Origin of the sequence: Polyangium mundeleinium, from assembly GCF_028369105.1 — a bacterium.
Lineage (GTDB): Bacteria > Myxococcota_A > Polyangia > Polyangiales > Polyangiaceae > Polyangium > Polyangium mundeleinium.
The window spans coordinates 1,958,130-2,015,800 of the sequence record NZ_JAQNDO010000001.1 but is presented as its reverse complement, the minus strand read 5'-3'; the positions used below and the strand labels follow the sequence as shown (position 1 = coordinate 2,015,800).

The window sequence follows — 57,671 nt, the reverse complement described above, 5'->3', positions numbered from 1 at the left end:
TTGACGCCTTCAATCTCCAAAAAACTCGTTTCCATCGTTCACTCCTCCGCGTCCCCGTCGACGGTCACCGCCCGCGCGCTCCGTTCGAGCGCGGGGCGGTAACTTCCTGATCATACCCTACACTGATTTGCGAGGCCCGTCACGCCACAGGAGGCGGAAGATCCGCCACGAGGCGCATCGAGACCGTGAGCTCGTTGAGCTGGAAGTGCGGCTTCAAGAAAACGACGGCACGGTACGCCCCCGGCTTGCCGGGAACGTCGGTGACGTCGATCCGCGCCTCGCGCAAAGGCAGCCGCGCCTTCGTGTCCTGACCCGCGTCGTCGTTCAGGAGCACGTAGTCCGCGATCCAGTTGTTGAGGTACGACGACACGTTGTCCTTCGTCATGAAGCTGCCGATCTTGTCGCGCATCATGACCTTGATGTAATGGGCGAACCGGCTCGTCGCCATGATGTACGGGAGCTGCGCCGAGAGACGGGCGTTCGCCGTCGCCGAGGGCAGGTTGTACACCTTGGGCTTGTTCGCGGTCGCGCCGCCGAAGAACGCGGCCTGGCCGCTGTTCTTGCGATAGCAGAGCGAGATGAACCCGAGCTCGGAGAGCTCGTTCTCGCGACGATCGGTGATCGCCACCTCGGTCGGGGTCTTCACCGCGAGATCACCCTCGCTCGTCTTGAAGACGTGCACCGGGAGGTTCTCGACGAGGCCGCCGCCCTCGACGCCGCGGATCGCCGCGCACCAGCCATAATGCGCGAACGCGTTCGTGATCCGCTGGCCGAGTGCATACGCCGCGTTGCCCCAGAGGAAGTTCTTGTCCTCCGCGCCGACGTTCTCCTCGTACATGAAGCCGTCCACCGGCACGCCCTTCGGGCCATAGGGCAGGCGCATGAGGACGTGCGGCAGGACGAGGCCGACGTAACGGCTGTCCTCGGTCTCGCGGAACTCCTTCCACTGGATGAGCTGCGTGCTCTCGAAGAGCTTGGCGAGATCACCGGGCACGCCGATCTGGCCGAAGTTCTCCATGTCGAAGAGGTACGGGCTCGACGCCGAGATGAACGGCGCGTGCGCCGCCGCCGCGACCTTCGAAAGCTCGGTCAAGAGGCCGACGTCCGGGCTCGAACCGTCGAACTCGTAGTCGCCGAGGAGCAGGCCGTAGGGCGCGCCGCCAAACGTGCCGTACTCCTCCTCGTACACCTTCTTGAAGAGCGAGCTGCGATCGAACTCGGGCGAGGCCTCGAAATCCTTGCGGAGCTCGTCCTTGCGGACGTTGATCACGCGAATCTTGAGCCGCGTGCTCGTCTCCGTGTTCATGACGAGGTAGTGCAGGCCCCGCCACCGCGCTTCGAGATACTGGAACTCGGGCGCGTGCAGGATCACGTCGAGCTGCTTGCCGATGATCTCGTCGATCTCGTTGATGCGATCCTGAATGGCCGCCACCGCGCCGAGATCAATGGCGCGCTGCTTGTCCTTCGGATCCCGCTCGTCGAGGATCTGCTGGCAGAACTCTCCGACGATGTCGCGGGCGTGCTTCTTCTGGACGGGGTTGTCCCCCCGAACCATCGCGCCCTCGGCGAGGATCTGATCGATGATCGCCCCGCCGTCCGCGCTCGAGGCGATGAGTTGCTTGACGCTCGTAGTTTCCGGCATGTTCGTACCCTCCGCGCGGCCTAGCTCTGATCCTTGGAAACTTCCGCCGTGATCTTCTGGAGAGCCTCGGTGCTCTCCATGACCTCACGCAGCGCCGCCGAGAGCTCGTCGTTGCCCTCGAGCTTGCCGAGGAGGTCGTTCAGGCGCTCGCGCGCGCGGAGCAGCTTGCGGAGCTCCGGGATGCGCTCGACGAGGCGCTCGGGCCGGAAATCGTCGAGGTGCGTGAACGTGAGCGGGATCGAGATCTTCCCCGCCCCCTTGATCACGTCGTCGACCTTCACCGTGATCTCCGGCTTCGTCGAGGCGAGGACGTCGTTGAAATTGTCGCGGTCGATCTCGACGAACTTGCGCTCCTTCAACTTGGGCAGCGGATTCGCCGGGTTCTGCCCCAGATCGCTCAACACGCCGACCACGAACGGGATCTCTTTCTTCTCGATTGCGTTGCCCGTCTCGACGTCGTACGTGATCTGCACACGAGGCGGACGGTTTCGGTCCAGCCAGTGCTGCTTGCTCTCTGCCATCGATGGCTCCCTTCCTCGGCTCTCGCGGCGACGCCGCGGCTTTTGAAGTCTCCGAAAAACCGCCCGCGCACGGCGTGTACTCCTGGGCATTACCCTTTTACCGTGCTCGGGCTCGTCAACACAACACCCTCGTGAGGGCGCTCGCTCCCTCCCGCTCCCGGTCCTTCCCCCCGGTTACTCCTCCCTCCCGCGCATCCCGAGCAAGCGCTGTATCGCCACGAGATCGTCGGGGTTCCCCACGAACTCGTAGAGGAGCTGGGCGAGCGACATGTTGCCCCACTGCACCGCACGTTTGACCAGGTATGGGACCGGGCTGTGCGGCTCGGTCCGCATGAGGTACTCGGCCGCCTCGGCGAGCCGATAATAAGCGTCGGCGCGGCTCGCGATCGCAAACGAGCCGCCGCCTCCCCCTCCCCCGCCCGGCGCCGTGAACGCCGCCGCGGCCGCGGCCGCCGCAGCCGATCCGAGCGGCGGCGGGCTCGCCGCGGACGCGCTCGCCTCCGGGACACTCTCGCCATTGATGCGCGCCGCGTCACGCGCGAGGACCTCGATCTGCCCGAGGACCTCCCGCACGCGGCGGAGCGTGGGCGGGCGCGGGACGTGCGTCGCGATCGCCGCCTCGGCCGCCTCGGCCGCCATGATCGACGTGCCCGCGTCGAGCGCGATCTCGGACCAGCGCGTCGCCGCGCCGCCGAGCGAGATCTTGGCGAGGAGCGATTCTCGTGTCGGCCGCGCGCCCTCGCCGTCCCCGTCGGGCGGCGCAGCCTGTCCGCCGAGATCCCAATCGAGCAGCGAAAACGCCCCGTCGCCGTCCCCGAACGGCGTGCGGCGCAGGCGATCCGAGAGGATGTCGTCCATCCACTCGTAAAGCGCGACGCGCGCCGAGGCATCGGCGTCGTCGCCGAGCGCGGGGAAGAGGCCGTCCCAGTACCGCTCGCAGAGCCCGGCGACGAGGGACAAACCCTGGCCGAGGCCCTTCACGCGGGAGCGCCGGAGCCAGGCCTCGACGAGCCAGGCCGCGATCTGGAGGTCCTTCGATTTCTTGCGCAGCGCGTCCTGGCAAAGTTTGTCCACGAGCGCGAAGTCGGCGACCTTGAGCTTGGTCTCCCATTCGCCCATGGGCAGCGAGGGATCGTCCTCGCGACGCGCCTCGCGCACGCGGTCGTACGTGCCTTCGTACCGGAGAGACGAGCCACAAGGCGCCTCCTCGGAGATGGGCAGGAGAAGCGTCTCCAGATCGATGAGCGGGGCCTTCGTCGACATCGAGGCTCTGTCTCCTAAAGGTTCGGAGCGATCGCGGGGAACTCGGGGTATCTGAGCATCCGGTCCTTCTCGACGCCGGTGAGCGCGAGGCGGACGAAGACACGGACGGTGTTGGCGTCGGTGCCGACGCGCTCGATGAAGCCGCCCGTCGGATCGGGCGACGATTGCACGACGAAGCCGAGCACGTGGGATCCGCCCTCGGTCTTCTGCGAGCCGTCACGCGCGGAGCTCTGGTGGAACGCGATCATGCGCAAGAGCGCCCAGGGGCCGCGCTCCTCGAACGTGACGGTCCGATCGTTCACGAAGACATTCGGGCCCTGCGTCGAGAGCGGCACGTCGAGGCTGCTCTTCGCCCAGCGCAGATCGACGCGGACGGGGTCGTTCACGCGCCAGCTCGCTTCGGCCTTGGGGCCGTCGCGGAAGAGGCGCTCGTCCGCGAGCCGCATGGCCCAGTCGGCGATGCGGTTGCCGCCGACCTCGAGGGCGGGATTGACGCGGAACTCGACCTTGACGTCGTAGATGCCGTCCTCGGCCGACTCGACCTGCGCCCACATGGGCATCATGAAGGCGCGGACGGCCTCGATCTTTTCGAGGAATCGCCCGACCTCGCCGGCCGAGGCCTTCGTGTCCTTGCCGAGGACATACCCGAAATCGGAGCGGAAATCGGCCGCGTCCTGGAGGAACCGCCGCACGGTCTCGGGGCGCGCGTCCTCGACGCGAATGCCCGGCTCGATCTTGACGAAGGGGAACTTGCCCGAGAGCTCACGGTTGAAGGTGCGACGGAGCGCGGCATAACGATCCCGCATCTCCTCGCTCGCGAGGACACGGCAGCGCTCGCGCAGCTCCTCGACGATGTACTTCTGTTTGCCCGCGAAAAAGCCGCCCGAGCCGTCGACGCCGGCGCGTTTGTCGAGCTCGGCGATGCAGTTCTTCGCCGTGATGAGCGGCAGGTCGGAGAGCATGAAGGTCTCCAGGTTCGAGACCCCGTTGCCCGCCTTCTTGTTTTCGTAATCCTTGAGCGGCCAGGCGACGTTCTGCCAGAGCGAGACGTTGGGATCGCCGCTCGCGTCGCCCGCGACCTCGGGGCTTTCCATGGCCGCGAGCAAAGGCTCGGCGAGCTCCTTGTGCATCGTGGCCGCGCGCGTGCGCTGGGCCGCGGCATACTCGGACAAACGGCCGGCGTCGGGGACGCTGAACGCCTCGAAGGCCGGCGTGCCTTTGCCGTCCCACCAGGTGAAGCCGCCCTTCTTGAGGCCGTAGAGGTTCTCGGCGCGGAGGACGTCGGCGGCGCGGCCGAGGACCTCGGAGCCCTGGCCACGCAAGAGCTCGCGCAGCCGATCGCGCGTGTCGTCCATGCGCAGGCGGACGAACGCGCCGATCATCTCGCGGATGGGGGCCATCGCCTGGCCGAGGTTCGTCGCGTCGCCGCGGACGGTTTCGAACTGGCGATTGTTGTTCCCAGGCAGCGGCGTCGCCGGGCGCGCGGCGCGGGCGACGGCGCCGAGGGTGCTCGCCTTGATCTGGCGGACCGTGAGATCGGAGATGGTGTTGCGGATGCGCGCGTCGACCGTCTTGAGCACGCCGCCCTGGAGGAAGGTCTCGTAGTCCTTGGGCAGGCGCGCGGCCTCCTTGAGGACCTCGGCGTCCCAGTCGACGCGCGACCGATCGAGATCGGGCGTGAGGGTCTTCTCCTCCTCGGCCGTCATGAACGTCTGCTGGCGGAGCGCGTCGATGGGCGCCTTGAGCCCGAGGATGAAGGGCGAGAGGCGCATGAGCAGGACACCGCCCTTGCGCTCCAGGATGGGCCCGGAGAGGGGCGCGCCGGCGCTCGCGACGTAGGTCTTGAGGTCGAGCAGGCGCGCGTCGACGCCACTGCGCAACGACGCCTCGACGTCGGCGCCGAGGAGGCGCGAGTTCTTGACGGTCTTCAAGAGACCCGCGATGCCCTCGTTCGGCGGGAGCGACTCGCCCGAGACCCAGGAGAGCGTGGGCGCGCCGAGGTGCGCTTCGACGCGCGCGATCGCGTCGCGCAGGGTCCAGAGATCCTGCGCGGTGTACTCGGCGCCCTTGGTCTCCAGATCCTTGAGGCTCTGCACGAGCTGCTCGACGTCGGCGCGGACGACGGCGTCGCTGTAGGCTTCGAGGACACGATCCTGCAGGCCCTTGAAGAGCGCCGTGGCCTTCTCGCGCGCAGGATCCCGACGCGGGGCGAGGTCAAACGGTTGACGGCGCGCGCCGCGGGTGAGGGCGTTGCGGTAGTAGTCGACCGCGATCGTGGGCGAGGTCTTGTAGCCGAGCAGGTAGTCCGAGAGATCAGCGACGCTCTGCATGCGGGCGTCGGGCGTGGCGTCCTTGGGCAGCTCGCCGAGCAGGCCATCGTGGCGCGCGACGTGGGCCTCGAACGCGGTGAGCTCGCGGAGCCACGTTTCGAGGTTGATGTACTCCTGGCTCTTCTCGACGCTGAGCGGGAAAAACGCGTCGGGCGGGGGCTGCGGCGGGAGCGGGCGGAGCAGGTGCGTGGCCTCCTCGGTGAGGCCGGCGCGGAACGTATCGACGAGGACGTGTTCGAGCGCGACGACGAAGGCCGTGTCGACGCGGCGGTCGAGGCGGCCCCACCAGGACGCCGGGTTCAGCGGCGAGCGCAGGCGGCCCGACTCCTCGATCGTCTCGAGCTTCTCGATGAGGGCCTTGGCGCGGAGCTTCTTGGTGTCGAAGCTCGCCTCGGTGCCCGGGGTCTCGCTCTTCGCCTGCAGGACGTTGCTCTGGACGTCGCGCAGGAAAGGCATCACCGCGGTCGTGCGGCGTTCGAGGCGCGAGGCGTCGATCCAGAGGGCCGCGAGGAAGGCGCCGCCGAGGCAACACGCCACGATCTGGAGCGCGAGGTTGATGCGCTGGCGGCGGCGGAGCGCGGTGGCCGCGGGCTTGCCGAGGTTCCGCTCGGCGAACACTTTGTGCTCGAACAGATCCTTCGTGAAGAGGACCTTGCCCGGCGCGGCGGCCCCCGCGGGCTTCGGCGGCGCGGGCGCAGCGGGGGCGGCGCCGGGGGCCGTGAGCTGCGGGGGGCCCGCGGGCGGATCGGCGAGGCCGCAGAAGTAGATGCCGCGGAGGGTGAGCGTCTCCTGGCCGGCGCCTTCGAGGAAGACGGGATCGACGTAGGTGCGCAGGCCGTCGGCGAGCGACTCGATCTCGCTCGGGAAGAGGAAGAAGTCGTCGGGGGAGCGGACGACGGGGGCGCCGGCAAACCGTCGCGCCTGGTAGCGGAGGAGTGCATCCCGGACGGTGCCGAGCGCTTCTTCGACCCAGTCCTCGGAGCCCTCGGTGAAGGGCGGGTGCGGGCTCGACCAACCGAGGATGTCGTCGCGGCCGGTCTGCGTGACCTCGATGCCGAGGCTGCGGAAGCCAGAGAGGCGATCGTCTGCGTGACGACCACGTAGACCGGCACGTTCATGCCGAGCGTCTGCTGCGCGAGGGAGACGGCGGCGCGCAGGACCGTCGCCTTGCGCTTGCGCTCGGCCGGCGTGGAGCGCGCGGTCTGCATGACCTCGGCGCAGGGGACCGTCAAAAGAATGCCGTCGACGGGGCGATCGGGGTGCAGGCGCTTGAGCTCGTGCAAGAGCGCGCGGTACGGCGGATCGGGCGCAGGCGTGCCGCCCTCGCCGAAGAGCAGACGGCCGGCGACGTCGACGAGCAGCGCCTTGCCGAGCATCCAGAGGTTGACCGCCGACGTGTCGCCGGGCGCGGGATCTCCGCCCTCGATGAGCTGGACGCTGAGGCCGGAGCCGCCGAGGAGCGTGGTCTTTCCGGACGAAGGTTCGCCGAGGACCAGGTAACGCGGCATCTCCTCGCGCGCGGTCTTGTCCTGGACCTTCTTGACGAGCGCGGCCTTGGCCTTGTCGAAGGCGGCGCGGATCTCGGCCGTCGGATCGGGTTTGCCCTCGCGCTTGGCGAGCTCCAGGGCCTTCTGCGCTTTTTTCTTCTGCGCGAGGAAGAGCGCGTAAGCCCCGGTCACGACGACCGCGAGCGCGATCAGGCCGGCGACGATTTTGAGGAGGGTGCCGACGGTCACGTGGCGTCCTCGATGCGGTCGAGCACGTCGTCGAGCTCGGCCGTGCGATAGAGCCAGAGGATCTCACCGATGACGATCCAGCCGAGGATGACGACGAGGAACGGCAGGAGGCCTCGGGAGAGGGAGGGCAAACGCTTCTGCTGCGCGTCGTTCGTGGTGTGCTCGTGCGCCTGGGGGCAGAGCTCTTCTCCACGGACGATTTCGGGATCGGTGCGGGCGAGGAAGTCGACGATGCGCTGGCGGTAGGTCTCGGGCTCGCCGGTGCCGAGCGGCGCATACCGTCCGCGGAAGCCGAGCGCGAGGGCCGTGAGGTAGACGGTGAGGAGCTGCGACGAGGCGGGGATACGTCCGTTGAGGGCGTCGTCGATGCGGTTGAAGAATCGGTCTCCCGAGTCGCGCGTCTGGAAGACGACGGACTCGAGCGGTTTGTCCGCCCAGGGCTCCTTGCCGGTCCAGTCGAGGTGGAGGAAGACCTCGTCGGCCATGGCGATCATGACGTAGCGGGTCTCCTCGAAGAGGCGGCGCTCGTGCTCGGGGAGCGAGCCCTGGATCTTGCCCGCTTGTTGCTCGAACGCGTCGAGGAGGCGCTGCTGGACGGCGTCGTGCGGGAGCACGCCGCCCGAGGCGACGACAACGCGCTTCTGCGTGACGACGTCCGCGTGGAAGTTGCAGAACGCGTCGACGAGGACGCGTTGATCCCGCAGGGCAGCCTGCTTGGGGGAGAGCGCGGGTCGTCCCGGAGAAGCAGCCATCCCCCTACCCGCTCTTCACGTAGAGGACCGCCTCGGAGGGCCCGCTCTGCCCCGTCGGATCGGCCGTGTTGCACAAGGTGAGCGGTTCGCCCGGGTCGAGGTAGACGCTCTGCTCTTCGAGCTCGAAGAGCAAGATGCCGGGCGTGGCGACGAGATCGCCGTTGCGCTCGACGCGCTTGCGTCCGGCGCCGAGGATGCGGCTCTCCTGCATCGTGCGGAGGCGCGCCGGGGCGCCGATGAGCGCGCCGTTCATCCAGTTGAGGAGCTGATCCTCGCGGACGCCGCGCTGCACGCGGACGGCGACGACGAGGGCGCGTGTACGGAACTCGCGCTGGAAGAGGACGTTGTACTTGCCGTCCTTGAGATCGAACGGGTAGGCCGTGAAGGACTCGATGATGCCCTCGTCGACCATGCGGAAGATGTGGTCGCGGGCGTTCTCGAAGGTCGCGCGGAGGTCGTCGTGCCGGTACTTCGGGAGGAGCGGCGGGACGGGCGTGCGCGCGAGCGACGAGATCTGTCCGAGCAGGCCCGTGAGCGCGACGAAGAGCGAGAACGGGTGCGGGCGCTCGGAGTAGAGGACGGTCTCGAACGGAGGGAGCGCCGCGACGAGGCACTGGATCTGGCGGCGCACCTCGCCGATGAGCTCGCGATCGGTGGTGCGCGACAGGAAGTTCGCCTTCTCGGCGAGGCGCATCGCCTTCTCGCGCAGACGACCGGCAAGACGTTGACACATCTCGTCGAGCTCCGAGCCAGGCGCGACGCCGAGGGTGGGCGGGATGTAACCGGTCGAGACGAACGCCTCGCCTTCGAGGCGGACGCGCGCGATGGGCAAGCACACGAGGCGCGGCGGAGGTTCGGCGGCGACGAGGAGGCGGACGCTCGGCGCGATGCGCGGGATCTCGAGGGGATCCTCGCCGGTGTGTTCGTCGACGACGGGCGCGCCCTCGGCGGAGCGATGGCGCGCGAGGTCCGCGGCGGAGGCGGAGACGGCCGCCTGCGCGCGCGGGACGGCGAGGTACACGGTGGCGGGTGCGTCGCGGACGAGCGCGGCCTGGGGGCGCAGATCGACGGAGAGATCGTGTTTGCCCCCGACGTGATGGACGAGGGTGCCATCGGGCATGATGGCCTCGACCTGCTGGATACGAAGGAGACCGCTGCCGAGCGTGCCTTCGGCGAGCTTCAGCGAGACGATGCCGTGGTGGTACGGCGAGGCCTGTCCGAGGTGGTAGGCGAGCAGGCGCTCGGACCTGCGATCGGCCTCCTGGAAGTGCTGCGGCGACAGGAGCATCCCGTCATGCCATTGAATCGCGAGCGGAATGTCGTCGGCGCTCATGTCATTCCTCCGGAGCATCGAGGGGGCTCACGACGAGGTCGTCGTCGCCGAGGTCGACCCGCATCCGGCGTTGCGGTCCGATTCGAAAGCGATGATCGCCGGGCGAGCGATAATTGGCAAAGATGACGGCGCCGACGGCCTTGCCGTCGACCTCGACGACCATGGGCGGGGGCGCCTGGCCCGGGACGAATTCCCAATCCCACTCGGTGAACGCGGTGCCGCTCGGGAAATCCCGGCGCATCTGCTCGCGCTGCTCGTACCACTGCTTGGCGGTGAGCTTGATGATCTGGTCGAAGAGCTTCGCGTCCTGCACCGCGACCATGGTCATGGGGACGGGCGAATTCCGGTTCGCCTTCGCGGTGATTGCGACCTCGACGAGAAACCGCGTCGCCGGGGGGCCCGAGGAGCACCCGAGGCCCAAAGGAAGGGCCAGGGCAAGCGCTGCGATCCATCGCGCCCTGCCCATCGCCCCACCCCGACCGTGCCTGGAGTCGCCCATGAGTCTCGCAAGGGTAGAGCGATCGTGTGGGACGGGTCTACAAACTCGCGAAGGTAGGATGCGGAGGAGAATGGAAACGATGGGTTAGCGCGGACGGCTGTGCGATCGCCGAGGAGGGGGGATGGGCCGAGCGAGGGGGCGAGCGAGGAGAAGCGGAGGGGATACGCGAGGGCTCTGTGTCGAGGCTTGACGTGGGGCGTCTCCTGCCCTCGCGCGGAAAGATTCAGGCGGAGCGAATCAGGCGCGGGAGGACAACGCGTCGCGGCGGCGCGAGGGGCGCGTCGACGCACGAGGAGCCCGGCGGCGATCACCAGCGCGGCGATCGGCGTCCCGGTCGCGGGCGCGCCCGAGGCCTGGCAGCCGACGGAGGTGGCCGAGCCAGAGGCCAGGGCGGATTCGCCGCCTTCGCCTGGTTTCACGCCCGCACCCGAAGCGGTGGATTCACTGCTTCCGCCACTGCCGCCGCTGCCGCCACTGCCGCCGCTGCCGCCACTGCCGCCACTGCCGCCACCGCCGCCGCTGCCGCCCGCGCCGGCGCTGCTGCTTTCGCAAACCCCGCTCGTGCAGGTGCCACCCGCGCAGGATTCGCCGTCCTCCTTCGTCGGGTTATCGCAGGTGCCCGTCCCCGGATCACAGGTCCCGGGGTCGTGGCACTCGTCCTCAGCCGTACAGACCACCGGATCGGCGCCGACGCATGCGCCCGCGTCGCAGGCGTCGCTTTGCGTGCAGGCATTGCCGTCGTCGCACGTCGCGCCCGTGAGCGGCGTGCAGGTGCCGTCGGCCGACGCGCCGAGCGCGACCGCGCAAGCCTGGCAATCGGGCGCCGAGCCGCCGCAACTCGTGTTGCAGCAGACGCCGTCCGCGCAGAAGCCGCTCGCGCAATCGGTCGACGCGGAGCAGGCCGCGCCGAGGGGCTGCGAGGTCGTGAGGAGACGGGCGCGGACGCGGTTGCTTCCGAAGGGCGGCGCGGTGTCGCCTTTCGTATAAGCGAGGAGCAGGTGCCCCGCGCCGTCGCTCGCGAGCGCAGGCCGACCGTGGAACATGGAGCCATTGCCCGCGAAGGGCTGGCCGCCGGGGGTGAGGACGTCGCCGGCCTCGGTCACCCAGCTCCCGTAAATGGCGCCATTGGCGCCGTGCCTCCCGTCACGCCAGACGATGAGGCAATCGGTCCCGTCGAAGGCGATGGCAGGCGTGCTGCTCTGGGCATTGGGGGACAGCTCGACGTCGAGGGTGTCGATGAGGACCCCGGCGGCCGTCACGCGGGCCAAAAAGACGCGTCCCGTGCTGTACGCGACGGTGAAGTTCAGACCGTCGTATGCCGCCGCGACGGTGCCGCCGGTGGGGGTGTTGGGCCGAATGGAGACCCCCGACGTGCTGTCCAGGAGCGCCCCGGCGGTCGTGATGCGCCCACCTCGCAGGCCCCCGCCGTAGCTGCCAGGAGCCATCCATGCCGCGAAGTATTGACCCCCGCCGAACGCCAAGGCGTGCGTCAAACCGGTCCCGCCGAACGACCCGACCATGAAGCCGGTCGGCTGGAGCAGCGTGCCGGCCTGGGTCAGCAGGGCGCCGTAGAGGCTGAAGGAGGAGGCGCTCGCACGATTGTCCTGCCAGATGACGAGGTAATTCGTGCCGTCGAACGCGAGCAGCGGGGCTTGTTCATACCGGTTGGCGACGGCGACGAGGGGGATCCCGCTGGGATCGCTGACGACGCCGGCCGCGGTCATGCGTGCGGCATAGACGTCGTAATAGGTCCCCGAGCGCTTGTCCTCCCAGACGATCATGTACTGGCTGCCGCCCCAAACGACCTTCGGGGAGGACTGATCGCCGGTCGCGGCCGACACCTGGATGCCCGAGGGATCGAGCACGTCACCGTCCGGCGAGACCCGCGCGCCGTAGATGTCGAGGTTCGTGTTGGTGCGGAGGTCCTGCCAGACGACGAGATAGTTCGTGCCGTCGTAGGCGACGGAGGGCGCGTCCTGCTGGTTGGCGGCCGAGAGGAGCAGCAGGCCCAGCGGTTCGTGGACCGTGCTCCCCGTGAAGCGCGCGCCATAGGCAACCGCACTGCCGCCGGCGCGCTGGTCTTCCCAGGCGGCGAAACAAGCGCCGCCGTTGCACGCGACGCTCGGCCGCAACTGCGAGCTCGTGGCGACGGCGACCGGGGTCCCCGTGCCGTCGAGCGCAGCGCCGTCGACCGAGACTCGCCCCTGCCAGATGTCGGAGGTGCTGCCGGCGCGATTGTCGCTCCAGACGACGACGTACTGGCTGCCGTCGAACGCGACGTCAGGGGCCGCCTGCGTCCCCGCGTTCATGCAGACCTGCATGCCGAGCGGATCGAGCAAGGCCCCTGACGACGTGACCCGCGCGCCGTAGATATCTTTGTTTCCCCACCTGCCGTCTTCCCAGGCGACGAAGTAGTCCGTCCCGTCGGAGGCGACGGAGGGGAGGAGCTGGGTCTGCGCCCCGAGCGAGATCGCAAAGCCGGTCGGATCGAGCACGGCCCCAGCCGCGGTCACGCGCGCGCCGTAGATGTCCGCGATGGCGTTGTTTCGCGTGTCTTCCCACGCGACGAGGAAGTCGGTTCCATTCGACGCCACCACGGCGTTGGACTCGACCTTGCCCGTGCTCGGCAGGACGGTGAAGGAACTGCCGAGGGCCGTGCCCGTCGCGTCGACGCGCGCGGCTTGCACCTTCCCGTCGGTCGACGCCCATACGACGAGGGAATTCGTGTCCCCGGCGGCCACGTCGACCGCGCTGATTCCGCTGGAATGGCTCCCGTATTTCTTCGGGGTCGGGTCGAGCACGACGCCGTTCGGCGTGACGCGCACGCCATAGACGAGCCCTTCGGAAGCATACGTCGCCCACACGACGAGGTAGTGGGTGCCTGCAAAGGCCACAGCGAGCGCCCTATTGTAGCCGGCGACGAGGCTGATCCCGGCTCCGATCTCGAAGCCCCCCGGGTCGAGGATCACGCCTGCGGGCGTGACGCGGACGCCGACGATCGTTTGCCCGCTGATCTTGTTGAGCTGCCGCAAGTCAATCCAGGCGACGAGCCAATTCGTCCCGTCGAAGGCGACCTGCATGGACGACTGCGCCGTGGACACCGGGAAATAAATCGGCGCATCCAGGCCGAACTCCGGCCCAATCGTCGGGTCGAGCACCGCAGGATAGGCGGAGCCCTCCACGACGGCCGCGGGCACGGTCAAGACGAGCTCGCTCTCGGCCTTCGTATACCGCACCGGCACCGCCGTCCGTTCCCCGCGCCCGTCGATCCACGTGGCCAGGCCATACCGAAGCCCGAGGCCCGTCGCCGGATCGACGAAATGGTGCCCCGCCGCGGTCTCGCCCGCGTACGCCTGGCCCGTGACGCGCACGCGAATCTCGAGGTCGCCCCGCCCTTCCGGCCGCGCCTCGAACGAGAAGCTCTGCTCGACGCCCTCGTCGTCATTCCGCAGATGCTCGGTGACCTCGCCGCGCGCGACGGCGAGGTGGCCATCCTTCTCGACGCGCCCCTCCACGCCGCGGAGATTCCGGGCCGCGCCGCGGGTCATCGCGACGGTTTCGAACGTGGCCTCCGCCCCCTCGACCTCCGCGGACGCGGGCCGGACCGAAAAGGCCGAGGTCGAGGCGCGCACGCCGTAGGTCGTGTGCCCGCCCGTCCAGCGCTCGCCGTCCTTCCGGAACGCGAAATGGACCTGCCGCATGACGCCGTCGAGATCAAACGGCGCCGATACCTGCGTTTGTTTCGCCGACGCGCGCGCGGGCACAGACTCCGGAGGCGTGCTCTCCTGCAACGAGAGCTCCGCATCGCGGGCAGAGCACGACGCCACGAGCGCGACGATACAGACAACGAGCGCGGACCACAGGCCGCGCCGAATCCGAGCACGAGACTTCCTCGGACACGAAGATACGAGTCCAGACATAACACCTCATCCACTGTGGCAGCACATACTGCCCAATCGTGGTAGGGACCTGTACCACGAGCCAGTGGAGGAGAGAAGCGCATAGAGGGCGCGCGAGGCGATGACGTGCCGTCGCTCGACACGGGCGTGGCTTTCGCGACCTGGTTCTTGCGGCGGGTCTTCGCGCCTTCTCCGCGACGCGACGGTCATCCGGAGCGTGCCTTAAGTCGATACCGTCGATATGTCACGCACCACGACGAGCCACGACGAGCCGGCCACATGCGAGAGCGCTGGCACCATCGGGTATTCGTTCACGCCCACGCACCCGGAACCGATCTACGTCGGAGCCTTCGATGACTCGGGCCGATCGATCGAGCCCAGCGCGACGAACACCGTGAGCCATGATTTCATCGGACCCTCCAGGGGTCATTCGACCACGAGAAGCTTGAACATCTCGAAGTGGCTGCTCGCAGTGACCCCGAGCGTCGCGGGTCCGACCTCCCTCCCGGAGAGCGTCACGCAGCCCGGCGTCGTCCAGAGCGGCGTATTCAACAGTTCCTCCCCCGACGGCGGCTCCGGACGCTCGATCGAGACGGTCTCGGACGGGCGGAACTCCCACGTCGCCCCGACCACCGTGGTGCTGTTCGAGGCTGCGCGAAAGCAGAGCTGCGTGCCGGGCGCTCCGCGTTTGATCTCGATGGGGCGCCCCTCCTCCGGGGCCGCGGGGGATCGCAGGGCGATGGCGTCGACCGACGAGGCGACCTCCACGTTGGAGACAAAGGAACGGTCGCCCGCCCGCATCGTGAGGAGCACCCGCTCCCCCGAGATCACCACCGTGACCTGGAAGAGATCCCACGCATGCCGCGAGACCTCTGCCGCGTGGGCGCGCACCTCGAGCCCCTCGTCGACGAGCTGGTGGTCATTCGGGTCGAAGAGCAGGACCCCGAGCAAGGCCGGGTTCCCGGCGAGCACCTTCCAGCGCACGACGTCCGCATCCTCTTCCCGAAGCTCCCGCGGGAGCAGGGCGACACGCGCGACGGGCGCAACCTTGATCGCGTACCGGTCGAGTAGCTTGTTCGTCCCTGGCTCGAGGAGTCGCAGCAAGGATTGGCCCTCGGAGACACCTCGCAGGACGACCGAGGCGGCGCCACTCGATTCGATCGCGGCAGCCCTGGAATCGACGAGCATCGCCTTGAAGCCAGCCACGAAGGGATCATAGGGCGGCTCCGGGTAGCGGAGGAACATCGTCTGCGTGCCCCCAAGGGCCGTGGCGAGGCGTTCATTGGCTTCCGCATCGTTGAATGTCCGCGCGCCAAAGAATACCAGGCCCCTCGGCGTCTGCTCCGAGCAGATCTCCCCGGGCGGGCACGCGCCTCCCATACGCGCTCGTTGCCCGAGGCTTTCGTCGCATGCCACGAACGACAGCCCCACGAAGATCAAACCCAGGGAGATGATCCCTCGACGCTCCCAGTCTCCTCTCGGCTTTCTCGATTGTCGGGTCATCGTCGGCCCCCCTCGCGTGTGGTCCCCTCGCGCCGCGCAGGGTTCTTTCCGCGCGCCGCTCGGTCCCGTCATGACCGAACGTTGAGCCGCTCGCCGAGGGCCGCAAGTCGGCCGTCCGCAGCGATGGCGACGGGCGTCGAGAGGTCACCGTCACGGGGCCAGGTCGTCCCGCATCACGCCCACGCGTCTTGCTTTGAATGGCCTTCGCGGACCCGCCAGACCGAGCCCGGCCGCGAACCGCGAAGGTCGCTGGAGGGCAGGAGCGCGGGCTGCGTGGGGGCCGCCTAGAACATCGATCGGTTTGACAACCGCTCGATGTTCTAGGCTTCTTTCGTCCCTAGGGGGACGCCTCGCGTCCCCCTCTCGGCCAGGCGGAGCCCGGCCGATTCACCCCCCGAGGCGAGCTCGCTTCGCGATCTCGCAGAGCGCCGAACTGTTCGGCGCTCTAGAACGTCGAGCCGTCGCCCCGCCGCACAATGCTCCGGGAGCGCGCGCGCCGCTGACTCCCGGCGAGGACCACCCCTCCCAGCGCGAGCAACCATGCTGCCCCGCCGCCTCGCTCCGCGCCGGCCATCCGGCAGCCGCAGCCGCTCTCCTCCGTCGACGGAGCGCCGCCGGACCCGCCCATTCCGCCGGACCCGCCCATTCCGCCGGACCCGCCCATTCCGCCGGACCCGCCCATTCCACCGGACCCACCCGCGCCGCCGGCCCCGCCCATTCCGCCGGCCCCGCCCATTCCACCGGACCCGCCCATCTCCATCGCGAACACGTACGCCGCGCCCGAGGAGCCGCCTTTTTCTGCATCGCTGGGCGCGCCGACGACCGCCGTCTCGCCGTCGAGACGGCAAGACCAGCCGAACCTGTTCTCCACCGCCACCGCGTCCGAGGCCGTGAGCTTGTTCGCCTCGGTCCAGACGCCGCCGCTCCTCTCGAAGACGTACGCCGCTCCCGGCTGCGTCACGGCCGTCTTCATCGTGGGGGTCCCGATGAGCACCCTGTCCCCCTGCACCGCGACGCCCCACCCGAACTGCGCTCTCTCCTGCGCGTCGCTCGCGACGAGCTTCTGCTGCTGGCTCCACGTGACGCCATTGCGGACGAAGACATACGCCGCGCCGGCCCACGTCCCCTTCTCGCTGTCGCCGATGGCGCCCACGACCGCCGTATCGCCGTCGATGGCGACCGAATACCCGAAGTTTTGCCCTACCGTCGGATCGGACGGGAAGACCTTTTGTTGCTCCGTCCAGGTCGCGCCGCTGCGCACATAGAGAGAGGCCGAGCCACCATCGACGCTCATCGTGGGATCCGCGAATGCCGCGATGATGGCCGTGTCGCCGGAGAGGTCGACGGCATTGCCGAAATGCGTCGTGACGTGGTCGGCCGGCGCGATCTTCTGCTGAAGCGACCAGGTCGAGCCGCTCTGGGTATACACGAAACCTCCGCTGCCCTCGCCCCCCAGGAGGATCGTCGTCCCGCTGACGGCCACGGTGGATGCGTAGCTGCCGAGGGTCGCCGGAGGTGCCAAGAGCTTCTGCTGCATCGTGTAGACGCCCCCGCTCCGGGCGTACACATAGGCCGAGCCTTTGTTCAACCCATTGTCGTCGTCCAAGGCTGCGCTGATGATCGCGATATCGCCGTCCACGTCGACCGCGTGGCCGAAATAGTCGTCGGGCTGCCCGTCGTCGGGGGAGAGCGTCTGCGTCGGGGCGAAGGAGCCTCCCGCTCGCACGAAGACCTGCGCCACGCCGGATCGGCTCCCCTTGAGGTCGGCCTCGGCCGCGCCGACGATGATGACATCGCCGGAGAGGCCGATCGCTTGCGCGGCGAGATCGCCGACCATCGGGTTCTCGATGAAGAGCTTCTGCTGCTGGGTCCAATTGAACTGCGCCACGGGGACGGGGGACGCCAGGGCACGCGTGCCTCCGAGGGAAAGAAAGGCCCCGACGAGGAGCACGAGCGGGCGCCTACGCAACATCGATGAAATCGACATACCGTTCATGGAGTCGCATATAACAGAGTCGGTCGAGATGACGTGCGCGCTCTTCGTCAACGTGCTCGAGCTGGACGAGGAGGGCGTCGTACGCAATGCAAAGCAGGCGGAGAACCACGCCGCCCAGTACATCCGGAGCTACGTGGACGCGGCGTACGTCGTAGAGCCACCCTTCGAGGATTGGGAGACGAACTTGGACTGAAAGGGGGGTCGTGAGCGTTCATCTTCCTCCGGGTCGTAACTTCCTGTAGCGTGGCAACCTACGCAGACAGCCAACCATCAACCAGGATCTCCGTACGCATGCACCTCCGCCCATCCTTCCAACACCTCGCCCCCATGGTGTTCGCTGCGACGGTTGCGAGCGCGCCCTTGGGAGGGCTCGGTTGCAGCAGCGAAAGCAACCCGGACGAGGGCTCGCTCGAAAGCCTCGCGCATTCCCAGCCGACCGCCTCTCATGAAGCCACGCGTCTCCGCCTTCGTTTCCCCGAACGCTCCCGTCCCGTGCTCGAAGCCGAGCAGCTCTTCGCCGCGCGGGACGGCGCATTCGTCCGGGGCCTGCCGGCTCCCGGCGAAGCCCACTGGGGCGCGCTCGGCGTCGAGCTGCCACGGGCATCCGATCAGCCCCTTCGTATGTCCTTGCCCGGCGGCTTTTCCTTTCACGTCCGCGAGCTCGGGCGCGAGGGCGAGGCCGCGCCGGCGGACCGCGCCATTGCCTATCGTCGCGCCGGGGGCACATCCTTCTGGACGCTCGCGGCCGGCGGCCTCGAGGAGTGGCTCCACGTCGAGCCCGGAGCGACGCGCGCGGGTGAAGCCGTGGCGACCTGGGAAATCGACGGCGCCGAGGTCCGGCAGGCCGCCCATGCCGTGCAGATCGTCGACGGCCAGGGCCACGCGCGCATCCAGGTGACCGCCCCCGTGGCGTACGCCGAAGGCGGAGGCGAGGTCGCCGTGCGGCTCGTGGCGCGGGGCCATTTCATCGATCTGATGGTCGATGCGCCTTTTGCTTCTGCGCTGCTCATCGACCCCTTGTGGTCGCCGGCAGGCTCGCTCCAGGCCGGGCGCGATCTCCACACGGCGACGCTGCTCCAGGACGGCAGGGTCCTGGTCGTGGGAGGCTCGAGCGTCACCACGACCGGCAAATCGGCCGAGCTTTATGACCCGGTCACGAACCAATGGTCCTACACAGCGTCGATGGTCAACGCGCGCGCCTTCCACACGGCGAACCTGCTCGACGATGGGCGTGTCCTCGTCACGGGCGGGGGGCTCAGCGGCGCCTCTTCTGCGACCGTCGAGGCCTACGACCCCGCCACGGCGACGTGGACGACGCTGCCGTCCATGAGCACGGCGCGGACGAGGCACCAGGCCACGAAGCTGCAGGACGGCCGGGTGTTCATCACCGCCGGGCTCAACACCGGTACGCCCACCCGCGTGGCGAGCGCGGAGGTCTTCGATCCGGCCACGAACACGTGGCAACCCACGGCGCCGCTCGCGCTCGCCCGCGCGAGCCACGCCGCGGTGCTCCTGTCGAGCGGAGAGGTGCTCGTCACCGGTGGCGTCGGCAACTCCGCAACCCACCTGGCGGAGACCGAGATTTACGATCCGTCCGCGAATACCTGGTCCAGCTTGCCGCCCCTCGAGACGGCCCGGGAGTCGTTCGCGGCCGTCGCGCTCCCGGGCGGCAAGGTGCTGATCTCCGGCGGTTATGGCGTCGGGACCGTCGCGCTCAAGACCGCCGAGGTCTTCGACCGGGCCACCAGCAAATGGTCGACCCTCCCCCCCATGCTCGCCGCGCGGGCGCAACACACGGCGACGCTCCTGCCGACGGGGTACGTCCTCCTCGTGGGCGGCGCGGGGACGGTGGGCGGGGCTCTGGCGACCGCAGAGCTCTACAGCCTCCACCTCGGTGATTTCATGGGCACGGTATCCATGAACGGCGTGCGATACCGGCAAACGGCCACGCTCTTGCAAGACGGTCGTGTGCTCGTGGCGGGCGGCTTTGTGACAGGCAGCACCGTGGCCCTGGGGGCCCTCCTTTACACGGGCCCCGCGGGCTCCGCGTGTTCATCGGCGGACACTTGTCCGACGGGGTTCTGCGTCGACGGCCATTGCTGCGATACGGCGTGCGGCGACGGGGCGACGGACGATTGCCAGGCCTGCAACGTCCCTGGCTCCATCGGCCAATGCACCCTTCTCGCGGCCGGGACCGAATGCCGCGCGGCGACAGGCACCTGTGATGCGCCCGAGGTCTGCTCCGGCGACATGGGCGCATGCCCGGCGGATGGACCGGCGCCGGATGGCGTCCCGTGCGACGACGGCAATCTCTGTACGCAGGCGGATGCTTGCCAGAGCGGCCTGTGCACCGGGAACCCCCTGGTCTGCGTGGCGCCGGACGAATGCCACGAGGCGAGCGCGTGCGACCCGCAAACCGGCTGCGGGAGCGCAGCCAAGCCCGACGGGACACCTTGCAGCCTGGGGACGTGCCAGTCGGGCGTGTGCCTGGGGAACGGCGGCGCAGGCGGCGGCAGTGAGGGCGGCGGCGGTGCTGACGGAGGGGAAGGCGGGGATACCGGCGCCAAAGGCGAAGGACCGACGAGCGGCGGCTGCGGCACGAGCGGCTCGCCGACGGGCCCCACGGGGTGGCTGGTGATCGCTGCATGGCTCCTTCTGCGGCGACGGCCAAGGGCGTAGGCTGTGGCGTGATGGGTGGGCGCCCACCACCCACCGCTTCCTCCCCTCCCTCCCCGCGCCTACACTCCGCAGGATGCGCGCCACGCTCGTCCTCTGCTCGGCCGCCCTCGCCGCGGCTTGCGCACCGGCTCCTGCTCCACGAACCGACCTCCCCGATTCGCCCCAAGGCGACCTCGCCCCCACGCACGAGAGCGAGCTCCCCCCACGCGCCACGCGCGGCGGCATCGCGTACGAGCTCTCGTGGTTGGATGATTTCGAGCAGGGGCTCGGTCCCTCGACGCTCGGTGACTGGACCTTTGGCTCGAACCTCGCCTGGCTCCATCCCTCGAACGTCCGCACCAGCGAGGGCGCCCTCGATCTGTGGCTCACCGCGCGCGGCGACACCGTCATCGACTCGGATCGCACGATTCTGGGCGCGGAGTACGCTCGGACCGGCGCGCAGAAGTTCGGGCGCTTCCTCACGCGCATGCGCCCCACCGCCCGCCCGGGCATGGTCGCCTCGTTTTTCACCGCCTTCTACCAGTTCGACGCCAGCTACACGAAGCTGCTCGAGACCGCCGAGATCGACATCGAGTTCGTCGGCGGGACCCAAGCCGTGCAGTTTGCGCTCCACTGGGTGGACGATGGCGGGACGAAGCACCAAACGGAGAAGAGGGTGGACCTCGACTTCGATGCTTCCGCCGATTTCCACACCTGGGAGATCGAATGGCTGCCCGATCGCATCGCCTACTGGGTGGACGGGCGCGAATTGCACCGCTTCACCGACGCGGTGATCTTGCGTGAACTCGAGCACCCGCAAGAGGTGCGGGCCAACCTGTGGGTTTCGGACGCGGTGCCATGGGCCGGCGCCTTCGATCCCTCCGAACTGCCGCGGAGCAGCCGTTACCAATGGATCGCGACGTACCGGCTCTCGAGCGGCCCGTGATGATTCGATGAAGGGCGGCAGCCCCCGTGAGGCGACCCGCTGACTTCGGCCAGCCGTGCTCCTGCGTGGAGTTGGCCCGGATCCGCGACGTCCGCGCGGAATGCCCGTTATGCGTCTCAGGGCGTCCGGTGCTCGGGGTCGCGCCGCGGATGATGCGCGGGATGGTGGATCAGGCGTGCCTGGAGATGCACAGGCGCGTGGATGGGGCGGGGCCTTTGCAGATTACTTGATCCGCTCGATTCGCGAATGGTCTGGGTTGGCCCACTTGTACGTCGCCTGGAGCGTCACCTTGTCGGTTTCGATGGCCTCGACGCAGTAGAACGTGTCCTTGAAGAGCTGACAATCCCCGACGTTCATCGTGAACCCGAGGGGCGGGAGATAGTCCTTCGACCAATTCTTCTCGAACAGGTCCGACTCCGGTAAGCCTCCGCAATTGTAATTGAGAGCCGCGAACGGCTCGTAGCCATCGTCACGGATGGTGATCTGAATGAGGCGGATGTTGCATCCACTCACGTGGGCCACCTCATCGTATCGCAGGACGAGTTGATGGGGCGCATTTCGTCCGCATCCGCAGAACAATGCGAGCAGTCCGCCCACGAGGATGGCTGCGAGTCCGGGTTTGAACGAGTCACCTGCACGACTCGAAGTTCCATGATTTGCAATCATCGCAGCTCCTGAACACACTGTTACAGCAATCTGCACAGCTTACTGGGGCATGACGCTGGGCGCAGCCGTTGAAGCAGTTGTCTCGTTGCACGGCACATTCGTCTGGATCCGTGCAGGGTGGTCGCCTCCTGGGCTCGTCAACGCACCCCTCCACGAGGACCGCTACACAGAAGAGTGCAAGAAAGGTCCGCATGTCCCGTATATCAGCTTACGTCACCCCCGGGAGCCTTGTCAACATCCCACGACCACCGCGCGCATCCGATCGATCCAAGCGGGAGGAGCGACGTCGCGGGCGCGCTCTCCGACGCGGGCAAGCCGGGCCAATCACGGTCGATCCGAGCACACGTGTTCAGGGGAGCGGGTCGAGGGCGGGTGAAAGGGCGGTACAGACTGCCGTCATTTGGACTCCGACTGCCGTAATTACGGGACTCCCCCCCGGCAACCACGGGCGACCATGTCGACAAAGTCCCCAACCGTTGCCGACGAGCCCGGCGAGCATGTCGACAAAGTCCCCAACCGTTGCCGGCCACCACGGCGAGCACGTCGACAACCTCCCCCGCCCTTGCCGACGAGCCCGGCGCGCACGTCGACAACCTCCCCAGCCCTTGCCGACGAGCTCGGCGCGCATGTCGACAAAGTCCCCAGCCGTTGCCGACAAGCCCGGCGCGCATGTCGACAACCTCCCCAGCCTTTGCCGACGAACCCGGCGCGCATGTCGACAACCACCCCAGCCCTTGCCGACGAGCCCGGCGCGCATGTCGACAACCACCCCAGCCCTTGCCGACGAGCTCGGCGCGCATGTCGACAACCTCCCCAGCCTTTGCCGACGAACCCGGCGCGCATGTCGACAACCACCCCAGCCCTTGCCGACATGCCCGGCGAGCACGTCGACAACCTCCCAGCCCTTGCGACAAGCCCGGCGAGCGTGCCTTCGACCTCTCGGCACCTCGTTCACGTTGCCCCGGGCGTGGACGCCAATCCCGCCCGTCCCCTTGGCATAGCCCCCGCGAACATCCTCAGCCCGCCTACAAATATCTTGATCAACCCATGCGGATGTGAGCATCCCCCCTTCGCGTTCGCCTTCGCGTTCGTCTCGTCATGGTTCCGTCCCGGAGGTTTCCCCGTGAAACAGACACATCGTTTCCGCCGAGAGGCGTGTCTCGCGCTCGCCGCCGCGTCCACGATTGCAGCACACGCGAGCGGCGCCCTCGCCAACAACAACGGGGCTCCGTGGACAGGGGGACCGCAGGGGAGGAAAGAGGCGCCCGTGGAGGTGGAGGTGCCGGCGCCGCCGTTGCAGCTCTGGTGCAACGGTTCGACGATCGGGGACCAGGTCATCGCCGCGCTCGACGCGGCCGAGCCCCCGGGCCGCTACTGGGATTCCTCGTGCAACAACACGATGGTCGGCCTGCTCCAGTTCCCCCACCAGCGGTGGTGGGGCAACAACGCCCTGCCGCTCAATCACTCCGACGACTACCTCCACGAGATCGTCGACGTCATCCTGAGCGGGGAGCAATACGTCGATATCACGAGCCTGTCGTTCCATGACGACAGATTCCTGGAGGCGATCACCGGGGCCCTCGAGAAGCTGAACAGCAAGGCGCCGATCCCGCCGCCGGCGGAGCCCTGGGCGCCCCGGCTGCACGTCCGGTTCGTCACGGGCCATGGCGGCCTCGAGCCAGAGGAGATCGTCGACAAGGTGACGGCGCCCTTCCTGGCCGACCTTCGCATCCGCGTCTCCGCAGGGAGGATGCCGAGCCATCTCGTGTTCTGGGACTTCCCGCTCAACCACTCGAAGATCGTCGCCGCGGATGGCCAAGAGGTCATCGCGGGCGGGATCAATCTGTGGGCCCACGATTACATCGACCGCCTGTCGCCCGTGCACGATCTCTCCGTTCGGCTCCGCGGCGCCGCCGCCGCGCACGCGCAGCAGTACGTAAACCAGCTCCAGGACATGGATTGTGAGAACGCATGGCCCGCGCACTGGATCAGCGTCCCCAAGACCCCCATCCACCTCAATGCTGGCGCTTGTCTTGATCGGTTCACGGCGCCGCCCAGCATCCCGCACGCCCGTCTCCGCGTCATCTCGGTCGGCACCTCGGGGACCAACATCGGAGACGTCGGCGATTCGCTGGCTGGTGACCGGGCGCTTTATGCGCTCATCGACGCGGCGCAAACGTCGATCCTCATCAGCCAGCAAGATCTGTTCGCCTCTCCGATTTGCCGGTACCACTCCTATTCCGATCAACTCTGGGAGAAGCTACGCGCCGCGATCCGCCGCGGAGTCGAGGTCAAGATCGTCCTCGATGGGGGGTTTTACCAGAATGGATGGACGGTCGACTGGACGGCCCAGCAGCTCGAACAGTTCTTCCTCGAGGACCCCATCCCCCCGGGCGAGCTCGCCGCGCTCGGGTACGCCACGGCGGAGCAGCTTTATTGCGGCAAGGTGCACGTCGCGGAGTTCAGGCACGCCTTCGCTCCCACGTGGGCGGACGGGATCGAGTACACGAACCACTCCAAGTTCGTGATGATCGACGAGCAAGCGTTCTACATCGGCTCGCAGAACCTCTACCCGGGCGGGCTCATGGATAGCTACTGCGGGGGCGCCGTTTCGGAGTTCGGCTTCATCATCGACAACGCCACGCAAGCGAGCGTCGTCAAGTCGAGCTTCTGGGATCCCACGTGGTTTTATTCGAGCAGCGCCGAGACCACCTGCTGCGGAAACGGGGTCTGCGAGGCGGACGAGAACGCCGTGAGCTGCGCGGTCGACTGCTTCGACGGCCTCTGCTCGCCGAACGAATGCAACAGCGCCGGCGGAGGCTGCCATTGTGATCCGCTCTGCGTCGTGTTCGGCGACTGCTGCCCCAATGCCTGCGCGGTATGCGGACGTTGCGGCGACGGCGGCGGTGGGGGTGGCGGTGGAGGCGGCGGCGGCGACCCCGAGCCGCCCACGACGGGCGGGGGCAGCACGGGCGATCCCCACCTCGTCACGTTCGATGGGCTCTTGTACGACCTCCAGTCCGTCGGGGAATTCGTGCTCGCGGCGACGCCGACGCTGACGGCCCAGGTCCGCCAGGAGCCCGTCGGCAGCTCGAACTCGATCGCCGTGAACACCGCGGTAGCGGCGCGCGTCGGCCTGCAGCGCGTGGCCCTCCACGCGCGCCCCTCGATGCGCCTCGTCGTCGATGGCGCCGAAGTGCCCCTCTCCAGCGTCGGGAGCATCCCGCTCGACGGCGGCACGGTCTCGTATCGCGGTCACGATTTCGTGGTGCGCTGGAGCAGCGGCGACAAGCTGGTCGTCCGCGTGCATCCCGGCGATCGCATCGACCTCCAGCTGAAGCTCACCGACCTGCATTCGGGGCAGGTCAGCGGCCTGCTCGGCAACTTCGATGGGATCCCCTCGAACGAGTTCGCCCTGCGCGACGGCACACCACTCGAGCAGCCGCTCTCGCACGAGGTCCTGCACGACACCTTCGCCGATGGCTGGAGAATCTCGCAGGTGGAGTCGCTCTTCGACTATGCGGCAGGGGAGAGCACGGCGACGTACACGGATCTGGCGTTCCCGGCGCAGCCGACGAGCGCGCAATCGCTCGAGCCCGCAGCGTACACGGCCGCCGAGCAGGTCTGCACGCAGGCGGGCGTCACGGACCCGGGGCTCCTCAATGCATGCATCCTCGACGTGGCCTCGACGAACGACGCGTCGTACGCAACCGCGCTCGTGAACGCGCCCCTGCCCATCGCCACGATGGGGAGCTACTTCAACGATTTCGAGGGCGCGGTGGGATCCGAATGGAGCCTCGTCTCGGGCGCACTGCCGGCCGCCCTCGTCTCCGAGACGCCCGGCGGGAGCCGTCCAGCGACGAAGTTCCTGGGGCAGTTCGACAACCACACGATGAAGCTGACGCTCGCGCACTTGCCGCCGCACGAGAGCATCACGCTGGCGTTCGATCTCTACGTGATCCAGAGCTGGGACGGCAACGCCGGGCCGGATGGATGGGGGCTCAAGATGGACAGCGTCTTCGTCATGGGCACGACGTTCGCAAACGGGCCAAACGGGGCGCAGTCGTATCCGGACAACTGGGGCACGCCGCCGACCTCCCACCCCGGCCTTTCGGGCGCGACCGAGGTGAACTCACTCGGCTACCTGTGGAGTGGCCAGCCGCTCGACTCCGTCTACCACCTGAGCCACGCGCTGCCGCACACGCAGAGCGAGGTCATGTTCGAATTCGGCGCCATGATGCTGCAAGGCGTCGGCGACGAGGGCTGGGGCCTCGACAACATCTCGGTGAGCTTTCAATAGGCCCGCGGCCTACCTACGGCCCGTGCCCCAGCGATAACAACGCCCGCTCCACATCGGTCCGGTACGCATTGTCCATCGTCGCCACCTCCTTGAACCGGAGGTAGCTCTTCACGGCCTTGTCCTTTTGCCCCGTGGTGCGCATGGCCTCGGCGTGGAGGAAATACGCGTCGGCCTGCCAGTTCTCGGCCGGCCCGCCCTTCTGCGCGAGCAGCTCCACGGCCTTGTCGAGCTCCGGCGTCGCCGCGAGCTTGTTCCCGTTCGATTCGAAGATCTTCCCGAGCCGGTAATGCCACTCGGCCACCGTGCCATTGCCGGCGATCGCCTTTTGCCACGCCGTCTGCGCCTCCGGCCAGCGGCCGAGCTCCTGGTAACAGAGCGCCATCGTGGCGTGCGCTTCGTGCCGGGAGGGGCGCTTTTGCAAGGCGATCTCCAGGTCCGCCAGGGCGTCGAGCGTGCGGCCCTGCTTGTGGGCCAAGACGCCGCGTTGCCAGTACACGTCCGCGAGCTCGCGATCGAGCTCCAAGGCGCGCTTCAACGCCGCCTCGGCCTTCGGGAACTGGCCGAGGACGTTCGCCGCCCAGCCGACGTAAAGGAAATACTCGGCGCGATTGCCGTCGATCTCCGTGGCCCGTTCGAGGAAGCGGATCGCCTCGCCCGCGGCGCTGCTGCCGCCCTTCAAGAGCAGGGCCCGGCCGAGGAAATGGTTCGCGTCCGCGGAGCCGGCGCGCTCTTTCAAGACCTCACGCAGGATCGGCTCGGCCTGCGCCGCGTGGCCCGCCATGACCTGCGCCGAGCCGACGCGCATTTTGAGGTCGATGTCCGTCGGCGCCTTCTCCAGCGCCGCCGCATACATCTCCAGCGCACGCTCGCTCTGGCCCGTCTCCTCGTACAAGAGGCCACGCTCCAGCGAGAGGCCCGGGAACGCCTTGTCGACGGCCGCGATCTGGTCGAAGACCTTTTGCGCGTCCTCGAAGGCGCCCATGCGGCGGAGCGTGATGCCGAGGCGGAATCGCGTGCCGAGGTCGTCCTCCTTGGCGAGCGCAGCCTCGAATTCGGTGCGCGCCTCGGGATAACGGCCCGCCTGCGAGAAGACCTCGCCCTTCGCGCGGTGGAGCGCCGCGAGGTCGGGGAATTTCGCGCTGGCCTCGGCGAGCTTGGCCTGGGCCTCGTCGTTGCGGCCGGCGGCCGCGAGGATCGAGGCGAGCGCGACGTACGCCTCGACAGCCTCGGTCTGCATGCCGCCGAGCTTGATGGCCTGGAGGTAGAGGGCCTCGGCCTCTTTCTTGTTGCCGAGCGCGTCCTCGGCGCGGCCGAGCCAGTACGCGGAGGAGGCGGCGTCGGGCTTGTCGGCGCGGAGCTTTTCGGCGAGCGCCTTCGCGTCCTTGAGGCGTTCGAGCGCGAGGAGGGTCTTCGTCGCGCCAATGCGGGCCGGGATGCTGCTCTCGTCGACACGCGTGGCCTCCTCGAAGCGGAGGAGCGCCTGGGAGAAGCGGCTCGATCGGTAGAAGAGCTCGCCGTCGCCGATGAGCGCAGGGGCGCTGCGCGGGTCGATCTTGAGCGCGGCGGCGAAGGCCTGCTCGGCCGCGGTGATGCGCGAACGGGCGAGGTGGATGCGGCCGGTTTCGAGGTAGGCGTCGACGAGCTCGCGGTCGCTGCCGGAAGCACGAATGTCGCCCTCGGCCGTGACCTTGCCGAGGAGGTCGAGGGCCTCGGTTTCCTTGGCAGCGTCGCGGCCGAGGATCGAGGCGAGCAAGGTGCGGGCGCCAGCGTGCTTCGGAGAGGCTTCGAGCGCGGCGCGGGCGCTCTTCTCGGCGGCCACGGCGTCGCCCTTCGCGAGCTCGGCGCGCGCGAGGCCGTAGAGGGAGCGGGCGCCTTTGCGGATCGAGACGGCGCGTTTCCAGGCGGGGAGCGCGTCGGCGATGGAGCCGGAGGCGAGCTCGATCTCGCCGAGGAGGACAGCGGCGTCGATGTCGTTCGCATCGGCGTCGAGCGCGTCCTTGGCGAGGCGGCGGGCCGGATCGAGGCGGCCCGCGAGCGCGTGTTGCGCGGCGACGGCGAGGGTGCGCTCGCGGCTCGGGCTCTCGGTCTGGCCGAGGAGCTGCTTGCCGAGGGTCTCGTCTTCGCCGCGGCGGCCATGGCGGAGGCTGCGCGAGAAGGCGACGAACGCAGCATACGCGGCCGTCGGGCGGTGGCGCGGGCGCGAGAGCTGCGCGGCCTTGGCAGCTTCCAGCCCGCGCGCGGCCGCGGCGGCGGTGTCTTCGTCGAGCGTGGCCTGCGTGTTCTTTTCGAGCCCGGTGAGCGCCTCGGCGTGCGCGGAGGCGTTCACGAGATCACTCACGGCGTGCGCGCCGAACGGGCCGATGTCGGGGAGCAACGCGAGGGCGCCGCCGCCGATCGCGATGAGGACGGCCGCGCCGATGCCGTAGACACGGCCACGTCCGCGGGGGCGCTTGTCACCGGCGGCGGGCTTGGCGAGGCTCTTCGGGGCTTTGTCGCGCTTGCCGAGCGCGTCGAGGCCGTCGGACTCGCCCGGCACGAGGTCGACCTCGTCGCCGATGCTGGCGCTGCTGTCCGGCGGCGGTGCGGGCTCGTCGGGCTCGTCGGCGGCGTGGATGGGGGCGCGCGCGGGCGGCGCGCCCGTGCTGATCGGCGCGCCCGTCGAGAGGTCCATGTCCGGCTCGCCGAGGGAAAACTCCTCGCCCGGCGCCGAGATGGGGCCCGCGGCGCGCGTGCTCTTCGGCGGCTCGGGCGTGGGCGGCTTGGGCGCGGCGGCGGCCTTGTTCGGCGGAGGATCGGCGAAGGCCGCGTCGAAGGCCGCGTCGTCGAGCTCGAAGCCGGACGTCACGGGCACGGCGGCGCGCGGCGAGGACGCAGGGGGAGGCGGAGGGGCACTCGCGAGGGGGAACTCGAGCTCGCTCAGGTCGCCCGGGTCGAAGGCCGCGATCGCAGCGACCGGCACGGTCGCGCCGGGGTCGAGCTTGCGCGCAGCGCCCGCGGGCGGCGACAGCGGGGCCTCGAGGTCGCCGAACGACGCGCCGCTATCGGGCGTGGGCAGCTCGATCTCGCCGAACGTGCCGAGGTCGGGCGCGGGCAGTTCGATCTCGCCGAACGCGCCGAGGTCGAGCGCGGTGTCGGCCGTGACGGCAGGCAGGTCGAAGCTGCTCAGGGGTTTTGCGCGCAGCGCCGCGGGCGTCGCGCCGGAGGAGCGGTGCTTCGGGCCCGGCGGAGCCGGCGCGGGGAGATCGGCGGGCTCCTTCTTCGCGGGCGGGCGCGCCGGCGCGGGGAGATCGATCTCGCCAAAGCCCTTCGCCGCAGGCGGCGCGGGGCGCGCGGCGGGGGGCCTCGCCGGCGCGGGGAGATCGATCTCGCCGAAGCCCTTCGCCGCGGGCGGCGCGGGGCGCGCGGGACGCGCGGGGCTCGGGAGATCGACCTCGGGCTCGGGCGCGCTCTTGGCCGCGGGGCGCGCGGGCGCGGTGAGCTTCTCGTCCGGCTTCGGCGGCGGCGGCTTCGGCGCGGCGGGGCGCGCGGGCGAGGGCAGGTCGATCTCGCCAAAACCCTTCGCCGCAGGACGCGCGGGCGCGGTCGGTTTGTCGACTGGCTTCGGAGGGCTCGGCGGCGGCGGCGTCCTGGCCGCGGCCGCACGCGCAGGCGAGGGCGAAGGCGACGGCGAGGGCAGATCCACTTCGAGCGACGCCGTCACCGGGGTCGCCATCTGCCGGACCGTCGGCTTGCTCGGCGACGACGCGGGCATCTCGATCGCCGCGAGCGCCGCGTCCTCCTCCTCTTCATCATCGAGAGGGAATTCGTTCACGACCGCGGGCATCTGCCGCACGGTGGCCTTCGCGGGCATGGGCAGGTCCGCGAGCTCTTCCTCCTCGGCTTCGGGCGCGGGCACGGACGCGGCGGGCATCTGCCGCACGGTGGCCTTCGCGGGCGAGGGAAGATCGATCTCGCCGAAGCCAGGATCGTCGTCGCCGCTCCACAGCTCGAGCTCCGTGGCCTCGGCGGGCTTCGGCGCGGGCGCGGCGGCGGGCTTCGGCGCGGGTGCGGGCGTAGCGGGCTTCGGCTTGACGGCGGGGAGCACGGGCGGCTTCGGCGCGACCGGCGCGGCAGGCGCCTTGCCCGGCGCGGGGCGCGGCATCATCCGCTCGGTGCCCGCCTTCGCGCGCGGCGCGACCGGCGAGGGGAGATCGATCTCCTCGGCGTCTCCGAGGCCCTCCGCGGCCTCCGCGGGCTTGCGCACCAAGATGCTGTTGCCGCACTTGGAGCAGCGCATCTTGAGCCCCGTCGCCGGGATCCGTCGTTCCTCCACCTGGTACGGCGACTTACAGGCGTCGCACTCGACCTTGACCATGCTCATGCCTTCGAGGGGCCCTGGGGCGCGCGATGGTTCCGCGTTCGTCACTTCTACCAGGGTTTGAGGCTTCGCGGCTCATTTGCGACACGAGGGGGACGGCGGGCGCGGAGGCAGCGGGCGGCCGAGCGGCGCAGATTCGTCGCGCGCTTCCGCTGGGCCGGGGAAATGTGCTAACGCGCTCGCCCCATGCAGAAAGCGACCGCCTTCCTCTTCGCCGTGTTGGTCCTCGGGGCCATCGCGCTCGTCGCCATTCCGCGCGGTCGCGGGGGGAGCACGTCCACCGAGACGGCCGCCGCCGACGCAGGCACGCCGAGCGACGCAGGCGAGACGCCGACCGCGGACGCAGGCGCGGAGCCCTCGGACGCCGGTGCGAGCGGCGAGGTGGAGCCGGGAGGTCCGGTCGACGCAGGCGGGACGCTGCTGCTCACGGGCGAGGCGCCGCCGCCGCTCGCGGGCGAGGCGCCGAAGTCGGTGATCTTCGGGGTGGTCCTCGTGCAGTACAAGGGCGCCCAGGGCGCGCCGCCGAACGCGCGGCCGCGCGAGGAGGCGCTGACGCTCGCCAAGCAGCTCGCCGAGGAGGCGAAGACGGACTTCAAGGCGGCGGTGGCGAAGGGCGACAAGGGCTCGATGGAGAACGCGGGGCGGCTGCCGCGCGGAATTTTGGAGCCTGCGCCGGAGTATGTTCTCTTCAGCCTGGCCAAGGGCGCGGTGAGCGAGGTCGTGGACACGCCGCGCGGCTACTGGATCCTGCAGCGGGTCGAGTAAGCCCACGAAGGCAGAGGGGACGGACGCGATGGCGCAGATCGACATCCTGAAACCCCACGGCATGAGCCAGGACGCGGCGCGTCGGCGCGCGGAAGACCTGGCGCGGCGCCTGGAGCAGCGCCGCGGGGTGCGCTGGCGCTGGGAAGGCGACGAGTTGTGTCTGGACGCGCCGAGCGGGCCCGCGAAGGGGACGCGGGGGTCGGTGCGCGTGACCGCGGAGGCCGTGCGGATCCGGGTGGAGCTGCCGCTCCTGCTCCGCGCGATGCGCCCCGTGGTCGAGTCCAAGCTGCACGAGAAGCTCGACGCGATGCTCGGCAAGGGCTGAGAGGGTGTTCCGCAGGCTGCTGCGCGGCTCGACGCGTCGGTCGGCCTCGCTCGACGTACAGTGTACGCCTCGCTCGGCCTCCCTAGCATCGAGCCGCTCGCGACGCCTGCGGAACACCCTCTGAGCGAGCGAGCAGGCACGAGCCTCACCCCTCTCCCCCCTCTCCGCGCGGCGAGAGAAGGCGAACCGCGCGGAGGGGCGCGGGATCGTCGCGATCCGTCGCGAGCACGCTTTACTCCCGACGCACCGTTTGGCTAGTCTCCCCACGCAGCATGCAATGGACCAGAAACCCGTCTCCGCGGGAGGCGCGTCGAGCCCAATGACGGTAGAGACACCCATGCCCACGGGGCAGGCCGAGGATGCGGCGGCCTTCCTCAATCGTTTACGGTCCGAGCACGCCGCGCAGGAGGATCAGGCGCTCCAAGCCCTGCTCCTGCACGAGTGTGGCGTCCTCGAGGAGAAGCACGGGGAGGAGCCGTCCGCCGCGCGGGACTACCTCGCGGCGTTCAACGCGGACCCGCAGTTCCGCGAGCCGCTCGAGTCCCTCGTCCGGATCCTGACCCGACGCAAGTCCATCAAGAACCTCGGGAAACTGCTCGAAGCGCTGACACGCGCCTCGGTGACCCCGGAGGAGCGCGCACGCGCGTTCTGGGAGCGCGCCGCGTTCCTGCAGGACTACGAGCAGAATCTTCCGGGCGCGAAAGAAGCGCTCGAAGAGGCCGTCAGCGCGAGCCCCGAGGACCCGACGCCGTGGCTCGAGCTCGAGCTCATCGCGGCGAAGGACGGCGACCTGCCCGGCCGCATGCGCGCCATCGAGGCGCGCGCCGAGCTCGCCAGCGATCCGACGTGGAAGGCGTACCTGTTCATCGAGCTCGCGGAGCTCTCGGCGAAGGCCGGCGATGCGCAGCGTGCGTACGATCTGATCGACGCCGCCGCCGCGCTGGATGGTCAAGGCCAGTTCCGGTCGCAGGTGACGCTCGAAGCGATCTCGGCGCGGGAGGACAACCCGACGGCGCTGGCGCGGGCCCTCGAAGGGCAAGCGCAGCTCATCGAGGAGGCCCTCGAAGACGAAGCGCGCGGCGACGCGAGCGGCGTGCCCCGCTTCGCGCGGCGCGCCGAGTACGCGGCCGACGCATGGCTGCGCGCAGCCGAGCTGAAGCGGCGCGCAGGAGATCAAGAGGGCTGGGTGAAGCTGCTCGCGCGGGCCGCCGAGCAACTGCCGCAGTCGTCGGTCATCGCGCGGTCGCGTCTCGCCTCGCTGGAGGCGAACGGCGACGCGAAGGGCGCGGCGGATCTCGCGCGGGCCGAGCTCGCGCGGGGCGCGGGCGTCCCGGGCCCGGCCGCAGCAGCGCTCTGGCTGCGCATCGCCGAGGCAGCGATGCTCGACAACGACCGGGACGGCGCGCTCGAAGCGCTGCGCAGCGCGCTCGAAGCGGACCCGGCGTCGATCATGGCGCGCGCGCTCGAGCTCGATCTGCTGAGCGACGCGCAGGATCCGGCAGCGCTCGCGCGATCCCTCGAAGCGTCGGGCGCGTCGTGCTCGACGAACGAGGCGAAGGCGCGCGCGGAGATCATCGCGGCCTACGTGTGGGCTTGCCAGGCGGGTGACTCGAACGGCGCGAAGGCAGCGCTCGGTCGGGCCGCGGCGCTCGGCACGCCGGCGCCGCTGCTCGCGCGGATCGCCCGCACGCTCGCCTCCGTCCGCGGCGACGCGGCGTGGTACGAGCAGGTGACGGCAGAGCTCGTCGCGAGCGGCGCGGAGCCCGGCGAAGAGGCGAGCCTCTGGTTCGAGCTCGGCCGGAGCCGTGCGCTCCGCGGCGACGCGGACGGCGCAGCCGAGGCGTTCGCGAAGCTCGCGACGCTCGACGGCGACGCCTCGACGTGGCTCGGCCGTGTGCTCGCGGCATACGCGCTCGGCGCGAAGAAGGCCGAGCCGGGCGAGGTGATCGCAGTCCGGCCGCTCGCGTCGACGATCGAGGAGCTCGCGAAGGTCGAGACGGACCCGACGCTCGCGCGTGGCCTGTGGGTGGTCGCTGCACTGCGCAGCACGCGCTCGGGCAACACCGAGCTGGCGCGCGCGCGGCTGCGCGAGCTGCACGAGGCGTCACCGTCGGACGAGGTGGTCGCGCTCTTCCTCGCGGAGCTCGAGCGCCGCGCAGGGGACCTCGCGTCCGCGTCGAACATCCTGTCGACGTGCGCGACGACGACCGAGGACATCGAGCTCGGCGCCGCGCTCTACCTGGAAGCCGCGCTTCTCACGTGGCGGATCGGCGATCGGCAGAAGACGATCGAGCTCATCGAGCAGGCGCGTGGCAGCGCGTCGAAGGCGGCCGCAGCGCTGCTCGCGTGGGCGCTGCGCGGGGCCGATCCGGACAGCCTCGACGGTCGTCGCCGCGCGCTGCTCACGGCCGCGGAGGCGGGCGCGGATCCGGCGAGCATCGCGATCGAGCGCTTCGGCCTGGAAGTGGGCCAGGGCGAGGCGGGCGATCGCGCCGAGGCGCTCACGGCGCTGGAGACGGCGGAGGCCGAGGGCTCGGGCGACATCACGGTCGCCGCGGGGCTCGCGCGTCTGACGTGGCCTGATGCGCAGAGTGACCGGGCGGCGATCGATCGCGCGCTCGATCGGCTGGAGGATCAGGGCGACGAGGCGACGGCGATCGCCCGCGCCGAGGCGTACCGGCTGGCGCGCGTGGTCGATCAGGACCCGGGCGCGGCGGTGTCGCGCGCGGCGGCCTGGGCGGACGCGGAGCCGAAGCTCTACGCCGCGCTCGAGTGGCTCAGCGCGTCGCTCACTGCAAAGGATCGCGAGGCCGAGGTGGCCGCGCGCCGCGCGGTGGGCTCGTTCCTCGACGACGAGCCGTGGTCGGCGATGGAAGCGTCGGCCGCGCTCGTGGCGATGCTCGATCAGCCGAACACGCCGCAGCCCTTGCTCGCCGGCACGTCGGACGCGACGCGCCTCGGGAACCTGGAGCTCGCGATGCCCGGCTGCGATCCACGCCGGCGCGCGTTCGCCCTGCAAAACGTGGGCGGGGCGCTCGGCGAGGAGGCGGGGAGCGACGCATCGGCGCTCTCGGGCTGGTCGGAGCTCGCGGCGGGCAACGTGGAGGCGGCGCTCGCCACCTTCCGCGCGGCCGTCGAGCGTCGCCAGGACGACATCGTGTCGTGGGAAGGCGTGCGCGCCGCGAGCGAGGCGCTCGGCGACCACGTCTCCACGGCGCTTTCGCTCGCGCAGCTCGGCGCCCTCAGCAAGGACGACGGGCGCGGCGCGGCGTTCTGGGAGTCCGCGGGCGTCATCCTGCTCGAGCACACCGACGCGCACGACGACGCGGAGATCGCGTTCGCCCGTGCGTTCGATCGGGATCCGAGCCGCAGCATCGCCTTCGACAAACTCTTCCGCCGCGTACGTTCGCGCAACGAGGACGACAAGCTGCTCGACATCATCGGGCGTCGCCTCGACGTCGCCGACGACGAGGCGGAGATCGGCAAGCTCTTCTGGGAGCGCGCGCGCGTGCTCCGCAAGAAGGGCGATCGCGAGGGCGCGCTCTCGGCGCTCGAGAACGTCACGATGCTCGAGCCCGACCACGTCGGCGCGCTCGCGCTCGCGGGCGAGATCTCGATCACGATGGGCAAGTTCGCCGAGGCGGCGGATCTGCTCGGCCGGCTCTCGGGCATCGGCGAGGCGCCAGCGCAGCAGCGGCTGATGTCCGGCGTCGCGGCGGTGGACATCTACGAGAACAAGCTGAACGCCCCGGAGAAGGCGCTCAAGGTGCTCGTGGGTCTCCACGAGGCAGGCCTGTCCACGCCGCCCGTGCGCGAGCGCCTCGCGCGCGTCGCGGCAAAGACGGGCGCCTGGTCGCGCGCGACGGCGATCCTCGAGCAGCTCATGCAGGAGCGTGAGAAGCGCGAGGGGCGCATGGAGGCCGCGCGGCTCTCGATGGCCATCTGGCGCGACAAGATCAACGAGCCGCTGAAGGCCGAGGCCTCGGTCGTGAAGCTGCTCGACGAGTCGCCGGACGACGGCGAGGCGCTCGATCTCGTGCTCACCACGAGCTACGACGCGTCGCTCCGCCAGCGCCTGCTCGGCCGCGCGAAGTCCGTGCTCGTGCAGAAGCTCTCCGAGGATCCGTGCGACGCCGACCGCGTCGAGCGGCTCGCGAAGATCGCGCAGGCCGGGCAGGACGCGGCGCTCCGGCAGGCGACGCTCGGCTGCCTGGTCTCGCTCGGCCGCGACGACGATGCGATCTCGACGGAGCTCAAACGGATCGACGGTCGCGTCGCGACGCGGCCTCAGATCGTGCTCGACGCGAAGGCCATGGCCGAGATCGCCGATCCGGAGGACAACGGCCCGATCGCGGAGCTCTTCGTGCTCATGGCCGAGACGGTGACGCTCGCGCTCGGCCCGACGCTCGGCTCGCTGAACGTCGGCAAGAAGGAGCGCATCGACTCACGCGGCGGCCATCCGCTGCGCGTGGCGGTCGCCGAGTGGATGGGCGCGGTGGGCTTCGAGGGTGACTTCGAGCTCTACGTCGGCGGCTCCGAGCCGAAGGGCGTGCACGGCGTCTCCGGCGAGGTGCCCGCGATCGTCATCGGCTCCGGGATCACAGCGCCGCTCGACGCGGCGGCGCGCTCGGCCATCGCGCGGACGGTCTTCGCCCTGCGGCGCGGGATCACCTCGCTCCGCACACGCGACGAGGCCACGGTCGCGTCCGTGGTCATCGCGGCGTGCAACGAGGTCGACATCAAGGTCGCGAACCCCGGGTACGCGGTCTACGGCGAGATCCAGCGCGCGGTGCACAAGGAGATCTCGCGCAAGATCCGCAAGAGCATCGGTGATGTCTGCCAGAAGGTCGTGGCGAGCAAGCAGGACGCGCGCGCGTGGACGAACGCGGCACGGCGCAGCCTGGATCGCATGGCGGTGATCGCCGCCGGCGACGTCTCGATCGTGCTGAGCGACATCATGAGCGTGCCGCGGGATCAGCTCGGCTCGGTGGTCACCGAGAGCGAGCGCTCGCGTCGCCTTCTCTCGTTCGTGCTTTCCCCCAGCTACCTCGAGCTGCGCAAGAAGCTCGGCATGGGTGTCCGGTGAGCGACGACTCTGGAGCAAAGGATCAAAGCCCCGTGAGCGAGCCCGAAGACGAGATCGACCTCGCAGAGGACGCGATTGTCGACGACGACGATGACGACGCGGCGACCATCATGGCGCACGTGCCCGACGAGCTGATGCAGTCGCTGCGGGGCGCCCGCAACGAGCCCGAGATTGGCGAGGTGAGCGCGCGTATGAAAGAGGACGCGCGGGAGCGGGACGAGATGCCCACGGTGCCGCCCGAGGAAGACGGGCTGGTGGAGGCCCTCGTCGAGGAGACGAAGGTGCCGCCTTCCGTGGAGGAGATCGCCCACGACGCGGTCACGCCCGCAGGGCCTGCGGTCGAGGAGACGCCGGTGGCCGCGGTCGTGGCCGAGGCGGAGCCCGTGGACGATGTCCCCGTGGCGCCGTCGCGTCGCGAGCGCGCGCCCGTCGCGGGAGCGCCCAAGTTCGACGACGAGCAGGACGCGAGCGCGCACCTCGTGCGCACGCAGCAGCGTGACGCATGGGCCGAGCGGGCCGCGTGGCTGCGCGCCGAAGCGGAGGCGATGGAGGACAAGGCCGCGCGCGCGCGAGCGCTCGTGGCGGTGTCCGAGATCTACGTGATGGCAGGCGAGGAGCAGACGGCGCGCGCGATCGCGGCCGAGGCGCGCGAGCTCGCGCCGAGCTCTCCGCTCGCGCATCGCCAGCTCCGCGGCTTGCTCGCGCGGGATCAGGACTGGCAAGGCACGCTCGAGGTGCTCGACACCGAGGCGCGCATCGCGCCGACGCCGGACGCGCGCGCCCACGCGGCCGTGCTCGGCGCCGAGGTCCTGCGGGTCCGCCAGGAGGACGAGGAGGGCGCGCAGAAGTACATGGATCTGGCGCAACGCTCGCTCACCTCGGATCCGCGCCCGCACGTGCAGCGCTTCTGCGAGGCGCTCGGCACGGCGGACGACACATTCACGAGGGTGCGCGCGCCGGAGGCGAACGAGCTCTCGGCGCTGCGCGACGCGTTCACGCAGGTCGCGATCCACCGCGGCGTGGTGCCGCGTGGCCTCCGCGGCGTCGTCTCCGCGTACGACGCGCTGCTACGCGCGCGCGCCGCGCTCGAAGCGGGCGACGTGTCCCTCGCGGTGTCGAGCCTCGGGCGCCTGCGCAGCACCGCCTCCCTCAAGGGCGGCGCGGGCTGGCTCGCGGGCATGCTCGCGGCCGCGCGCAAGGACACGCGTCCGGGCTCGATCGAGGCCCTGCGCGGCGCACTCGACGGCACGCACGACGCCGACGCGCGGCGCGCCCTCGCGGCCCGCGCGATCGAGCTCGGCGACGCCGCCGCAGCACGCGCGGCCGTCGAAGGCAGCGACACGATCGCGTTCTCGGCTGCCGACCGCCTCTCCTTGACGGCGCTCACCGGAGGCTCGCGTGAGCTCTTCGAGCAGGCCGTCGAAGCGGCCGCAGGCGACGACGAGCTCGCGCCGTTGCTCGCCGCGGCGAGCGCGGCCTCCCGCGAGGCCGACGCGCTTTCGACCAGCGTCATCGGCGCTGGCAGCCCGAGCGCACGCGCCTCCGCGTCGCTCGGCCGTGCCCTCGCCGACGCGCGTCCCGACGGCAAACCCCTCGGCGAGAGCGACGCCCTCGCCGCGGCGATCCTCGGCTACACCGAGTACGCCGCCGATAGCGGCACGGGTCGCGCGCTGAAGCTCGAGCTCGACCTCGAGTCGAAGGCCGGCGCAAACGTCGCGCGCGCCGTCGCCGCGTGGCGCGGCGCCGAGGACGGGGACCGCGACAGCGCGCTCGCGAGCGCGCTCCTCGCCGAGCTCGCGGGCGACGCAGAGCTCGCAGCCGAGGGGTACGATCGCGCCCGCCAGTCCGACCCGGCCCACGAAGGCGCCACGCGCGCTCGCGCGACCGGCGCCGACGCCACGACCGCGTCGAGCGTCCTCGCCGGCCTCGCGCAGTCGATCGAGCCGGGCACGCGCGCCGCGCTCCTGCTCACGGAGGCGGCGATCCGCTTGCTCGAAGTCGAGGTGCCCGACACCTCGATCGACGACGAGCGCGACAAACTCCTCCGCGGCGCGGCCGAGATCGACGCGCGCCTCCCGCTCTCCGTGCACCTCGGCGAGCGCACGGCGCGCGGCGTGGGCGATCGCGACGGCCTCATCGAGTGGCTCCACCTCCGCCGTCAGGCGAGCGAGGATCCGATCGAGCAGGCCCGCGACTTCGTGCGCGAGGCGCTCATCACGCCGGAAGGCGCCGCGCACGGGGCGCGCCTGCTCGCGCAGGCGCTCACGGCGCGGCCCGACGACATCGGGCTGCGGGAGCTCTACGAGCGCCTCTCGCCGGAGCGCCCCGCGGATCGTGCGTCCTGGCGTGCCGAGCGCGCCGCGGCCTCCACGGGCCCCGACGCCGCGCGCTTCTCGCTCGAAGCCGCGCTCGAGTTCGAGCGCGACGGCGACCTCGAGAAGGCCGCGGCCCTCGCGCGGCAAGCCATCGCTGCGGGCGAGACGCTGCTCGCGCCGCTCTGCGCGTTCCGCGCCGCGCTCGCAGGCCATGGCACGAGTGATCTCGTCGACGGCCTCTTGCAGTACGCCCGCGCGACGGAGGATGCCGTCGAGCGCCTGCAGGCGTACGAGCGCCTCGCCGAGCTCGACGAGGTCGGCCGTGGCGACGCGGCGAGCGGCCTGCTCTGGCGCCGCACGATCCTCGAAGAGACGCCCACGCACCTGCCGACGCTCCGCCGCGTCGCGAGCGCCCTCATCGCGGGCGGCCGCGACGAGGAGCTCGAGCCGGTCGTCTTCACGCTCGCGAGGACGCTCGAAGGCCCCGAGGCCATCGCGCACGCGCACCTCTCCGCGCGCCTCCGCCTCCGCATTCACGGCTGGGACGAGACGCGCGAGCCGGTCGAGATCGCCTATCGCAACGAGCCTCGCGGGCTCTGGGCGCTCCGCCAGATGGCGGCGCATGCCCGCGCGCGTGGCGACGAGGCGACGGCGCTCGAGGTCGACCTCGAGCTCGCGAACCGCACCGAGCGCGCCTCCGAGATCGCCACGCTCTCGCTGCGCGCGGCCGAATCCGCGGCGCGCGCGGGTCAACCCGAGAAGGCCCGCGAGCTGCTCGACAAGGCGATCGAGCTCGTCCCGGGTCACCTCGTGGTGCATCTCGAACGGGCCCGCGCCCTCGAGCAGAGCGGCGACGCGGTGGGCGCTGCGACCGCGCTCGAAGCAGCCGCGCAGACCAGCGCGACGGCCGAGGAGCGCGTGCGCAACCTCTACCTCGCGGCTGTGCTCTGGGCCGACAAGACGAGCGAGACCGAGCGAGCGCGGAGCGCCTTTGAGAGCGTCTTCGCGGTCGATCCCTCGTACCTCGACGTCTTCCAGCGCTTGCAGGCGATCTACGTCGCCAGCGGCGCGCGGGCCGAGCTCGCGGCGCTCCTCGAACGTCGCCTCGATGCCGTCACGGATCCGGCCGAGCGTGTCGAGATGGAGGTCCTGCGTGGCCGCGCGCTCGCCGATGTCGGCGACGCGGCAGCGGCGAAGCAGGCCCTCGCGGCGGCGCTCGATCAAAACCCCGACCACGTCGAGGCTCTGACGGCGTTCGCCGACGTCTGCGCGAAGGAAGACGACTGGGGCGGCGCGGAGCAGGCCTGGATCCGGCTCGCGCGCCTCGTCGCGGAGCCCGAGCGCCAGGCCGAGCTCTACATGCGCCTCGGCGACCTCTACAACGGCCCGCTGCCGAACGCCGAGCGCGCCGAGCTCTCCTACCAGGAGGTCTTGAAGCGCTTCGCGAACAACGAGGCCGCGCGTGAACGCCTCGTCGATCTCTACAAGAACCTCGGCGATACGGCGAAGGCCCTCGAGCAGCAGACGATCCTCATCAACAACGTCGAGGAGCCCGAGGCGAAGTGCCGCCGCACGACGCAGCTCGCCGAGATCTACGAGGCGATGGGCGACCTCAAGAAGGCCGAGCAGACCTTGCTCCAGGCGCGCAAGACCTGGCCCAAGGACGACGTCGCGCTCGGCGCGCTCGCGAGTTTCTACCAGCGCACCGATCAAGCGCAGGCCGCGAACGTGCTGCTCGATCGTGCCGTCGCCGACGCGCGGCGCGCGCTCGGCACCGGTCGCTTCGAGCCGTACCTCTTCAGCACCGTCGCGACCGTCGCCGATCTGCGCGGCCGTCCCGAGGTCGCGCGCATCGCGCGTGGCAGCGTGTCGGCCCTCGACGGCGGCGCGGTCGAGCTCGCGGGCGCGGGCGTGGCGGCGGCCGACATCTCGCTCGACGAGCTCATCGCTCCCGACGTGATGACGCCTGCGTTCCGCGACCTCTTGCAGCGCACCGGGCCGATGCTCGACACCGCCGTGCCGTTCGACGTCACGTCGGTCCGCGCGACGCCCTTCCCGCCCCCGCAGGCGCACCTCGCCGAGGAGATCAAGGAGCTCGCTCGCGCCTACGGGATCGAGGATCTCAAGGTGCTGCAGTCGTCCACGCTCGGCTCGGTGTGCGTCGCCGCGAGCGCGCATCCGCCGACGATCGTTCTCGGCGCGCCGCTCGTGGCCGCGACGAACGAGGCGGTTCGCTCGTTCCTCGTCCACCGCGCGCTCAAGGTCGTCCAGGCGAACGCCACGGCCTTCGCGCGCACCGCGCCGATCGACCTCTGGCCGCTGCTCGCCGCGTACCTCAAGGCGTTGAGCCCTGGGTTTGCCCCGCAAGGGGTCGACCCGGCCAAGCTCAACGACGCCTCGACGCGCGTCGCGAAGGCGCTCCCGGGGAGCCTCGATCCCCAGGTGCGCACGCTCGCGACCGACGTCATCGCCAACATCGGCAACCGCGCCTCGACCCTCAACACCGCGGTGAACGGCTGGGGCGCACGCGCGGGCCTGCTCGCGGTCGGGGATCCCAACATCGCGCTCACGGGCATCGCCTGGGCCGGCGGCCACACGAACCAGCCTCCGGCGTCCGGCAAGGAGCGCCTCACCTGGATCGGCCGCAACGCCGAGGCGCGCGAGCTCATCGTCTTCTCGGTGAGCGACGCCTACGCCGACGCACGCGCGCGCCTCGGCCTCGACTGATCCCAGGCGCTTGGCCTCGCGCCTGCTCCCCTCTGCGGCGGCCCTCTTCCTCGGGGCCGCCGCCTGCTCCTCCCCGGACGCATCACCCGCGCCCTCCCCGCCCGCATCTGCGGCCTCGTTGACGCCTGCGCCCACGCCCCTCCCCTCGGCTGCGCCGCCGCCCGAACCGTCCCGCTGTGCCGCCGTCGCCTGCGCCTCGATCGAGCGCTGCGACGAGGCCACGGGCGCGTGCGTCCCGCATTGCCCCGCGGGTGAGGTTTACATCCCGAAGACCGGTCCGGACGGGTTCGTCATGGGCAAAGGATTTACCTTGAATGGCGGCGCGCGCCGCCTCCGCAAGGGACATCAGCCCGACTCCGATCGCCCGCACCGCGTCGTCCTCACCCGCCCGTTTTGCATGGACGAGACCGAGGTCACCGTCGCGGCGATGAAGACATGCGTCGACGCGAAGGCCTGCGCTCCGCCGAAGACGCTCGAGGTATGGGCGAATTATCCTCGCCGCCCCGATCATCCGGCCAACGAGGTCTCCTGGGACAAGGCCAAGAAGTATTGCAAGGCCCAGGGGAAAGACCTCCCCACCGAGGCGCAATGGGAATGGGCGGCGACCGGCGGCGACGGACGCAAATGGCCCTGGGGCAACGACGAGCCCACCTGCGAGCACGCCGATTTCACGATGGGTGTCCTCGTCTCGCCCGGCGGCGACTCCGGCTGCCATGGCGGCGGCACCTCGCCCGTTCGTTCCCATCCGAAGGGCGACCGCACCTGGCCCACCGGCACGCTCCACGACCTCGCGGGCAACGTATGGGAGTGGTGCGACGACACGTACGCCAAATATGGCGCCGACCCGGTCACGGATCCCCACGTGCAGAAGCCCGGCGTGCTCGTGCACGTCGTGCGCGGGGGCGGCTGGAATCGATCGAACCTCGGCATCCAGGCGTCCTTCCGTGGCGCCGCCATTCATACCTACGAGGTCCCCGGGCTCGGCTTTCGTTGCGTGCGAAACCCTTGAACGCCCGGGGAGGGCCCCGCGTGGAGCCCTCCCCTCGCGCGTCCGCGCTCAGAACACCGTATCCATCTGATCCGGGATCACCTCACCCGCCTCGTTCACGCACGCCACGCCGGCGCCCGTCGCGTCCTTGCACCCGGTCGTCGCACACGGGTAGGCCGCGGCCTTCTGCGGGTTGGGCAGGATGAACATCGGATTGACGATCCACTTGTCCATGTAGTTCGCGTACGCGTTGCACATGATCTCGTTCTTGTTGCGGTTGATCACGAGCTTCAACATCGTCGCGTCATGTAGGAACGAAATGTCCGTATCCGAATCGCCCGCGCCGAACACCGGACGTTTCTTCATGTCCGCGTTCGGCTTCTCGGCGTCGGGGCCGGTCACCCCGTAGATCACCTTGTTCATCCAGCAGCGTTTGCCCTCGATGTACGTGATCATCGTATTGCCGACCGGGTTCCCCCCACTGCCCGATCCATCCACGACCGACCCACAGCCCTCGAAGTCGTACGTGAGCTTCCCGGCCCCGTCGAGCAGGTTCCGGATCGCAACCACGTGATCCGCGCCCACGGCCACCCGCTCCGCGAACGCCTCCACGTTCGGCTGCGGTGACGCCGAAATCACCCACACGTCGAGCCCGTTCTTCTGCATCACGTCGATCAGATCCCCGATCTGATCGTAAACCCGCACGTAGGCATTGACCGACATCGTCCCGATCGTCTGCTTCGACCCCTCCGCCGCAGCGAGCCCCTCCTCGATCGCGCTCTTCGCGAATGCCTTCATCTCGGCCGGCGTGTATCCCGCTTGCATCTGCGCGGCCCAGGCGTACGACGGCTCCATCGTGCGGTAGTTCCAGGCCTCGAACGCCGCCTTGGCGTCCACCGTCTTCGCCGTCGTATACACGGCGAGGATCTCGTCCGCGCATTCCGCGTTCGTGCTCGTCGGCAGCGGCATCCCCGCGTCGGCCAGGTCCCCACACGCCGCGCTCAGCGCGTTTCGCGCTTCATTCGTCAAGAAGCGGCTCGTCGCGCGCCAATCCTTGTTCGGCGGCTGCATGATCTTGTCGTTCTTCACGAGCCAGAAGAACACGAGATCCCCCACGTCGTTCTTGATGACCGTGTTGTCCCAGTCGAAAATCGCGACGGGCTTCTGCGTGGGATCGTAGGACGGGCTGTTCACTCCGGCCTCGTCGATCATCTTGTCGAGCGCGTCGCGGTTCTGCCCGTACCACTCCAGATTCGTATCCAGGTCGGGCGCGGCCATCGAGCCGCCCGCGCCCCCGGCGCCGCCCATCCCGCCCATTCCACCGACGCCGCCCATTCCACCGACGCCGCCCATCCCGCCCATTCCGCCCGCGGCGCCCGTGCCGCCGGTCGCGCCTGCTCCCCCGTTTCCTCCGAACCCGCCCTCCCCCTCGTCCGTGCATGAAGGCAGCGTCGCCATCCCCACAACGAGCGCGACGGGAAGAAAAGATCGAATCTTGATCATGGCAAGGATCCCCTTTCAGCGAGCACCCTACCACGGAAAGCACGATTCCCGTGAACACCATTTTCACGACATCATGGTAACCCGGTGAGCTATTTCCCATTTCCACACGCAAAAGCCGCTCCACGGCGCGAGCGCGCTTGCTCGATTCGATCCACGCTCACGGCACATGGCCTTCGCCCCGGCCCCTCGATTCACGCCCCGGTCCCTCGCCCGCCTCGCTCTCCTCGGCTTCGCCGCGTGTTCCCCCGCGCCAAAGGCCGAACCGCAGGCAGCCGCTCCGCCCCGCGGGCCCGAACGCGCCGCGGACGTCGCGACGCCCGCGGCCACGCAAAGCCCCTCGTTCGAACGGGAGGCCCGCGGCACGAAGCTCCGCCTCGTCTTCCACGCCGATCCTCTCCCGAACCTCGTCTACCAGCTCGATTGCATGGCCGGCCGCCACCCTTGCTCCCGCGCCGCCTACGAGGCCCTCTGGCAGAACGAGCTCGGGTGGGACGACGAGGATCGCCGCGCGCTCGAAGCATTCCGCGAGATCCGTGAATCCTGGAATGGCCGCATCGAGCGCCGCGCCCCCGCCCCCGCCGCCCCCCTCCCGCTGCCCCGCGCCGATCGCTCCGTCGCCGCGCGCCTCTCCATCGCCGGCCTCCTCGCCCGCACGCCCGACGAGCACGTCCTTTACCTCGGCCTCGTCACCTCACCCGAAGGCGCGCAACGCGCCCAGGCCCTCGTCGACCATTTTCGCCCTCGATTCGATCGCTACTGGGAGCGGGAAGGCCGCGCCCATTGCGAGGCGTCCGCCGACAAGCTCGCCGCCCTCTTCGAACGCGAGGGCCTCACGGGCCACGTCGAGACGCTCGTCGGGTTTTACCAGGCCGACCTCCCCGACGGCGCCCCGCTCCATTTCCACCTCATGGCCCGCCCCGCCCACCGCTCCGTCGACGCCGCCCGCCAGATCGGCGGCCACGCTGTCATCGAAATGCCCACGGGCGAACCCCCCGAGGCCCGCGCCCCCGTCGTCGTCCACGAAATGCTCCACCACCTGCACGCCGCCGCGACGGACGAGCGCCTCGCCGCGCTCTCCCGATCCTTCGTCGAGACGAACGATCCCCTCGCCCCGGCCTCGTATGCCGTCCTCGACGAGGCCCTCGCCACGGCGCTCGGCACCGCCAAGGCCATGGGGCGCCTCGATCCGCCGGGGTTGTCCCGAAAGCTCGAAGCCCCGATGGGCCTGTATGCAGAGCCGACGATCGATCGCGTCGCCAAGGCCGCGCTCCCCTTCCTCGATGCGCGTCTCGCCGAAGGAAAGGGCCTGCACGACCCCGGCTTCGCCCCCGGCTTCCTCGCCGCCGTCCGCAAGGCGTTCCCGGACGGCCTACCGCCCCTCGCCCACGCCCGCCCGCTCGTGGCCGTCGTCGCCCCCGGCTTATGGCCGGCGTTCCACGCGTTCGACGGCGCTGCCATGGCCTCCTCGCTCGGCGGCTCCACCGCGTCCGACGCCATGCGCGCGCCCGAGACCCTCGATCTCTTCGCCTCGCGCCCCCACTGGGGCGGCGCGTTTTTCGTGACCCACGCCGAGGTCGCCGACCTCGCCCGCTTCGAGGGCCCCCTCGGCGCGGCCGCCGTCGCCGCGATCACCGCCGAGGCCCAGCGCACGCGCGCCTTCGTGTATTCGACGCAGAAGAGCCCCGGCGTGTATCGATTCGTCTTCGTCGCCGACGACCTGCCCTCGATGAACGACCTCGTCCGCGCCCTCGCGGCCCAGCGCGCGCCGTTCGAGGGCGCGCTGGAGGTCGTCGCGCGCCGGCCGGACCCGCATTGATGCGACGCTGAGCCCGCGGCCGGCCACAAAAAAGCGCCGCCCGCGCCATCACGAGGACGGCGCGGGCGGGTTTGGCGGGGCGCGATGGACGCGCGCCTCGCCGATTCCGGGTCTCAGGACCGCTTGCTGCTGCGGCGGCGCTTGGCCATCCAGGCGCCCACCATGGCGAGGAAGCCGCCCACGGCACCCACGCCGCGCGCCGGCGCCTCGTCGCCCGGCACGGAGCAGCCGCAACCGCCGAGGACGACCGTATCGTCGCCGCTGCCGCCTGCGCCACCCGCAGCAAGGCCGCCACTGCCACCGGCACCACCGGCGCCGCCGACACCACCGGAGCCGCCCATGCCGCCGACACCACCGGAGCCGCCCATACCACCGGCGCCACCGGAGCCGCCCATGCCACCGGCACCGCCGGAGCCGCCCATGCCACCGGCACCGCCGGAGCCGCCCATGCCACCGGCACCGCCGCCGCCCATGCCACCGGCACCGCCGCCGCCCATGCCACCGGCACCACCAGCGCCACCCATGCCACCGGCACCACCAGCGCCACCCATGCCACCGGCACCACCAGCGCCACCCATGCCACCGGCACCACCAGCGCCACCCATGCCGCCGGCACCACCAGCGCCACCCATGCCACCGGCACCACCAGCGCCGCCCATGCCGCCGGTACCCATGCCGCCCTCACCGCCAGCACCGCCGCCGCCGCCGGCGCCACCGGCGCCGCTCGAGCTGGAGCTGCTCGTCCCAGCCGGCGGCTGCACGAGCACGTCGACCGTATCCACCGCCGAGGCCTGGCCGTCGGACACGGCGAGCTGGAACGTGAACAGCGTATCCGCGATGACGGTCGGCGCCATGAAGTCCGGAGCCGCGGTGCTCCCACCGTTCAGCCCCACGTCCGCGCCAACCTGCTGCGTCCACGTGTACGTCAGCGCATCGTTATCGGGATCCGAGCTGCCGGATCCGTCGAGCATGACGTGATCGCCGCCCGTCACAATCTGATCCGGGCCCGCGTCCGCGATCGGCGGCAGGTTCGGCGCATCGCAGGTCCCCTGATCCGACACGATGTCAAAGAACGGCGTGCCTGCACCGTTGACGGTCAGGCTCTCGATGAACCAGCCCTGGGTGCCGACCTCCTCGTCCGAGCCGATGCGGAAGCGGATCTTGATGGTCTTGCCGGCGAACTGGGTGCCCAGAGCGATGTTCGTCGTGACGTTCGTGCCGGCCGCGAAGCCCGTGCTCTGCCCGAAGAAGCCCTTCTGGCCGAGCAGCGGGTTGCCGGCGCCCGCGTAGCCGATGTCGCCGTTGTAGGCCGCGCCGAGGCTCGCGTACGTGTTGATGTTGGCCCAGGTCTGGCCGCCGTCCTGGCTCAGCTCGATGATGGCGCCGTCCCAGTTGACGACGGTCGGCGATGTGCTCCGCTCGAACTGGTAGCGGTGCACGAGCGCCATCGACAGGTTGCCATTGCCCACCACGAAATCGGGCGACTCGTAGCGCTCGTCGGCGATGGTCGCGATCGCCTCGCCGTGGGCGAGTACGTTCGACGACGTCGTGCTCGGCCGGATCCGCGCCCACTTGTTGCTCGGGCCGGACGCGTTCTTCGCCGTCCACGTCTCGATGGTGGCCTCCCATTGCTCCTGCGTCGCCGCATTCGGCACGTTGTCGAAATGCCCCTTGCGCACGCTCGAGTTGCTGAGCGCCGGCGAGCAGGACCCGGGCGAGCTCAGGTCGACCTTGAGCTGCAGATCCGTGATCGCCGCGACGGAGTCCGCGAGGATGATCGGGATCGTGAGCGTGGTCGAGGCGAGGGCGCTCACCGTCGGCAACGCCACGGTCGTGCCGTTCGGGAACGACACATCCGGGCTCGTCGAGCTCACCGTGAGCGTGCTGCCGACGAGCGGCTCCCAGCCCTGGTTGCGCACCACCACGACGACATGGCCGGTCTCGCCGTTGTCGAGGATGCCGTCGTTGTCGCAGGACACCACGCTGTCGTCGATCTCGACCGAGAGGATCGCCGGCGCCGGCAACATTTCGTAGCTCTCGACCACGCCCACGTTGTCGGTCGACGTTCGCGGCGGCGAGATCGCGCAGGAGCCGGCGCCGCGGACGGCGAAGCCGGTCGCGAGGTCCTGGAAGTCCTCCACATTCGACGCGATGGCCGTGGCGAGGATCGCGTCGCGCTGCTCGGTGAACGTCGGGTTCAGCGGGGCGAGCTGCATGCCGCCCGTCAGGTAATTGGCCAGCTTGCGCTTGGCCTCGTCGAACGTGTGCCGCGGCGTCGCGCCGTACGCGTCCTCGAGGATGTTCGCATACCCCTCGAGCACCATCGTGGCCCAGATCTCGCCGGTGTTGTGCACCTCGGAGTTGTCCACGCCGGCGGGCTGCATGGGGATGCCGACCGGGAGCGACACGCCGTTCTGGATGTGCTTGAACGTGAGCGCATTCTTCGTGAAGTCGGTCGTGTAGGGGTAACGCCGAATTCCGAAATACGCGCTATCGCCAAACGTCCCTCCTGCGTAGACCGCGCTCGCGTACACGCCGTTCGGATTGTCACCCTCGCGAATGAGCATGTGCAGCGCGACGATGTCGCCCCAGCCCTCGCCCTGACCGCGGGTCTGCAACGAGCTGAACGTGACGAGGCGATTGTGGATGTAATGGCCCCACTCGTGCGCCACGATGCCGTTGTCGATCGTGCCGTCGCGGAACGACGTCGCGCGGTGCATCGTCGCCGTGATCGTCCCGGTGGAGATCTGCTGCTTCAGCGTGTTGCCGGCGTCCTGCGTGATGCCCAGCGCGCCGATGTTGGGGTTGGACAGGGTCGTATCGGCGCCCAAACCCGGCGGATTCGCCGCGACGACATTGTTGGCGACGAGCACGCCCACCGCCCCCGCGGCCTCCGCGTTCAGCGCCTTCAACTGGAACGAGCACGCGCCACGATCCGCGAGCACGATCTTGCCCGCAAAATTGCCCGTCAAGGCCTGGCAGGCATCCGTGAACGTACCCGTGTTGCCATTGGACGAATCGGCGGTCGAGGCGTCCAGCGCGTACGCGACCTCCGCCGTGACGTTGAAGTTCAGCTCCCCGAAGGATGCGTCGCCTATCGGGTACTCGGTGTTGCCCGGGTTCACCGTCAAGCCAGAGCCCAGGGTCTGCGACCACATATACATCTGCATGCGCGGCGACACGCCATCCGCGGGCGTGTTCATGTTCGCGTTGTTGAGCGCCGGGAAGTCGTTCAGGAACGCATCCTGCGCCTCCGCCCGGATCGGGTCGCTGCCAGCGCCGCCGCGGCCGTAGTTGTTGGTCTGCGCGTTGCCTGCCGCCTCGTTGAAGCCCGAGTCGTACCAGTAATCGTGCAGGTAGTTGTTGACGAAGAAGAGCTGCGTGATGGCGGCCTTCACCTGGTCCTGCGAGACGAGCGGATCCTGGCTCGTATCGAAGGTCCGATCGAACACGCCCGGCGCCGTCACGTCGGCGCGATAATCGCCCGCGCTGAGGCCGTCGGGGTTCGTGTGATCGGCGTACGCGTCGACGTTGTTGCCGACGGTCTCCGTCGCGCCCGCCGGCAGCCACGGATCGAACGTGCCCTGCGGGTTCGTGTTGAACCCGTCGATCGTGACCAGGCTCGGCGCCGTGAACGCCGGATAAGAGCCGTCCGGAATCCCCGTCGGGTGCGGGGCGTAGTCGAGCATGGGCCCCTCCATCGGCGTGAACTTCGGCGCGCCGTCCGACCACACGCGGTACGTGTGCGCCGCGTCTTGCGTCCGACTCACGCGCATGAGGAGCCGCCCGTCGTCGGCCGCGATCACATACGCGTAGAGCTCGGAGCTCCGCATGCCCTTCTCCTCGCCCCAGATCTCGACGTAATACGCCGACACCAGGCGATCCGGCATGGGGAAGTAGACCTTCTTGATGCGCGCCGGCTCCGTGAGCGCGATCCTCGCCGCCTTCGTCTCGGCCGTGGGGGCGAGGTTGTAGAAGTCATACCCGTACGCGGGCTTCTTCGCGTTCTTGAAGGCCGTCGCGGGCACCTTCGTCGCGAAGAAATCGTTGAACGCGCGGGAGACGGCCGTGGGGGCGTCGAGCTTGAAGTTCTTGCCGCGCTTCATGCCGGCGACCGCGGACGGGTGCGGGTTGCCGGCGATCGCCACGAGCTCGCGGCTCTGCGTCATCAGCACCTTGACGTCGTTCTGGAAGACCTCGATCCCGTCGACGTTCTGGCGGAACACCACGATGATGCCCCCGCCCGTCATGTCGTTCACCACCACGGGAACGGCCGCGTCGAGCGCCTTCTTGCTGGCGCCGTAGAGGTACGCATAGTGCTCGAGGTAAAGCCGCGCCGACGACGCGGGCGACGCCGTCTTCGCTCCCGGCGCCATCCAGCCGCCCTTCGGCGCCCAGAAAAACGTCGGCACGCCGCGCTTCTCGTCCACGCCCGTCACACCGCCGACGGCCGCTCCGTGCAGGCTCTGCAGCGGGCTCACGGCGACCGACGGGGCGTCGTCGTACGCATGGTAGTTCGGCAGGTCCATGTCACCCGCGCGCGCCGTGGAGCCGGCGAGCAGCGTGATGAGAGCCGTGGCATATCGAGCAGAGCGCTTCATGATTCCTCCACGCCAGAATCGTCGTGGTCATCCCGCAGGCAGGCGCCGCGAGCGATGTACGTTTTCGGTGATCTCGGACAAGAATTTGGCGCTCGTCGCGCCGCGTACATCCCCTCTACCCCTTTCGCGAACGGAAGGGAAGCCGTTCTCCGCCGGCCGCGGCGCAGATCCTGCCGCGCTGTCACAGCGCTCGTGCGCCCAGGATCCTCGGCAGCTAGCGCCCGAGGACGAACGCCCCGATCAGCGCCGCAACCAGCGCCGCGGCGAGCGCCACGGTCCTCCCGAGCCCCTGGTTCCGCGTGGCGCGTCGCAGCTCGAACGTATCGTCGTTCTCATCCGCGATCGACTCGCCCACGACGAACGTGACAATCTGGTCTCCGCGGTGATCCCCGACGCTCCGTGAACGATAGGGAGCGGCCGTTACCTCCGCGGGAATGGGCACGGCCTCGGCGCCGAGGCGCACGGCGCCAAACCCTGCGAGCCGCATCTCGGCCCCTGTCACGGTCCCTGCGGACACCCTGATCCAGCGCTCGCCGTCGAGCACCGGCACTTTCACGCGCCCCCCGCGCCGCGCGGTCTCCGCGTCGATCCGTACCTCGACGAACAGATCCACGCCTGCGCGTCGCAGGCACGGGTGCGGCGCCACGATCACCTCGATCATCAAATCGCCGGCCCGCCCGACCCCCAGCGGCGCCTCGTCTCCTTGCCCTGCCAGCCGCAGGACCTGCCCGTCGTCGATCCCCGCCGGCACCTTCACCGTCAGCGTTCGTTCCTGCAAAACGTGTCGTTTGCCCACACACACGGGGCACCCAGTGACGTACGGATCGCCGTGCAAAACGCCGCTCCCTTTGCAGGCCGTGCAGTGCGCCTCGAAGGTCGCCTTGATCACCTTGCTCGCGCCCGAAGCGGCTTCCTCCAGCGACACGAGCATCGGGATACGCCGATCCTGCCCCGACCCGGCCGCCGGGCGCCGAAAGAAATCATCGAAGATCGCCTGGAATTGACCCTCGAGCGGCCCGAACCCCTCGGGCTTTCCTTTCGATCGTCCTTTGCCCCCATATCGGCTCACGAAACCTTTGCGAAGCTCACGCCGTGCGGCTTCGATGTTGAATGCATTCGCGCAGCGCGGCCTCGAAGCCCGCGCGGGTATGGTGCACCCGCACGCCCGCCATCACCACGCTCGCCGCCTGGATGCCGAGCGCCACGAGCTTCGATCGCACGAGGAAATGGGCGACGTCGTTCGTTTTCCCGAGGTCGCGCGCCATCTCGGTCAACCGCGCGCGAGCAGGCGACTCGTAATCGGTCATCTCCTCCCAGTCGTGAAAGCCGGAGATCCCTCCCTCCTCCGCCACGACCCGGCGCGCCAACGCCTCGATCACCTTCGCGCCTTGCTCGTCGAGGTAGCCCGTCACCTGCGTCACGAAAACGCGCCGGGCTGGCCGCCACAGCCGCACCGTCGCCCGCGCCGTCGTCGTGGTCTCGGCCTTGTCGACCGGGAGAAGCTCCATCCCGAACGACTACCGCGCGGGGCAGAACCCGTCAATTCCGGCAGAGCGGCCTCCACGGCCGGAATCCTGCCACAGCGGAAAAGCCCGCGCTCGGGTCGCTTGTCACTTTGGCAACCTGCGGCGTGCCGCGCGCCGGAATGTCCCAATCCTGGCGAACGAGGCGCGCGTTCCTTCGGCAAAACGCGCTCGTACCGGCCTGGCACCGAACTTGATATCCTTGCGCTCCATGCCGCCCGAGCCTTACCGCACCCCCTCTTGCCCCACCTGCGCTGCCCCTCACGTCGAGCAAGTGCGCATCTGCGAGCTCTGCGAGGAGCCGTTCGTCCCCGGCGTCGCGGGCGCCGGAGCCTGCGATCCGTGCCTGCGCAAAGCGAGCCGCGTCGTCGCGCGCGCGGCCGCCGAACAGCCCGCGCCGAGGCACACCAGGGCGGTCCTCCGCTGGCTCCCCGTCGCGCTCGCCGTCCTCACGGTGGGCATTCTGTCGTTCAATACGCTCGTCTTCGTCGACACGGCGCGACGCCTCACCGAGCTCCGCGCGGCGCCGACCCCCGCCGGCAAGCACCACGCAAAGCCCAAGGACAAACCCAAGAAGCCCCAGCCGCGCAAGCAAACCGCCGCGCCGCCCGCGCCGCCCGCGCCGCGCAACGAGACCCCCTTCGACGACACGAGCGTCCCGGCCCTCACGAGCGTCCTCGCCGCGCTCCAGCCCGAGGTCCACGATCCGGACGCCTTGCTCGCGCGTGTCCAGAAGCTCCGCGAGGCCGGGCTCGACATCTTCCTCGTCCGCACGAACCTCGGCAAGAACATCCTCGACGGCGGCGGCGACCTCCGCACGCGCATCAGCCCCGTGCTCCAGGGCGGAAAGACCGTCGGCGTGCGCTTCTCGCGCCTCGGCCCCGACTCGATGGACGCGCTCGCGGGCGTCCAGCCGGGCGACGTCCTCGTCTCCATCAATGGATTCGGCGTCGATAGCCCGGACCGCGCGCTGAGCGGCTACACGTCCTCCCGCGAAAAGGGCGGCGCCGTCTTCGAGCTCTTCCGCAATGGCCGCCGCGTCGTGCTCGACGTCCGCTGGCCCAAGTGATCCGCGCCGCCGGGGACGGCCACGAAAACCTGGAGTCGCCCTTCGGGTTTTGGTAGACGTTCTCCATGGCGATCTTCCGAACCTCGTCGATCGCGCCCGTAGCCCTGCTGGCGCTCGCCTGCGGCTGCGGCGGCGCGCAGACGAACCCCGAAACCCCGACCGAGGCCTCCACGGCCGAGGCGACGCCGTCCACGCCCCCCGCCCCGCCGCCCCCGAAAACGGACGAGGCCCCGAAGCCTCCTCCGGCCGAGGAAGCAAAGGCGGAGCCTGCCCCGGACAAACCTGCCCCGACGGAGCTCGCGGAGGCCCCGAAGGCGCCGTCGATCTCGTGCGAGCCCAAGGCCGGCGCGGCCACGGGGCCGAAAAAGAAGCTCGAGATCAGCGTGGATCGCTCCCACGTCGACCTCGAAGGGCACCGGCTCGAGGTCAAGCTCACGCGGGCCGCGTGCAAGGTCGAGCTCCAGGTCATCGGTGAATCCGGCAAGATCCTGGCGAACGCGTCGAAGGCGTTCGACGGCGCGGCGGCGGGCACGGTGCTCGCGGTCGACTGGAGCCCGATCCGGGCCGAGACCGTCTCGCGCATCGAGGTATGGGGCCACGACACCGAGGGCAACTACGTCGGCGTGGCGATCACGCCGTGGAACGTGAAGATCGACCACGAAGAGGTCAATTTCGAGACCGACTCGGACAAGATCCGCGACTCCGAGGTGCCGAAGCTCGAAGCGAGCCTCGACAAGGTCAAGGACGCCCTCGCGAAGCACCAGGATCTCAAGGGCATCGCGCTCTACATCGCGGGCCACACCGACACGGTCGGCAGCCCCGAGCACAACCTGAACCTCTCCCGCAAGCGGGCGCGCGCGATCGCGGCCTGGTTCCGCGGCCGCGGCCTGAAGATCCCGGTTGCGTGGGAGGGATTCGGCGAGCACAGCCCGATCGTGAAGACGGGGGACGAGGTCGCGGAGGCGAAAAACCGCCGCGTCGATTACATCCTCGCCCTCGACCCGCCGCGCTTGCCGCAGGGCGCCGTGCCGTTCGGGTGGAAGGCGCTTTAATCAGTTGTCGAAGAACTGATTGCAGCACGTCGTCGCGAGCCCGCATTGGTACGCGCCGGGCTCGTGCACACACTTGCCGACCTCGACCTCGTCGACGAAGCAAGAGCAAGCCGCCTGCCCCGTGCTCCATCCGCAAGAGACACGAACGTGCTTGCCGTTGCACGTACCGCTGCAAGGACAATTGCCGCCGGACGACTCGTGACAAAAGCCATCGGTGACGCACGAGAGCGACCCCGGTTCGCTCCCGCCATCTCCACCGGCTCCACCTTCGCCCGTTTCGGCCGGCGCTACGATTGAATTCGGCTCACTCCCGCCCTGTCCGTCCTTTTCGCTCCAGCCGCTCACATAACTGTCGTTACAAGCCGCGAAGAATCCCAACACGAGCGCCCCGAGCAAACCGACCCGTCTCATTTGCATGCCGTCGGAGGCTAGTTCCTCGCGCGCCGTCGTCGATCATAGGCTGCCCGACATGGGTGGAGCGAATCCGCACGAGAGGCGCGCCCCTCAGCTCTGCGCCTCGATCTCCACGCCCCACATCTCCTTGCCGTCCCCGTCGTGCAGCGAAGCACGAAGTCGACCCGTCTTTCCGTCGATCACGAGCATCCCGAACGACTGCTTCCCGCCTGCGGGCCCGACCGGCGGATCCCCCTGCTTTCGATTCTGGAATTTTACCTCTGGCCCGAACGTCTCATCGAGCGGCGCCGGCCCGAACGTACCCGCGTGCAGCGGCCCGGCCACGAATTCCCAGAACGGATCGAACTTCGCCATCTTCGCTCGCGAAGGATCATAATGGTGCGCAGCGGCGTAATGCACATCCGCCGTGACCCACAGGACGTTCCGGATACGTTTTTCCTGAAGGAACGCCAGGATCGACGCAATCTCCAGCTCCCGCCCGAGCGGCGGCCCCTCCCCGTTCGCGAATCCGTCCTGCGCCGTGGGTCCATCCGGCACCACGAGGCCGATCGGCTGGTCGCACGCGAGGATCTTCCACGTCGCGGTCGACCGCGCGAGCGCCTCCTTCAGCCACGCGAGCTGCGCTTCGCCGAAGAGGATGGCCGGCTCCTTTTCCTCGCGGTTCGGCCCATTCGGCGTGCGAAAGCTCCGCGCGTCGAGCACGAAGACCTCCACGCGGGGCCCGTACGACAGCACCCGATGAATGGGCCCTTGCCGCATCGGCGCATACTCGAACATGGCCTGCTTCGCGAACCCGGCGAGCACCGACGCCCGCCGCTCCTTGTACCTCGGATCGCTCAGCACCTGCCCGGGAAACCAGTTGTTGCGCACCTCGTGATCGTCCCATTGCACGATCGTCGGCACGGCCGCGTGCAGCCGCCGCACGTGCTCATCGAGGAAGTTATACGCGAAATTACCCCGAAACTCCTCCAGTGTCTCGGCCACCTTCGATTTCGCCGGCGTCACGAGGTTCTTCCAGACCGACCCATCGGGCAGCTCGATCACCTCCGGCAAGGGATTGTCCGCGTAGATCCGATCCCCCGAATGAAGGAACAGATCCGGCGCGAGCTCTGCGATCGACGCATACGTCTTCATCCCGCCGCGGTCCACGTCGATCCCGAACCCTTGCCCGACCGTATCGCCCGACCATACGATCTTCACATCCTCCCCCGGCCCCGGCGGCGCGCGCAGCGACCCCACGGCCGGCTCGCTCCGCGCGTGCCCCACGTCATCCGCCTCGAAGACCACGCGATAATGGATCCGCTTCCCGACCGGCAACCCCGTGAGCTCCACGCGAGCCGTGAAATCGTTCTCGGCCGTGGCAACAGGCCCTTCGAGCTTCCGCGCGTCGCTGAGCCGCTCATCGGTCCCCCATTCCACGAGGAGCCGCGCGGGCCGATCCGTCTTGCTCCAGAGCACGACCCCGTCTGCCATCGGATCACCGGTCTGCACGCCAAACGGAAGCGTCGGCCGCGCCGCCTCGGGCGTCACGACGCCCGGCGAACCCGGCGAACCACACTTCCCGGCGCAGGAGGGGAGCGCGAGCGCGGAAAGGGAGCCGAGGAGGAAATGGCGGCGGGGGAGCAGGAGCGTGAACATGGGGAGCGGCGGGAGGATCGCCTGGGGCGAAGGCGATGGCAAGGGGCTCTGCGAGAAACCACACGAGGTTCGTCCCGGAACGCGTCGACCTATCCGGACAAACGTTTTTCTTGACAGAACGAAGGATTCGCGTGGTAGGAGGGCTCGGTGAGCGGCCCTCTTGTCGCTGCGTCGTCCGATCCCTTGGATCCCTTCCCCGCGGAGGTTCCGCCATGGTACTCTTCGGACATGGGCAACGCGGCGCGAAACCTCGGCACCGACGATCCGACCTTCTACCCGACCCACGACGACATGGGTGAAAGCGCGCTCCAGACGCTCATCATCGAGCTGTTCCGCCCCTTGCTCGCCCGCTTCCTCGCGTCGCAGGGGATCCGGGCATTCGTGGGGTCCGATCAGTTCATCTACTGGGTCCAGTACGCCCCGACGGTGACGGTGGCGCCCGACCTTTACGTCCTCCCCGGAGTGGATCCCGAGAGCGCCCCGAAATGCTGGAAGGTATGGGAGACCGGGATCGTACCGAGCTTTGCGCTCGAGGTGATGGCGGAAGAGAACCAGAAAGATCAGGAACAATCGCCGCGCCGCTACGACGAGCTCGGGGTGAAGGAGCTCGTCGTGTTCGACCCGCACGCGGACGAATTTCCCGACCGCATCCGGTTCAGCGTTTACCGGCGAAACGCACGCGGTAAGCTTGTCCAGGTCGAGGTCACGGATGCCGATCGTGTCCGCTCGACGGTGCTCGGTTGCTTCGTGCGTGTGGTCGGAACCGGCGCGGCGCAACGCTTGCGGGTCGGGCTCGGGCCCAGCGGGGACGAGCTGCTCCCGACCGAGGCTGAGCTTGCCGAGCAGGAGCGCACACGGGCCGAGCAGGAGCGCACACGGGCCGAGCAGGAGCGTCTACGGGCCGACGCAGCAGAGGCGGAAAATGCGCGCCTTCGCGTCGAGCTCGAACGGCTGCGCCGCGGCGGTGCGTAAGGAAGGGGATGGTCGTCCCGCGGTCTCGCCTCGCCCTCGCGCTCACCCTGTGCGCCGCCTGCGCCGACCCTCCGCGCCCCGAGGCGAACCGGCTCACCGCAACCGCCTCCGCTTCCGCTATCGCTTCCGCTCCTGCTTCCGCCACCCTTCCCGCATCCGCATCCGCATCCGCATCCGCATCCGCCCCCGCATCCGCCCTGCCCACCTTCCCGCCCGACGCCGAAGCCCGCCTCGACGCAGCTGTCCGCGGTGCCATCGATCGCGGCGAGGTCCCGGGCGCCGTTCTCCTCGTCGTCCAAGCGCGCCACGTCGTCCTCCGCAAAGCCTATGGCCTCCGCGCAAAGGAGCCTTCTCCCTCGCCGATGGCCGAGGGCACCATCTTCGACCTCGCCAGCCTCACCAAGCCCATGGCCACAGCGAGCTCGATCCTCCTCCTCGCCGAACGCAACGCCTTGCGCCTCGACGATCCCGCGCAG

Annotated in this window: 34 protein-coding genes and 1 pseudogene (2 of these 35 cut by a window edge); 15 read left to right on the top strand and 20 right to left on the bottom strand. The window is 69.7% G+C overall.

The window, feature by feature from the left end; genetic code table 11:
• From POL67_RS08200 to POL67_RS54135, 6 genes and pseudogenes are all read right to left on the bottom strand, one after another.
• A protein-coding gene (locus POL67_RS08200) for an Hcp family type VI secretion system effector (RefSeq protein WP_271916541.1) crosses the window boundary here: on the bottom strand, nucleotides 1-35 show its 5' end (the start). 460 nt of this gene lie to the left of the window's left edge; 35 of the gene's 495 nt are visible here — the first part of the coding sequence; the start codon lies at nucleotides 33-35; its stop codon lies beyond the left edge, outside the window.
• A gap of 104 nt (nucleotides 36-139) precedes the next feature.
• Complete coding sequence (gene tssC / locus POL67_RS08195) at nucleotides 140-1,642, bottom strand: type VI secretion system contractile sheath large subunit (RefSeq protein WP_271916540.1); 1,503 nt, start codon at nucleotides 1,640-1,642, stop codon at nucleotides 140-142.
• Between the two features lie 20 nt (nucleotides 1,643-1,662).
• On the bottom strand, nucleotides 1,663-2,163 hold the full coding sequence (gene tssB, locus POL67_RS08190; protein WP_271916538.1) for a type VI secretion system contractile sheath small subunit: 501 nt from the start codon (nucleotides 2,161-2,163) through the stop codon (nucleotides 1,663-1,665).
• A 174-nt stretch (nucleotides 2,164-2,337) separates the two neighbouring features.
• Entirely contained in the window at nucleotides 2,338-3,426 is a 1,089-nt protein-coding gene (tssA, locus tag POL67_RS08185; protein WP_271916536.1) for a type VI secretion system protein TssA, read from the bottom strand.
• A gap of 14 nt (nucleotides 3,427-3,440) precedes the next feature.
• On the bottom strand, nucleotides 3,441-6,779 hold the full coding sequence (locus tag POL67_RS08180; RefSeq protein ID WP_271930768.1) for a type VI secretion system protein: 3,339 nt from the start codon (nucleotides 6,777-6,779) through the stop codon (nucleotides 3,441-3,443).
• A gap of 122 nt (nucleotides 6,780-6,901) precedes the next feature.
• Nucleotides 6,902-7,039: pseudogene (locus POL67_RS54135) on the bottom strand (hypothetical protein); the annotation flags it as partial.
• Between POL67_RS54135 and POL67_RS08175 the strand changes: the two are divergent.
• A complete protein-coding gene (locus POL67_RS08175; protein ID WP_271931057.1) occupies nucleotides 7,016-7,543 on the top strand; it encodes a hypothetical protein in 528 nt (175 codons plus the stop codon). The pseudogene POL67_RS54135 and the gene POL67_RS08175 overlap by 24 nt on opposite strands.
• Here the strand turns inward: POL67_RS08175 and POL67_RS08170 are convergent.
• The 6 genes from POL67_RS08170 to POL67_RS08145 all read right to left on the bottom strand — a co-directional run bounded on the left by POL67_RS08170 (nucleotide 7,489) and on the right by POL67_RS08145 (nucleotide 17,450).
• Nucleotides 7,489-8,244, bottom strand: coding sequence for a DotU family type IV/VI secretion system protein (locus tag POL67_RS08170; RefSeq protein WP_271916535.1), 756 nt, complete (start codon nucleotides 8,242-8,244; stop codon nucleotides 7,489-7,491). The genes POL67_RS08175 and POL67_RS08170 overlap by 55 nt on opposite strands.
• A gap of 4 nt (nucleotides 8,245-8,248) precedes the next feature.
• Nucleotides 8,249-9,577 carry a type VI secretion system baseplate subunit TssK gene (gene tssK / locus POL67_RS08165; protein WP_271916534.1) on the bottom strand — a complete coding sequence of 443 codons (1,329 nt, stop codon included), beginning with the start codon at nucleotides 9,575-9,577 and terminating at the stop codon, nucleotides 8,249-8,251.
• A 1-nt stretch (nucleotide 9,578) separates the two neighbouring features.
• Complete coding sequence (locus tag POL67_RS08160) at nucleotides 9,579-9,905, bottom strand: hypothetical protein (RefSeq protein ID WP_136936127.1); 327 nt, start codon at nucleotides 9,903-9,905, stop codon at nucleotides 9,579-9,581.
• Nucleotides 9,902-13,903, bottom strand: a complete 4,002-nt coding sequence (locus tag POL67_RS08155; RefSeq protein ID WP_271916533.1) for a hypothetical protein — start codon at nucleotides 13,901-13,903, stop codon at nucleotides 9,902-9,904. Before POL67_RS08155 ends, POL67_RS08160 begins: the two co-directional genes overlap by 4 nt.
• Nucleotides 13,904-14,401: 498 nt before the next feature.
• Nucleotides 14,402-15,478, bottom strand: a complete 1,077-nt coding sequence (locus POL67_RS08150) for a hypothetical protein (RefSeq protein WP_271916532.1) — start codon at nucleotides 15,476-15,478, stop codon at nucleotides 14,402-14,404.
• A gap of 445 nt (nucleotides 15,479-15,923) precedes the next feature.
• A complete protein-coding gene (locus POL67_RS08145) occupies nucleotides 15,924-17,450 on the bottom strand; it encodes an FG-GAP repeat protein (RefSeq protein WP_271916531.1) in 1,527 nt (508 codons plus the stop codon).
• On the opposite strand from POL67_RS08145, the gene POL67_RS08140 reads away from it, so the two are divergent.
• The 3 genes from POL67_RS08140 (at nucleotide 17,392) to POL67_RS08130 (ending at nucleotide 21,078) form a co-directional block, all read left to right on the top strand.
• Nucleotides 17,392-17,667: a DUF7677 family protein gene (locus POL67_RS08140; protein ID WP_444547422.1), complete on the top strand. Its 276-nt coding sequence runs from the start codon at nucleotides 17,392-17,394 to the stop codon at nucleotides 17,665-17,667. The two genes, POL67_RS08145 and POL67_RS08140, sit on opposite strands and share 59 nt — an antisense overlap.
• Before the next feature lie 299 nt (nucleotides 17,668-17,966).
• Nucleotides 17,967-20,153 carry a tRNA wybutosine-synthesizing protein 4 beta-propeller domain-containing protein gene (locus POL67_RS08135; protein ID WP_271916529.1) on the top strand — a complete coding sequence of 729 codons (2,187 nt, stop codon included), beginning with the start codon at nucleotides 17,967-17,969 and terminating at the stop codon, nucleotides 20,151-20,153.
• Nucleotides 20,154-20,226: 73 nt separating this feature from the next.
• Nucleotides 20,227-21,078 (top strand): family 16 glycosylhydrolase, encoded by an 852-nt coding sequence (locus POL67_RS08130; protein ID WP_271916528.1) that lies wholly within the window; start codon nucleotides 20,227-20,229, stop codon nucleotides 21,076-21,078.
• A 222-nt stretch (nucleotides 21,079-21,300) separates the two neighbouring features.
• Here POL67_RS08130 and POL67_RS08125 read toward each other — a convergent pair whose 3' ends face one another.
• A complete protein-coding gene (locus tag POL67_RS08125) occupies nucleotides 21,301-21,591 on the bottom strand; it encodes a hypothetical protein (RefSeq protein ID WP_136932029.1) in 291 nt (96 codons plus the stop codon).
• Nucleotides 21,592-22,867: 1,276 nt separating this feature from the next.
• Here POL67_RS08125 and POL67_RS08120 point away from each other — a divergent pair.
• Entirely contained in the window at nucleotides 22,868-26,044 is a 3,177-nt protein-coding gene (locus POL67_RS08120) for a VWD domain-containing protein (RefSeq protein WP_271916527.1), read from the top strand.
• Between the two features lie 13 nt (nucleotides 26,045-26,057).
• On the opposite strand, the gene POL67_RS08115 is transcribed toward POL67_RS08120, so the two are convergent.
• The gene (locus POL67_RS08115; protein WP_271916526.1) at nucleotides 26,058-30,404 is read right to left on the bottom strand and encodes a tetratricopeptide repeat protein; all 4,347 of its coding nucleotides are present in this window, start codon (nucleotides 30,402-30,404) and stop codon (nucleotides 26,058-26,060) included.
• Nucleotides 30,405-30,587: 183 nt separating this feature from the next.
• Here POL67_RS08115 and POL67_RS08110 point away from each other — a divergent pair, with 183 nt between their 5' ends.
• From POL67_RS08110 to POL67_RS08090, 5 genes are all read left to right on the top strand, one after another.
• Nucleotides 30,588-31,166 (top strand): peptidylprolyl isomerase, encoded by a 579-nt coding sequence (locus POL67_RS08110; protein WP_271916525.1) that lies wholly within the window; start codon nucleotides 30,588-30,590, stop codon nucleotides 31,164-31,166.
• Between the two features lie 28 nt (nucleotides 31,167-31,194).
• Nucleotides 31,195-31,491: a polyhydroxyalkanoic acid system family protein gene (locus tag POL67_RS08105; RefSeq protein ID WP_271916524.1), complete on the top strand. Its 297-nt coding sequence runs from the start codon at nucleotides 31,195-31,197 to the stop codon at nucleotides 31,489-31,491.
• 337 nt (nucleotides 31,492-31,828) lie between these two features.
• Nucleotides 31,829-36,577, top strand: coding sequence for a tetratricopeptide repeat protein (locus POL67_RS08100; protein WP_271916523.1), 4,749 nt, complete (start codon nucleotides 31,829-31,831; stop codon nucleotides 36,575-36,577).
• A 32-nt stretch (nucleotides 36,578-36,609) separates the two neighbouring features.
• Entirely contained in the window at nucleotides 36,610-41,619 is a 5,010-nt protein-coding gene (locus POL67_RS08095) for a tetratricopeptide repeat protein (RefSeq protein WP_271916522.1), read from the top strand.
• 10 nt (nucleotides 41,620-41,629) lie between these two features.
• A complete protein-coding gene (locus POL67_RS08090; protein WP_271916521.1) occupies nucleotides 41,630-42,628 on the top strand; it encodes a formylglycine-generating enzyme family protein in 999 nt (332 codons plus the stop codon).
• Nucleotides 42,629-42,676: 48 nt separating this feature from the next.
• Here the strand turns inward: POL67_RS08090 and POL67_RS08085 are convergent, their stop codons facing one another.
• Nucleotides 42,677-44,110 carry an HAD family hydrolase gene (locus POL67_RS08085; protein ID WP_271916520.1) on the bottom strand — a complete coding sequence of 478 codons (1,434 nt, stop codon included), beginning with the start codon at nucleotides 44,108-44,110 and terminating at the stop codon, nucleotides 42,677-42,679.
• A 166-nt stretch (nucleotides 44,111-44,276) separates the two neighbouring features.
• Between POL67_RS08085 and POL67_RS08080 the strand changes: the two genes are divergently transcribed.
• Complete coding sequence (locus POL67_RS08080; protein ID WP_271916519.1) at nucleotides 44,277-45,926, top strand: hypothetical protein; 1,650 nt, start codon at nucleotides 44,277-44,279, stop codon at nucleotides 45,924-45,926.
• A 113-nt stretch (nucleotides 45,927-46,039) separates the two neighbouring features.
• Here the strand turns inward: POL67_RS08080 and POL67_RS54455 are convergent, their stop codons facing one another.
• From POL67_RS54455 to POL67_RS08065, 3 genes are all read right to left on the bottom strand, one after another.
• Entirely contained in the window at nucleotides 46,040-50,527 is a 4,488-nt protein-coding gene (locus POL67_RS54455; RefSeq protein WP_271916518.1) for a M36 family metallopeptidase, read from the bottom strand.
• 214 nt (nucleotides 50,528-50,741) lie between these two features.
• Nucleotides 50,742-51,596, bottom strand: a complete 855-nt coding sequence (locus tag POL67_RS08070) for a DnaJ C-terminal domain-containing protein (RefSeq protein ID WP_271916517.1) — start codon at nucleotides 51,594-51,596, stop codon at nucleotides 50,742-50,744.
• A 16-nt stretch (nucleotides 51,597-51,612) separates the two neighbouring features.
• The gene (locus POL67_RS08065; protein ID WP_271916516.1) at nucleotides 51,613-52,035 is read right to left on the bottom strand and encodes a hypothetical protein; all 423 of its coding nucleotides are present in this window, start codon (nucleotides 52,033-52,035) and stop codon (nucleotides 51,613-51,615) included.
• Between the two features lie 226 nt (nucleotides 52,036-52,261).
• Here POL67_RS08065 and POL67_RS08060 point away from each other — a divergent pair, with 226 nt between their 5' ends.
• Together POL67_RS08060 and POL67_RS08055 are read left to right on the top strand one after the other, a co-directional pair.
• Nucleotides 52,262-53,119: a hypothetical protein gene (locus POL67_RS08060; RefSeq protein WP_271916515.1), complete on the top strand. Its 858-nt coding sequence runs from the start codon at nucleotides 52,262-52,264 to the stop codon at nucleotides 53,117-53,119.
• 65 nt (nucleotides 53,120-53,184) lie between these two features.
• Nucleotides 53,185-54,171 carry an OmpA family protein gene (locus POL67_RS08055; RefSeq protein ID WP_271916514.1) on the top strand — a complete coding sequence of 329 codons (987 nt, stop codon included), beginning with the start codon at nucleotides 53,185-53,187 and terminating at the stop codon, nucleotides 54,169-54,171.
• On the opposite strand, the gene POL67_RS08050 is transcribed toward POL67_RS08055, so the two are convergent.
• Together POL67_RS08050 and POL67_RS08045 are read right to left on the bottom strand one after the other, a co-directional pair.
• Nucleotides 54,172-54,588: a hypothetical protein gene (locus tag POL67_RS08050; protein WP_271916513.1), complete on the bottom strand. Its 417-nt coding sequence runs from the start codon at nucleotides 54,586-54,588 to the stop codon at nucleotides 54,172-54,174. It lies immediately after the preceding gene.
• A gap of 87 nt (nucleotides 54,589-54,675) precedes the next feature.
• Nucleotides 54,676-56,223, bottom strand: a complete 1,548-nt coding sequence (locus POL67_RS08045; RefSeq protein ID WP_271916512.1) for an alkaline phosphatase D family protein — start codon at nucleotides 56,221-56,223, stop codon at nucleotides 54,676-54,678.
• 147 nt (nucleotides 56,224-56,370) lie between these two features.
• Between POL67_RS08045 and POL67_RS08040 the strand changes: the two genes are divergently transcribed.
• Together POL67_RS08040 and POL67_RS08035 are read left to right on the top strand one after the other, a co-directional pair.
• The gene (locus POL67_RS08040; protein WP_271916511.1) at nucleotides 56,371-57,195 is read left to right on the top strand and encodes a Uma2 family endonuclease; all 825 of its coding nucleotides are present in this window, start codon (nucleotides 56,371-56,373) and stop codon (nucleotides 57,193-57,195) included.
• 8 nt (nucleotides 57,196-57,203) lie between these two features.
• Nucleotides 57,204-57,671: the 5' portion of an exo-beta-N-acetylmuramidase NamZ domain-containing protein gene (locus tag POL67_RS08035; protein WP_271916510.1), read on the top strand. 1,935 nt of this gene lie beyond the right edge of the window; the window shows 468 of its 2,403 coding nt (coding positions 1-468); the start codon lies at nucleotides 57,204-57,206; its stop codon lies beyond the right edge, outside the window.

What these genes read in the sequence shown, in the direction of transcription:
- tssC (WP_271916540.1), bottom strand. Translation starts at nt 1,642, where the DNA reads ATGCCGGAAACTACGAGCGTCAAGCAACTCATCGCCTCGAGCGCGGAC.
- tssB (WP_271916538.1), bottom strand. Translation starts at nt 2,163, where the DNA reads ATGGCAGAGAGCAAGCAGCACTGGCTGGACCGAAACCGTCCGCCTCGT.
- tssA (WP_271916536.1), bottom strand. Translation starts at nt 3,426, where the DNA reads ATGTCGACGAAGGCCCCGCTCATCGATCTGGAGACGCTTCTCCTGCCC.
- POL67_RS08170 (WP_271916535.1), bottom strand. Translation starts at nt 8,244, where the DNA reads ATGGCTGCTTCTCCGGGACGACCCGCGCTCTCCCCCAAGCAGGCTGCC.
- tssK (WP_271916534.1), bottom strand. Translation starts at nt 9,577, where the DNA reads ATGAGCGCCGACGACATTCCGCTCGCGATTCAATGGCATGACGGGATG.
- POL67_RS08160 (WP_136936127.1), bottom strand. Translation starts at nt 9,905, where the DNA reads ATGACCATGGTCGCGGTGCAGGACGCGAAGCTCTTCGACCAGATCATC.
- POL67_RS08150 (WP_271916532.1), bottom strand. Translation starts at nt 15,478, where the DNA reads ATGACCCGACAATCGAGAAAGCCGAGAGGAGACTGGGAGCGTCGAGGG.
- POL67_RS08145 (WP_271916531.1), bottom strand. Translation starts at nt 17,450, where the DNA reads ATGTTGCGTAGGCGCCCGCTCGTGCTCCTCGTCGGGGCCTTTCTTTCC.
- POL67_RS08130 (WP_271916528.1), top strand. Translation starts at nt 20,227, where the DNA reads ATGCGCGCCACGCTCGTCCTCTGCTCGGCCGCCCTCGCCGCGGCTTGC.
- POL67_RS08115 (WP_271916526.1), bottom strand. Translation starts at nt 30,404, where the DNA reads ATGAGCATGGTCAAGGTCGAGTGCGACGCCTGTAAGTCGCCGTACCAG.
- POL67_RS08110 (WP_271916525.1), top strand. Translation starts at nt 30,588, where the DNA reads ATGCAGAAAGCGACCGCCTTCCTCTTCGCCGTGTTGGTCCTCGGGGCC.
- POL67_RS08105 (WP_271916524.1), top strand. Translation starts at nt 31,195, where the DNA reads ATGGCGCAGATCGACATCCTGAAACCCCACGGCATGAGCCAGGACGCG.
- POL67_RS08100 (WP_271916523.1), top strand. Translation starts at nt 31,829, where the DNA reads ATGCCCACGGGGCAGGCCGAGGATGCGGCGGCCTTCCTCAATCGTTTA.
- POL67_RS08085 (WP_271916520.1), bottom strand. Translation starts at nt 44,110, where the DNA reads ATGATCAAGATTCGATCTTTTCTTCCCGTCGCGCTCGTTGTGGGGATG.
- POL67_RS08080 (WP_271916519.1), top strand. Translation starts at nt 44,277, where the DNA reads ATGGCCTTCGCCCCGGCCCCTCGATTCACGCCCCGGTCCCTCGCCCGC.
- POL67_RS54455 (WP_271916518.1), bottom strand. Translation starts at nt 50,527, where the DNA reads ATGAAGCGCTCTGCTCGATATGCCACGGCTCTCATCACGCTGCTCGCC.
- POL67_RS08065 (WP_271916516.1), bottom strand. Translation starts at nt 52,035, where the DNA reads ATGGAGCTTCTCCCGGTCGACAAGGCCGAGACCACGACGACGGCGCGG.
- POL67_RS08060 (WP_271916515.1), top strand. Translation starts at nt 52,262, where the DNA reads ATGCCGCCCGAGCCTTACCGCACCCCCTCTTGCCCCACCTGCGCTGCC.
- POL67_RS08055 (WP_271916514.1), top strand. Translation starts at nt 53,185, where the DNA reads ATGGCGATCTTCCGAACCTCGTCGATCGCGCCCGTAGCCCTGCTGGCG.
- POL67_RS08050 (WP_271916513.1), bottom strand. Translation starts at nt 54,588, where the DNA reads ATGCAAATGAGACGGGTCGGTTTGCTCGGGGCGCTCGTGTTGGGATTC.
- POL67_RS08045 (WP_271916512.1), bottom strand. Translation starts at nt 56,223, where the DNA reads ATGTTCACGCTCCTGCTCCCCCGCCGCCATTTCCTCCTCGGCTCCCTT.